Here is a 57,388-nt window from a genome sequence, read left to right as displayed (position 1 = left end):
TTCCAAAGGTGAATTGGTAAGCAGCCAGCCAAGCGAAGGGACTCGGCTCAACCGTTCATATTCGCTATAACTGATGATCACAGCCTCTCGCTTGCCGTGACGTGTAATGACGGCGGTTTCGCCGGCAACAGCATCGTCGATGACATGTGAAAACGTTGCCTTGGCATCCTTCAGCTGAATCTCTTTCATCAGGATATGCTCCAATATGACCTTAGTAGTCATATATAGAGGAAAAATGCGCCGTGACAAGGGTCCCGCAGGCCTAGGCGCCAGTTTGCTGATCCAGGTACCCAAGCAACGCGACGGCCGCCGCCGGCGCTGCCTTGCTGGCATCGTCGCGAGCGTCTTCGATGGCAGGAATCAACGAACCGAAATCGACGTAAGGGCGATCCATGCGTTTCGCCAATTGCCTGATTTGCGGCCGTCCGATGCCCGCTCCTATGACCGGCGCAGCGTGATCCAGTTTGCGTGCCACCCGGAAAGCGCCGTCATGGATCATGCGCAGCTGATGTTCGCTGAACCAGCGCGCGATATCGATCCATTCGTGCTCTTCAAGATCGCCGCTGTCGCGCCCGACCATACGCGCCATGCGTTGAATGGAACCGGCAACGGTCTTTGGCAGCCGGTCCGCCGAGGGATATTTGTCATCCGCCTCGTCCAGCGTGCCGAGAATGCGGCCGAGATCGGCAGTATTGGCGAAATATTCGTTCATCAATGGCGTCATGTGCCCACGCACCGGAACGAGTGCCGCAATGCCGATAAGCGCGGAACGGGCAAACCCCGTATAGACCAGTTCGCCGGTCAAAAGCCGCTCGGCATCGGAATATCCATCATTGACCAGCATGCCATCCCTGAACGCAAGAATGTCCGTCGTCGTCGAACCCATGTCGACAAACAGGCCTGTGCCCGTCAGCTTCGCACTCAGGCTTGCGGTGGCGTGCCAGTTGGCGGAAGCGATATCGCTGCCAAGACCGCGCGCCGTGCTGAGGTCGCAAAAGCCCGACCGGCCCGCATATATCAGCGTGTTCCCGGCTCCGAATTCCTCTTCGATGAAATCCAGAAGTGCGGCAATACCGACGTCGCGCGAGGCAAATGTATCGGACAACTCGCCGGTCATCGTGAAGACATTGATGTTGCCTTCGCTTCGCAGTGGAGCGATTTCCCGCAATGCCTCGCGCGTCTGCTCCAGCCCAAGCCACAGCGATGTCTTGAAGATTTTCGCCGAGATGATCTCGCCATCCCGGCACTGCGCCATCTTGAGATGAGCGCCGCCGATATCCCAGCCGGTAATCAGGGGCTTTCCTTCGTTGGCAAATCGGGATTTCATGGCTGCATCATTCCGTAAGGTTTACCAGTGCATATCATTCCGGTACTCGACATAAAAGATGGTCTCGTGGTGCGCGCGCGCCTGGGCGATCGCGATTCCTACCGGCCCATCGAAACACCGCTTAGCCCAACCGCCGATATACTCGATGTCGCGACTGGCTTGCGCAAAGTCTATCCCTTTTCGGCTTTCTATGTCGCTGATCTCGACAGGATTCAAAGGCGCTCTTCGGCAGGAAGCGCATTGGAACAATTGAAGCCTTTACTCACCAAATCCGACGTCTGGCTCGACGCCGGATTTGCCGATCACCACACAATTGAGCAAGCTCTGGCCACAGACGGCATACTGCCGGTGCTGGGTTCCGAATCCCAGGCCGACAATTTTTTGCTTGAGCATTTTCGCGAGGATCCACGTCTCGTTCTCTCGCTGGATTTCCGGATCGACGCGTTCCTTGGTCCCCCATCAATTCTTGAAAACGCCAGCAACTGGCCATCGCGCATCATCGTCATGACGCTTGGCCGCATCGGGGCCAATTCCGGTCCGGATTTCGAACGGCTGACAGAGATCAAGCGCCGCGCTGGCAACCGTATGGTAATAGCCGCCGGCGGGGTGCGCGATGCGCACGATCTCGAGCAGTTGCAAGCTATCGGCATCTCGGCGGCACTCGTGGCAACGGCGCTGCATAGTGGTGCGCTGGCACCCGAGACGGTCTCGTCTCTGATGCAGAATGAAAACCGGGGTTGAAGCAGTGGAAGAAGGGGTGTCCCCCTTCTTCATGTCTAGAAGCCCAGACTTTTTGCCAACCGGCGCAACAGACCCTCCGGTTCCACAGAGGGTGTGCTCTGTGCGGGGTTGTCTCGTGTCTAAGCGCTGAATGGATGCTTTACTGAATCACGCTGCGCGGTTGCTTCGGCGGCAGTCGGCTTGCCCGTCACTGCGCGCTGGAGCGCTTCCTTGGTTGCACGATAGTTGAAGTCCTGGATCTTCGCGTCGTCTTCTGCTTCCCAATGGATGAAGACGCCGACGCAGATGAACAGATCGTCCGCTTCGTCCGCTGGAATTGTGCCATCGGCAACACTGTCCTGAACCGCTTTAGCCACTGCATGCTGTGCAGGTCCGAACATCTGGACCGCCTGTTTGGCGCCCTTGATCGTAACCTTGTTGAACAATATCGTATTCGGCTTGCACGCCATATTCGGCGCAATAACCGCAAGAAGCGAGGTGAACCCGTCCTTGTTGTTCGTCAATGCATTGCAGAATGCCGTCTCGACAGCGCTGCCACGCGGTCCGATCAGCAGATCGATATGCGCGACTTCATTTCCATCGCCGATGAGCGATTCGCCAACCATAACCTTATTGATTTTTGCCACGGCCAATTTCCTCCTAAACCGTTTTCCCAATGGTTTGTCCAAAGACGCCGTACCTCGAGACACGACTCTCGATGGACAGCTATCCTTGTTCACAGCACCCTTCGAGCGGGGTCGGTTGGCCAGATAGCAGCGGACGAAATCCGCTGGGGAAATTCAAGCATTTACCTCGTCATTATGCAAGGCCAAGTTGAGATAGAACGTAAAAAGCGTCGCGACTGTCAGGTCTGCGGAGGTTCCGGGATTGATGTTGTCGGCTTTCAATTGTGCGTCGAAAGCAAGAAGCGATTTTTCGCGCTCTTTGCCATCGTCGAGGCCTTCGACCCGCGTCAGAATTTGTTGCGCTTGCTTTTGCGTTTTTCCGGCAATTGCACCGCCGTGCTTGCGGACGATATGGCTGTCGGGAAATGCCGAAAGGAAAAACAGATAGGTAAAAACCACCGGCCACATCGCGCGCTCGCCGCGATCTGAAGCGGCTCTATAAGCCGTGAGCCCGCCGTCAAAAATATCGGCAAATCCGCTGACATATTGCCGGGCAATCATGTCGCGGTCCGCAGCTTCGCCCATTGCTTCCAGCAGTGACACTTGCGGGACGGTCGATACATCATGTTTGGGCGCGGAGCCAAGGCCGCCGGGCTGTGCCAGCATGATCGCCGAAAAGACATCGCGCGCATCGTCGATGTCCAGTTTTTCAAGGATCGTGGCAAGGCCGCCTTGCAGGTCTTCCCCGCCATTTGCCGCCGCTTTGGCCAAGGGAACGCATAAAAGCAGGATACCGAGATTGGTGTTGGTTCCGACCTTGCGACGCGTCTCTCTGACCGCCGCGAGAATGCGTTGTCCGGTGGAAAGGGCAGGGTCTGTCACCGCCTGCGATGAAGCCTGCGCGCTTTCGAAAAACTGCTCGGCACTCATACGATGACCGTCGGCAAAACGATGCACATTGCCGGGCTTCAGTGCGTCGATCTCCTGATAACAGGCATCGATATAGGCGCGCCTTATCTGTTCGCGCGTCGGGGTCACGCGGCCGGTCTCTCGTCGAGTTCGTCCTCGATCCAAGCCGCCAGGGCATGGGCGATGCAATCGGCAATGCGCACAGGGACGACGGATTGCAGCCCGGTCCAGGCGGGCATGCTGTTGACCTCGAGGACAAGCAATTTGCCGTCGGCCGCCGGAATAATGTCTATACCGGCGAAATCGGTGCCGATGGCTGCGGAAGCCGCAAGCGCGAGACTTTCCAGCTTGGCGCGCAATGGCCCTTCGACAGCCTCCGCCTTTGCCCCCTTGGCAATATTGGTGATCCAGCCTTCAGCCCGGCGCGCCATCATGCCCAGCACTTCGCCATCGCAGGTGAAAACGCGATAATCGCAATAAGGGGGCCCGGGCCGCGCCACGAAACGCTGCAGATAATACACATCATCGACCTCTTCCGGTTCCGGCAGGTCCTCGATGCTGCGGATCAGGCGAATGCCTTTGCCTTGAGAGCCGAACAACGGCTTCAGTACCAGTGGACCGTGCACAAGCTCGCGGGTCGCGACCAGCCGGGCATTGGCAATGCTTTCCACCGCAAAGGTTTCCGGCGTCGGCAGTCCTGCCTGTGCCAGCAGGAATGTGGTGGTGGATTTGTCCACACAGCGCTCGATGGCCTTGGCCGAGTTCCACACCGGAACGCCAAGATGCGCGAAAGCGTGCAGGATGCCGAGACGGCGGGTGATCGCCTCGAATGTGCCCGACGAAATCGATCGCACGATCACTGCTGCGGGCAGGGCGCCGTTCATGCGCGGGATCGCAATGCCGGAGGGATAGCGGCTGTCGAAGCCGATATCCACCAACGGCAGCGCCAGGACGTTTAAGCCGAGTTTTCGCAGCGAGGCGCGCAGCTGTTTCACCTGGCGGTCGGGCCGGTCCGAAAGGATCAGTATCGTATCTGTCATGTCTATGTCTCAGGTGTTCGTCTTGAAAAAGTCGCTGCGGTGAGTCAGATGGCGTGGTTTTTGGGGTCGCCCTTGCGACGAGCGCAGCGTACATAAAGTACGTGAGCACCGGAAGCACAGAAAATCGCGTCAGATGACCACCGCCGCGACTTTAAAGACGGACACTCAGCCTAAGGACTGTTCCAGCATCGCATCGTGAATTCCGCCGTTGCGGAACGTGTCACCGGTTTCGATCGCTGTAACGATCACCTCGGCGGGGCTGAACAAGCGCGGATCGATGGCATAGAAATCCCCTTTGAACTTCTTGAAAATATCGGCAAATGGCTGGCCATGGTCGCGAGACGTATGGCTCGGCAGTTGCTCCGCCAGGTTGCGCGCCGCTTCAGCGCTGCCCTTGACGAACAGCTGGACGGTTCCGCCGTAGATGATGGCATCGTTGGTCCGGCCCATGGCTTGCAGGAAGTCCGGATGCGGCGCGGGGATCGGCGCGCGGCCCGCACCATCGACAATATCAGCCAGCGGGAATTTAAGGTCGTGCGCCTTGTGCAGCGCGACTTCGAGCACGCGCCCGACAATCTGCACTGCGCCCGTCAGGCTTTGCGTAGGAGCATAGATGAAAGTCAGCCTGTCAGGAGCAAGCCCCGTTGCCTTCGACACTTTCTCGATGATTGCAGCCGGCGGCGGTGTCGAGGTCTCAAGCACGATCACGGACGAGTCAGCCTTGGGTTCACGATAGGCGATTTCCTCGAAAAGCGGCTCCACCCGTGCCAGCGCGCGCACAGGACCGGAACCCATGGCGAAGTACTTTTCGTGCGAGAGATTCCAGCCGGCATACTGGCTGGCGAGGCAGGCGAGAACCGGTTGCGACGAGCGGACATCGACCGAATAGGGCCACTTGCCCGAGTTCAGCCCTGCCGAAACGGTTCCAAGCCCGCCGAGGCAGATTTCGACGATACGCAGCGCGGCTTCGATGCCGCCCGGACTGTCTGCGCCCGCATCGATCAAATGTTCGCCAAGGCTGCCGCGACTGTGACTGACACCCAGCCGGTCCGCATCCTCGATCATGCTGTCGGCTATGCGTTGCGCGTTTCTGTTCAGATAGGCATGACCGTCCCTCATGGAGAATCCCCCCTCCAGTTAACCGCGAGCTCCTTGACGCGGCTCTTCACGGCGCGCATCGCTGCTGCAGCGGAGGGAGCCGTGGCAAAAACCGTGCAGACAGGGTCGCCTGCTGCAAGCGTTGTTCCTGACATCTGATGATCCGCCGTCAGCGCCGGCCAATCGATTTTCGGAAAGGCGCTGATTGCTTTCGCCGTGTAGGCGATCGCCGAAGCGGTCGAACCCTTATAGGCGGGCAAGGTTATGTTGGATCCCATGACGGCGCGTAAGTGTTCGCGCAGCAGCGGGGTCTGATCGCTGTCGAAAATGTCGAGTGTTGCGCCGGGGCGCGGATTGATCTCGATCAGATTGAGGCCGGCATCGCCATCGATGAAATCGGCGCTGTTGAGCCCGGCAAGGCCGGTGCGCCTGGTCAAAGCCGTCAGCCATTCCTCGATCCGGGCCGCCTTGTTTTTGTCGTAGCGCCGCAGTCGCACCGCACCGCCATAGCGGAACGGCGTATGCTTCGAAGGCGACGACCATTGCCGGCTGAACCCCACAATATGCGCCTCCTGCCTGTTGGCGAGAAACAGCGCTGAAAGGTTCCTGCCCGGAATGAAGCGCTGGAAATAATGCTCTTGTCCGGACGCATTGCCATTGGCGGGCTTTACATGCGAACCACCGGCACCACCGGCGAGCTTGGTCAGCCAGTATTGCGGATGTTCCGGCGCATCGAAGCGAATATCGGGATGCGGTATCGAGAGCTCGGAACATAGCCGCGCCAGACCGGCCGGGTTCTTCACCAGGCGGATCGTTTGTGCAGTGTTGCCGGCGATCTGGAACTGGCGTGAAATCGCCTCGATCATCTCCGGTCTGCGCTCGAAGCCTGAGCCATAGATCAGAGCCACCGGCCGGTCGCCGCCTGCAAGTTCAGCCAGTGTCCCGGTGATCCGTTCCTCCTCGATCCCGCTCTGCAGGCTGCCCGAAAGTTTCAACGCGCGGTCCGCCAGTGCCAGCGTATCGGCATCGTTGAAAAGGTCGGCGACCAGCGGCCGGAAACCGGCACGCCGCGCCGCCGCTGCGAGAGAGCGTCCGGAAATCGCGGCGATCAGGATCGCGGGATTAGGGTCAGGACTCATTGATCTGATCCAAATGGTAGGAGGCCATTTGTTCGGATAAGAGGAGCAAAGGCGATGGCAATGTTTATCCATTGTCGAGCCTTTGCGACAAAGTAGCCGGGCAAATGGACCCTATCCTGCGGACGCCGAAACGGCCGCAAGCTGCAGTGTCGAACCACTCGGCCGGGGGAAAGACCCCGCCCTTCGCATCTCTCCTCGCATCTTCTTGCCGTTTCAGGCGCCATTTCGATCATATCAATGGGTCCTGACCCTAATTGGCAAGGTCGCGAGCAAGGGTGAATGCATCCCGAAAATCAAAGATAACCGGCTTTTTCGCCTTGATCATCTGTTCAAACAAACCGGCTTGAGTCTTGTATTTGACGTTGCCAATGGAGAGTGGACCAATGCCGACAGCCTGCGTCGCATCGAGTGGCTCGCCATTGGCATTGACTTTCAAGCCCTCGATACCCGCCGGCGGGACTGCATTCACATCAGCGGCGACGAGAAGCCCGCCCGCAGAGCCGAGCTGCGCTTGCGAAAGCACCTGAATGCCGGCCTTAGCCGCAGCCAGCACGACTTCCGTACCCTCGACGATTGCAGCCTTTTTGGCTTCCGTCGAGCCGTCGGCAGGCTCGACTGTTACGTCGAACCGCTGCTTGATCGATGCCGCAATCTCCTGCACACGCTCAATGCCATCGTGGCCTACGATCGTCACCCGGGCACCCTGTTCGGCCGCGATGACCGCCGTGCAATAGCCAACGACACCCGTGGCACCGAAGACCGCCACCGAGGTTCCGTTCAATTCGCGGTCATGGTGCTTGATCAGCGCCTTTTCGACCTTGGCGACCATCGCCGCCGCCGTGGTGAACGAGCCTGCCGGATCGGCAAACACCGAAATTTCGAAGGGTGGCACCATGGCTTTCCTCGCCGCATCGAGCATGTCGAGCGCCGTCGGCGCATCCTTGCCCGCAAGGAAAATGCCTGTCGCGACACCTGCATCCGGCGGGCGCGAAAAAATCGCGTCCTGGACGAGATTGCCGACATCGGCAAGGGTGACATCCGTATAGGGAACCACGGCGTCGTAGCCTGCATCGAGCGCCATATTGACGTCGAACGGGCTCATTTGCCGAAGTGGTGTCAGCATGTGAAGGATGGTTTTGCGGCTCACTGTTTCCGCTCCTTATGGTAATGGGCCCTGAATCTAAGCAGTTGCTAAGTTTAATGCGGTGTGCGTGATATCCGCACCCGCGTTTCGGCCGGCAACGATCTGGATGGTAGTGCCGGGCGACCGCCCGATCGCATCGACAATGCGCATCGCTTCCGACTGCGAGGCAGCAAAGGCGAAACCCGTCGGTCCCCATGAGCTCTGGCCGATGCCCACAGCACCCGCCTGTGCCAGCTGCCGTATGGCGGCTTCGACATGCTTGCTGGTGAAGACGCCGCCCTGCGCCGGCGCAAAATAGTTGCCGATCTCGGCCTGTATCGCTTCCACAGCGCGGCCGAACGATGGGAGATCCTGCTCGATCAGCGCCGGCATGATACCCATCAGCACATGGCGGCAGATTGCAGCCGAGGTTTCGACCGGGAACGGCGGTAATGTCCGGAAGGCTTCGATCTCGGCCTCGCCATGGATGCCTTGCGTCGAGGCGTCGAAGACGAGGATGATGCGCCAGGCTTCAGGAAACGGTATGCGCGAAATAACGGTGGGTGCCGCGCTGCCAGCGCCTTTGCCCGCATCGACGATCACGCCACCCTCGTCGAATGCAGCAATACCGATGCCGGAGCGGGAGCCGCGTCCGAGCAGGACAGCGTCATTGACGGCGTCGAGCGGCAGACCATGCAGTGTGCGGATGGCACCTGCGACAGCCAGGGCGATCTGCGTGCCGGAACCGAGGCCTATATGCCGCGGGATCGCTCGCTGCACATTGACCCGGTGTTGCGCCTTGATGCCGAGATGGTTGCACAGAGTCGCGACATGCTGTTCGATGCGCGCCTGTTCGCCACCATGAACCTGTGTCTCGGCCGAACGGGAAATCGTCAGGACTGTCGCGATATCCTGCACAGGCAAGCCGACGCTGCCAAAGCGGTCGGTGCCAGAACGCGGTATATCGAGAAAGCCGAGATGAAGGCGCGCCGGGACTGTAATGGTGACGGATTCCGACATTTGCTATTCTTTACACAATCTCAAAAATCGGGCCCTGCACTATGATATCGTCTTTCGACCGAGGTGCAAGAGGTCGTCAATTCATAAATCCGGTGAAAATGGTAGGAGGCCATCGGATTTATGAATTGACGACCTACATCAGTGAAGAAGTGGAGTATCGCCCATGACCGACGAGAAGAAGCCCAAGGAAAAGGTATATTCCGAAAGCGAAATCAACGAAAAGCTCAAGGCGGATTTGCCGCACTGGCGCTATGAGAACGGCTGGATTCGCCGCAAGTACAAGACCCATGGCTGGAAGTCGACCCTGATGGTGATCAACACCGTTGGCCATCTCGCCGAGGCTGCCTGGCATCATCCGGATCTGAAGGCCTCCTACGCCTGGGTCGAGGTGCTGCTGCAGAACCATGCGGCCAAGGGCATCACCGACAAGGATTTCGAGCTCGCCAAAAAGATCGAGAGCGTCGTTCACTGGCAACCGGGCAAGGAGGCGGGATCGCTGGAAGGAACGCCGCAAACCGACCAGCGCTTCGCCTACGTTAAGTACGACGATTGATCTGAAATTTTTTGCAGGCAGGTGTGTTGAGATTCGCCATCATGACGAGGCGAAAACGGTGATTTTCGAGAACCGGAGCGGAGTGTACTCAAAGTACGAGAGCACCGGATCGCAGAAAAATACCGTTTGCAGACCGTCATGGTGTGAATATCGACGCACCCTAGGGTTCACATTCGAAAAAAAGGTCGCTAAGTATAGGCTGGCACCAGAAAGTTGCGGAATATGTCGGTTGCATGGGTTGGCAGCCAGCCGGTACCTTTGACGGATGCTGTTCGGAATGCTGCAAAGCTTCTGGCGTCCAGCCGTTGTCCAGTTTTCACCCTCGATGCGGATGTGCACGGTACGCGCAGTGCCATTGCGCTCGCCGAAAGGTTAGGTGGCGCTTACGATCATGCCGCGGGCGATGTGCTTGCCAAGGAGGTCGCGCTGTTTACCGATCACGGCGGCATGTTCACGATGCCGGGAGAAGCGCGCCGCCGTTCCAGCCTGATCGTCATCGTCGGCGAAATCCCCGTCGCCCATCACGAACTTCTGCAGGCCTGGGCGGGTTCGCAGCCGGATCTTGGCGACAAGCACAAGCGCACCTGGTTCCATATCGATGGAACCGAAACGATCGAAGCTGACAAGCTCGCCCGCAAGTTGAAAGCGATACCGCTGGGCGCAGACGGGCTGTCACTTCCTGCCGTGCTTGGCGTGCTTCGCGCCGGGCTGCAGGGGCAGCGCATTGCTGCCTCCTTGACCAATATCGACCGTTTCAGGAAGGCCCTGACCACGGCGCAATTCCCGGTGTTCGTCTTCTCGGGCACGTCGGGCGAGACCGCCGGCCTCGTCATGCTGCAGGGCCTGGTCGCCGACCTCAACAAGACGGGCCGCGCCAGCAGCGTGTTTCTGCCCGCCGATGACGACGCGTGGGGCACGGCGCTCACCTCGCTATGGATGACGGGCTTTCCGCCCCGAACAGGTTTCTCAAATAGCCTCCCAAGCTATGACCCCGGGCGATGGGACATCCAGCGCATGATCCGCGACAAGGAAGCGGACCTTCATGTCTGGATGTCGACGAGGGGCGGCGAAACTCCCCCCCGTGGGGGAAAGATACCGCTGATATCGCTGAGCAAAACCAATAGTCCAACGTCGGGCGCCAAAATTACGATTTCCGTCGGCAAGGCCGGCATCGATCATGATGGCGTTTCCTACTCAAGCCGGACCGGCACATTCAGGGCGGTGCAGGCCGCCCAGCCCTCGGAGCTTCCGAGCGTCTCGAGCATCGTAGGTCAGCTCGCGCAAGCTCTTCCCGGCCGAAAGGCCTTGCCATGTTGATCCGACTTACCGGCGGAGATGTCGTCGATCCTGTCAACGCCGCAACCGCCAAGCGCGACGTCTGGATCAGGGACGGCCTGCTTGTCGATGCGCCGAAGGGCGCGACGGCGGATGAGACGCACGATGTCTCCGGCTGCATCGTCATGGCCGGAGCCATCGATATCCATTCGCATATCGGCGGCGGCAATGTGAACACGGCGCGCCTGCTTCTGCCCGAGCATCACCGCGCGCATCAGCCGCGTCCGGCCAATACACCGCTGTCCAACGCCGGCTGGTCGACCTTCCAGACCGGCACGCTCTACGCACAGATGGGTTTTACCACCGTTGTCGAGCCAGCGATGGCGCCGTATACCGCTTTGCATACGCATCTCGAACTCGCCGACATCCCGATCATCGACAAGGCGACGCTTGCGATCCTTGGCAATGATGATTTTACCCTGTCGCTCCTTCGTAATGGCAAGTCCTCGGCGATGCTCGACGATTATGTCGCCTGGGTCATCGGCTCGACCCGCGCCTTGGGCGTAAAGGTCATCAATGCCGGTGCAGCGGCAGCCTTCAAGGAGAATGTCCGCTCGTTCTCGCTCGATGACACCGTGCCGGAATATGGCGTCAGCTCGCGCAAGATCGTCAAGTCGCTGCAGGCATCTGTGACGCGGCTTGGCGTGCCGCATCCCTTGCATGTACACGCCAATAATCTCGGCATTGCCGGCAGCGCCGATACGGCCGCCGCGACAATCGCCGCGACGGAAGGGGTGCCGCTGCATCTCGCCCATCTCCAGTTCTATGGCTATGGCACCGAGGGCAAGCGCAAATTCTCGTCGGAGGCGGCGCGGCTGGCGGAAGCCGTCAACGCCAACCCTGATGTGACCATAGATATCGGCCAGGTGATGTTCGGCCAGACGGTGACCATCTCGTCGGATGTGATGCGGCAGTATTTGGCGATCGGCAATGCCAGCCCGAAAAAGACCGTGATTCTCGATGGCGACGGCAATGGCGGCGGCGGCATCGTGCCCTACCGCTACAAGCAGGACTACTACGGCTCGCTGCAATGGGCGGTAGGCCTCGAGCTTTTCCTGCTCATCACCGATCCATGGCGCGTATATTTCACCACCGATCACCCGAACGGCGCGCCTTTCACCGCTTATCCGGAACTCTTCGAACTTTTGATGAGCAGCAATGCCCGCGATGCGAAGTCCACGGAGCTCAATGCAACGGCGCTCGGGCTGACGACGCTCGCCTCGGTGCGCCGCGAATACACGCTGGAAGAGATCGCCATCATGACTCGTGCAGCTCCCGCCAAGCTCCTCGGCCTCAAGGATCGCGGCCATCTCGGGGCAGGCGCCATCGCTGATGTCGCGGTCTATCGCAAGGGCAGGGATATCGCAAAAATGTTCCGCGAGGCGGCGCTGGTTTTCAAGAATGGCGATCTCGTCGTCAAGAACGGCAAGGTAACCCATTATCGCTGGGGCAAGACGTTGCGTCTCAACCCGCCACCGGACAAGGCGATGGTCAAGCGCATGCAAGCCTACCACGAAGAGCGCTACGGACTCTCGCTCGATTGGTTCACCTTCCCGGATTCCGCAATCCAGCGTCCGGACCCGTTTGCGGAGGTGATTTCATGAACCAGATGCATCAGTTGAACCGCAATGGCGTCGTTATCGACGATACTTTTGCCGAAGCCTTCGGGATGCGCGCCACTGCGATCATCATTACGGCGCCGACGTTGAAATGGGCGCGGCAGGCCGCCATCACCATGACTGGTTATGCGACCTCGGTTATCGGCTGCGGTTGCGAGGCGGCCATCGACAGGGATTTGCCCGCGTCGAAAACCCCTGATGGCCGGCCGGGTTGCCGTGTCATGATTTTCGCGATGGGCACGGACGAATTGCAGAAGCAGTTGAAGAACCGCCTCGGCCAATGCGTGCTGACATCGCCCGGCAGCGCCTGCTTTGCCGATCTTGAGGGAACGGCGCCGCTCGATCTCGGCAATGCGCTGCGTTACTTCGGCGACGGCTGGCAGATATCGAAGAAGTTTGGCGGCAAGCACTATTGGCGCGTGCCGGTGATGGATGGCGAGTTCCTTTGCGAGGCGACCACGGGGCTGACCAAGCTTGCCGTCGGCGGCGGCAATCTGCTGTTTCTTGCTGCCGATAACGCCAAGGCCATGCGCGCGGCGGAACGCGCCGTAGCCGCCATCGAAAAGGTCCCCGGCGCGATCATGCCGTTCCCGGGAGGCGTCGTCCGGTCGGGCTCGAAAGTCGGCGGCAAATATAAGGGCATGATGGCCTCGACCAATGACGCCTTCGCGCCGACGCTGCGCGGCGTCGTCAACTCCGCGCTGACGCCGGAGGTCAATGCGGTACTGGAGATCGTCATCGACGGCGAAAACAACGACGCTGTGGCGGCTGCCATGCGCGCGGGGTTGAAGGCGGTCATCGAGCTTGGTCCCAAGCGAGGTGCGGTTCGGATCAGCGCCGGCAATTATGGCGGCAAGCTCGGCAAGTTCCACTATCACCTGAAGGATCTGCTGCCATGAAAGCGCTGACCTTCACGCTGCTTGCCGAACCGGAAGAACGTCTCGACCTGTCGGCTCTGACACCTGCCGGGCTGGCCGGTTTGGCAGATGTGCAGATAGAAAAGCTGCGCGTTGGAACCACCCGCAATCCCGCCTTGGTGGGCGATGTCTTCAAGGTCACCGGCAAAGATCCGCAAAGTATCATTTTCGAGGGCGGCAGCGCGCGGTTCGACAAAATCGGTACCGGGTTGAGCGGTGGCGCCATTCGCGTCACCGGCGATGTCGGTCTCGAGGCGGGCAGGAAAATGTCCGGCGGTGCTCTGCTCATTGACGGCAGCGCCGGCGATCACGCGGGTTCGTGCATGGTCGATGGCCGGCTTGAGATCAAGGGCAATGCTGGAGACTATCTCGGCGGGCCGCTCGCTGGTGAAATCACCGGCATGGAAGGCGGCCTACTGATTGTCCGCGGCAAGGCCGGAAATTATGCAGGCGAAAGATTGCGTCGCGGCATCATTGCCATTGTCAAAGGCTGCGGTGACTATGCCGGCTACCGCATGATCGCCGGGTCGATTGTCGTCGCCGGCCGCGTTGGTGCGATGCCAGGTTACCTGATGAAACGCGGCTCCCTGTTCCTTGACCGCCGCCCGGAAAATCTTGCCCCGACCTTTGTCGACTGCGGCGAAACTGACATCGCTTTTTCCGGCGTGTTCGACCAGTTTCTCATCCGGGAAAAAATCATGGACAAGCCGCTGCTCGGCGCAAGACCGGGCAAATTTGGCGGTGACATTGCCGTATCCGGCAAGGGCGAGATTCTGTTCCGGCGAGGCAGGTGAGTTTCCGCGCCGCAATCTCGATTGGCAACACTGCCATGTGCGTGGTTCGACAAGCTCACCATGAGGAGGTGGGTTGATTGCAATGATAATCGCCAACGTTCAGGTATCGACAGGTGTGAGGTATCGACACGTTTGAGGCGTCGCCAAGTTTGCGGCATCGCCAAGTTCGAGGCATCGTTAAGTTTGCGGCATCGCCAACCTTTCAGGATACTTGCAATCAACCCACCTCCCTCATGGTGAGCTTGTCGAACCACGCACATGGCGGTGTTGCCAAGTCTATCTGCCACGTAAAAATTGGCCCGCACACCCCAACTAAAAATTAAAGAAACGCTCGTTCAATTAATTTGACGCCGAATTGCCGAAATCTGCCATTCTCGAGGCTTTGAAAGCTGTTTCCGGTGCAGATATCGCGCGTCTTCTTTCGATTCTCACACATGAATGCCGGAATCTCATGCAAGAAAGCTCGAATCTGCTGCAAGAATCTCAACTGGCGCGTTCAATCTAATTGTATGAAGTTGTGAGAAACCCGCAATTTGGCAGGTGGGGGGAATTCGACGACTGGCAATCGGTGCAGTCTCGCTTATAACGGGATAGTAACGCTCATGTCTTCCAAAGAAGAAAGTTGACGAGGTGACAGACCGGGCATCGCCACTCGCGCCATTCAGACACGACATTTTCAGAACCGTGTGGCTCGCGAGTCTTTCCTCCAATTTCGGTTCCCTGATCCAGTCAGTCGGCGCGGCCTGGATGATGACAACCATCTCCGATTCTGTCGACATGGTAGCCCTGGTGCAGGCCTCGACAGCACTGCCTATCATGTTGTTTTCGTTGGTATCCGGTGCTCTTGCCGACAATTTCAACCGCCGCCGGGTCATGATTGTCGCGCAGTGTTTCATGCTGGGCGTATCGGTCTTGCTGACCCTGTTTTCTCATTTCAACCTGATCACGCCATGGCTGTTGCTCTGCTTCACATTCTTGATCGGTTGCGGAACGGCGCTGAACAACCCTTCATGGCAGGCTTCGGTGGGGGATATGGTACCGCGCGATGATTTGCCGAATGCGGTCGCATTGAACAGCATGGGCTTCAATATTACCCGCAGCGTTGGCCCGGCCATCGGCGGTGTGATTGTCGCTATAGCTGGTGCCGCAGCTGCGTTCGCAGTCAATACTGTAAGTTATTTGCCATTGATATATGCATTGTTCCGCTGGCAGCCGAAATACGACGCCAATCCTTTGCCGCGCGAGACTTTGGGGCGGGCGATTTCGGCCGGTTTGCGCTACGTCGCGATGTCCCCGAACATCGGAAAAGTCATTTTTCGCAGCTTCATTTTCGGCCTTTCGGCCAGTGCCGTTCTCGCTCTTTTACCATTGGTGGCGCGCGATCTCGTTCATGGCGGCCCGCTGGTCTACGGCGTCATGCTCGGCTCCTTCGGCATCGGCGCGATCGCCGGTGCATTGATCAGCGCGCGTCTGCGGGAATATTTGTCGAGCGAAGCCATTGTTCGCATTGCGTTTATTGGCTTCGCAGTGAGTGCCGGTCTCACCGCAGTCAGCGGCAATGTCTGGCCGACCAATGTCGCATTGCTTCTTTCCGGCGCATGCTGGGTGCTTGCGCTTTCGCTGTTCAACGTGACAGTGCAGCTCTCGACGCCGCGCTGGGTCGTGGGTCGCGCCCTGTCACTTTATCAGACGACGACGTTCGGCGGCATAGCTGCCGGCAGCTGGTTATGGGGTGTCGCCGCGGGCGAGTATGGTGCAGACAGGGCACTGCTTGCTTCAAGTATAGTCATGTTGTTCGGCGCGGTTGTTGGCCTGCGCTACGCTTTGCCAGAGTTTAAAACGCTCAATCTCGATCCGCTCAATCGCTTCAGCGAGCCGCTGCTGAAACTCGACCTGAAACCGCGCAGCGGCCCCATCGTCATCATGATCGATTATGTGATTGCCGAGGACGATGTCCCTGATTTCCTTGCAGTTATGGCTGCCCGGCGGCGCGTCCGCATTCGCGATGGGGCAGGGCATTGGGCGCTGATGCGCGATCTGGAGAACCCTGAGTTATGGACCGAAAGCTACCACACCCCGACCTGGGTCGAGTATGTGCGCCACAATCAGCGCCGAACCCAGGCTGACGCCGCCATCGGCGACCGGATACGCGCATTGCATCGCGGACTGACGGAACCGCGCGTGCACCGCATGATCGAGCGCCAAACCACCCTTCCGCACGATATCGCCGCGCACAAGACACCGATCGATCTGTCCTGATAAAGCCGAATTGTTCAATACATTCATATTGTTGTCGCATGCGGGGCTTAGAAAGCCGCCAAACGATTCATGCAACAATGAGAGATGTCAACAATGAGCGAAAAGATGCTGGGGATTGCCCCGACAGTCGACCCTACGGCCACCGTGCGGGATAGCACATTGGGGCAATATACCGAGGTTGGCGCGCGCACGGCCATCGCCGAAACGGAGTTCGGTGACTACAGCTATATCGTACATGATGGCTCGATTATTTACGCAAAGATCGGCAAGTTTTGTTCGATCGCGGCGTTTACCCGAATCAACCCGGGAAATCATGCAATGTGGCGCGCCAGCCAGCATCATTACAGTTATCGCTCACGCCAGTTCGGTTTTGATCTTGGCGACGATGACGAATTCTTCCAATGGCGTCGCGATCACAAGGTGAATATTGGCAATGACGTATGGCTCGGTCATGGCGCCGTTATCATGCCGGGTATTACTATCGGGGACGGCGCTGTCGTTGGCTCTTCTGCGGTCGTGACCAAGGATGTCGAGCCATATACGATCGTTGCGGGCGTGCCGGCAAAATTCATCAAGCGCCGCCATTCGGAAATACTTGCGGAGAAGTTGATCTCTCTCGCTTGGTGGGACTGGAGTCACGAAAAGCTTGGAGAAACGCTTCCCGATATGCGCGCCTTGAGCGCAGAAGCATTTGTCGAGAAGTATAATACTTGATAATACTGGCGCGTCAGGAGACGCGCCTTCCTTCCCGCCATACGCTTAGTATGACCGGAACACCATCTATCAGCCGGACTCTGCTGAAATCGGCCCGTTTGCCTATCTCAATAACGCCACGGTCATCCAGACCCACCATGCGAGCCGGATTGGCTGATACGAACGATACCGCCTTCGCAAGATCAATTCCCACGCTCTGATTGAGCAAAAACACCGATTGCATCAAGCTTGAAGGCACATAGTCGGAAGAAAGCCCGTCAAGAATATCCTGCTGCACCAGATCGATCGCTGAGACGTTGCCTGAATGCGACCCACCACGAACCACATTCGGTGCACCCATGACGACTTTCATACCGCGCCGGTGGGCATGGGCTGCAGCATCTATACTTGTCGGAAACTCCGAAATGGAGATGCCGTCGTTCATGGCTTGGTCTACGTGCTCCGGCGTTGTGTCATCGTGGCTGGCCAGCACGGTGCCGTGCTCGCGAGCAAGGTCGATCACGGCGGTTCGATAGCGGTTAACATATTGGGATTGCGCCGCGATTCGATCTGCGACCATCTGGTCGAATTCGAGATCGGTCCACTTCTTGTCGCGATTGAATTGCCGCCATTTGGCTAGATCTGCCCATTGCCGCTGACCGGGTGTATGATCCATCAATGAGACGAGCTTGACGTAAGGGTTGTCCGCAATCAGCTCATAAATATCGAGCACAGCCGGATCGGCCAACTCACAGCGCAAATGCAGCAGATGCTCGCTGCGAAGTACTTCTCGCACACGCGGATTGGCAACAGTTTCCACTGTAGTTGTGATCATCTGGCGGCGGGCGCTTGCGGAAGAATATTCACCGACTGCGACAGCATCGAATACTGTGGTAATTCCAGCGCCGGCAACCTGCACATCGTGCGCAACCACCGATGCGGCACTTGAGGGCCACATGACTCCGGGGCGCGGCTGCAGATGCTTTTCGAGGTTGTCCGTGTGGAGCTCGACAAAGCCGGGAATGAGAAAATCGCCTTCAAAATCAACGGCATCGGCAATGGAGCTCGGTCCTTCTCCGATATCCTGGATCAGGCCGTGTTGAACGCTCACGGCCCCATCGAGGATGCGATCCGCCAGAACCAGACGGGCGTTGGTGACGAGCATTTCGGTCATGAGTTTTCCATTTTAGTTGACGAGCCGTCCTTGCCGCCACACGGAGCGGATGACGGGGATATTGTCCGCCAGATGTACCCGAATAAGGTCTGCACGCAAGCCCGGAAGGATTTCACCGCGGTCGTCAAGACCGCAGACTCGTGCAGGAACGCTGGTCATCATGCGGATCGCAGAAGGTAGGTCAGTGTCGAATTCCGGCCGGTTTGCTAACAAAAACGCGCAATCCAGCATCGAACGCGGCACATAATCCGAAGTCAGGATGTCTACCAGTCCCTCGGCAAGCAGTTCTGTTACGGCCACATTGCCCGACTGTGACCCGCCACGCAGCACATTCGGTGCACCAGCCACAATCAACATGGATTGCGCCCGCGCCTCACGCGCAGCCTCGATGCTGACCGGAAACTCCGCCACACGCACGCCTTCGGCATGCGCCATGCGGATAGCTCGACAGTCAGATCGTCATGACTGAACATGGGCAAGCCACGCGTCCTGGCAAATTCGACGAAAATGTGCCGCACTTCACTTGAACTTGCTTCGAGGCTTTCCAGTAATTCCCGCGTTTCTTCTTCGACAGCTGCCAGATCCTTGCCTGTTTCCTTCATTCGCCGGTCAAGATAGTTCGACACATCATGGCTTTGGCGCTTACCCGGAATGTGTTCCATGATCGAGACCACGACGCGGGCGCCCGTAAGAATCGATTCGTCCATGGTGTGCTTCCTTCGAAATGCCGTAGCCAGGAATGGCGGCGATGACGCCGCGCGCGCCAGTCAAAATTGGCGACCTAGTTGCCTTGTGACAATGCGTCTTTGGGGGAATCCGAAATGGTTCTTATCCCGCTTTTCATGACAGGGACGTGACAAAGTCACGGAACTACCGACGAAGTATTGCTTAAGCACAAGCGAGCATGCGCGATACAGAAATGGACGTCCTGTATCGCGCGAACTCCGGCGTAAGACGGGCGGGGTTATGGCTTCAGATCGATAGCGGCCTTGAAGCTGCCATCCATGTAGAAAGGCACGGAGGCGTGTTCATGCGCGATTTTCCATGTGCCATTCTGCTTGATCAAACCGATCGTCTGGCGAAACCAGAGGTCAGGCATCTCGCCGTCAGTTTTCTGTCCCGTCATGCGGACGAGACTTGTTGCGAAAGCGACGTCACTGCCGGCCGAAATCGCCGTGTCGCGTGATTCAATGCCGATTGATCCGTCCCATGTATCGAACCAGCCTTGCAGGTCCTCCTCGTCTTGCCGCAGCGGGGGAGCGAGCGTGAACTGTACAACATCGTCTGCAAGATAAGACAAGACTTGCGCGGCGTTCTTGTTGCTGATTGCTTTGGACCAGTTCTCTATTACAGTTGCGACTGCGGTTTTCTCGTCGTGCGTGGTCATTTTGTTCTCCTTCGTTACATCTAAACCAAGGACGAATGAACAACCGCCGATCCGACATGGCCGCGAAAATCATCTGTGGTGCTGGAATCAGTCTTGCGCAAGCTTATCAAGATGCATGCGGATATGGGCGGCTTCTGCAGCAGTATTAGCGAGAGAGATTGCGCGATTGAATGCCTCCCGAGCTTCGCTGGTACGACCTATCTTCATCAGCAGGCCACCTTTGACACCGAAGAAATGAAAATACCCCGAGAGCCTGTCCTCCAGAGGCTCGATCAGCGCCAGCGCTTCGGCGGGACCTCGTACCTTTGCGACGGCAACGGCACGATTGAGTGTGATTACGGGTGAGGGTGTCAGCCTCTCGAGTGCTACGTAAAGCAGATCGATCTCGGCCCAATCCGTGTCCTCGGCGCGCTTGGCCCGAGCATGCAACGCAGCGATTGCCGCTTGAACCTGATAGGGACCGGGCGCTCTATGGCGCATTGCCTTGTCGATAAGCGCCAAACCTTCATTGATCATACTTCGGTTCCAGAGGTCGCGATCCTGGTTTTCCAGCAGTATCACACCGCCGTCCGTATCAAAGCGGGCGTCAGAACGGGCACTTTGCAGCAGCAGAAGTGCGGTCAGTCCCATAATCTCCGGCTCAGTCGGGAAGATTCGCAAGAGCAGCCGCGAAAGGCGGATGGCTTCGTCACATAGCGGTGATCGTGCCTTAGCTTCAGTGCCGCCAGTCGAGTAACCTTCGTTGAAGATCAGGTAAACCATGGCTGCGACTGCTGCGAGTCGTTCGGCCCGTTCGACCGGACCAGGCGTTTCGAATGGTATTTCGCCAGCTCCAATACGACCCTTTGCGCGTGTTATCCGCTGCTCCATTGCACTTTCGCCGACGAGAAAGGCGCGGGCGATCTGCCGGACAGACAGGCCTGACACGATTCGGAGCGCCAAGGGAATTTGCTGCGTGGTGGGAAGATCGGGATGACAGCAAATGAACAGCAGGCGCAAGATATCGTCGCGGTAGTCGGAACCGTCTATCTTTTCGACGATAGCGGTTTCCGCGTCTTCCAGGTCGGACAGAAGCTCCTCGGGCGGTAGAGGCTGTTGTTTCACCTGCCGCCGGACGACGTCGATCGCACTATTGCGTCCGACAAAGATCAGCCAAGCGGTGGGATCTCGGGGCGGACCGTTCTTTCCCCAGCTTTTCAGCGCGCGAAGGCAGGCCTCTTGAAATGCTTCCTCTGCCGTATCGAGGTTGCGGAAGTAGCGAAGCAATGCGCCGACTGCCTGTGGGCGCGCGGCAACCAGAGCTGCGTCTATCCAGTTCGTGTCATTCATGGAAAACTCGATCCTGGCCTGAAGATGCCCACCGGCCTTATCTCGTAGGAGCCGGTGCCCGGGTTTGCGCGAGCAAGGTCTCGCGTCGTTTCCAGCGCCTCATCCAGCGACTTACAATCGACAATGTAGAACCCGAGAAGCTGCTCTTTTGTTTCGGCAAACGGCCCGTCTATGACAATTGGGTCCTCACGACCTTTACGCAGGGTGGTCGCAGCCGTAGTCGGTAGAAGCCTTGCGACAGGGCCAAGACGTCCTTGCTTGGTAAGCTCGTCCTGGACGACAGCAAGGCGCGCCATAACGGCGTCATCCTCCTCCTTGGTCCAGGAACTGACAACATCTTCGGGATTATAGCAAAGTATGGCGTAAAGCATGGATCTTTCCTTCTCGTATGAAGACGATCCACTATGGCCAATCCCGACATCCGGTCTAGAAAATTATGCATTCTCTCAAGATTGCAGTGCGACGTGGCACCAACTCGGCTGACACCCCAGAACGTTGATAAGTGTCCCTTCCGGCAGAGTTCCGACACGAGCATAGTTGGCTCCCGGCCCAGTGCGCAAATTGACATTTCCGGTTGTATAGCCGGCGTCCGCAAAAGCCGATGCTGGCCAAGCAAACAATCCGATACTAATCAAAACGGCTGATAACAGATTATTGGACATTGGGTCACCTCCCGCTGAGCGTTATTCAAATTCTACCAATATTAGCGGCAGAAAATGTGATTCCATAAGTGTTGTAGAGAGGGATTCGCAGATAATGCTAAAGGTTAGTGTGCGCCAAAAATAAACTATACGACAATTTCTCGCCGTACCCAAATGTAAGAAGCGCAATGAATCGTAGCCAGCTATCTATTATGTAATGATTTCTGATTGCACAGGCGTATCGGTGTAAAACTTGTTGGTCGAATTCGAAAAAGCGGTAAATAATCCGCCGAGTTGCTCCCGAGAGTAATTCACGAAATCGTCATTAACATTAACACGCTAAATAAACAATTGGGATTACGTGAGATGGAAGAATGAGTTACTCTCACATCGAAAGTTTCGTTGAATTCTGAGGTATTGCGGTCTGGCAACTCCGCCAAGCATTCGTTTTTTCTGTCATCTAGCGCGATTGAGCTTTCTTCAGGTTGGTGCGTCTCGGAGGGCTGCAAATGGCAACGCGGCTGTTTCCTTTCTTTCAACTTTTAGTTGTGATCGGGTTGATGTCGGCGCTTGTTCCGACATCCCTCAAAACCGCCCACGCCGCCCCTGCGGCATGCGCAACCTTGCAGCGGCAATTGGTGGCCGCCTCAAGCGGCAGAAGTGTTTCACAGAAGAACAGCCCTCTAGTGCAGCGACAAGCGCTGCAGCTCCAACAGGTGCGGGCGAAGGCAAGCAACGCAGGCTGTGGAGGCTTCCTGTTTTCTCGCGGGGATCCTGCACTGTGCAAGCGTTATGCTCAAACCATTGACGCGATGTCCGCCAAACTCGCAAAGCTGCAAAATGCAAGTGACAGAACTGGTTCATCGCGGCCTTCACGCCAGCAGATTCTAGCCTCAATGGAAGCCAGAGGCTGTAATGACAGGGTAGCTTCTACTGGCAGAAACAATGATTCATCCAATGTCCAGCGCAAATCCCTGCTGGAAGTCCTGTTTGGCACGCGAGCTGACGAGGAAAAGCCAGCCTCCAGAATGATGGTCAAACGGCAACTGGATGAACGCGAAGCACATCGCAGGGTGTCTGCGGCGCCGGAGACGCTTGCCGCGACCTATGAGGGGACGGAGCCGAGCGTGAACGGCGTCGTCAAAAAGGGTTTTCGAACCATCTGTGTACGTACATGCGATGGATACTATTTCCCGATCTCGTTCTCAACCAAGCCCAAATATTTTGCGCGTGATCAAAATGCCTGCAGTGCGATGTGTCCGGTTGGGAACGCGAAATTGTACTATCACGCGGTGCCCGAACAGGAATCGGATGCAATGATATCCGTCGCCGACAAGCAGCCCTATAGTGAGCTTCCCAATGCATTCAACTACCGCACGGCGGGGGTTAAAGCCGTGCCGGGTTGCACGTGCCATGCTCAAACCGACATGATGGCGGCCGCACCGGGGACGCCCGTTTCCCAATCAAAGCCTACCATATCAGCGGTGAAAGATACTGGAAAACCAGATGTTGACGCCCTGTCGGAAGAACCTGCTCAGGGAGACAGTCATGAAGACGAGGCACCCCATCAACATGTGAGGACTGTCGGTCCTGCGTTTTTCCCGGATGAAGCCAATCCCACAGACTTTACTGCCCAACCTCCCGAAAACGAGATCCAGGAAAGCAGGGCCAGCATCCTCACGCCTGAGAATATCGTGAAGACGATAGCGTCGGACATTATGCGGCGAATTCAATAGAAAGTGTGATTGAACGGTGCATTCTTTTCGCGCCGTTGGTGTGATAGCCATGCTAAGCCTTGGCGAGGGACAGGGAGCATGAGTCGCATATGAGAAAAACGGATTGGTCGCCGGGCCAGTATCTCAAATTCGAGGATGAACGAACCCGCCCGGCAAATGACCTGCTTTCTGCCGTTCCAAATCATGATGTGAAATTTGCGGTGGACCTCGGCTGTGGCCCGGGCAATTCCACCGAACTGCTTGTAAAGCGGTATCCGCATGCTGAAATCGTTGGGATCGATTCCTCTGCGGATATGACCGCCAAGGCAAAGGAGCGGCTTCCGGCTTGCGAATTCGCGGTCGCCGACATTGATATGTGGCAGCCGCAAAAGACTTTCGATCTTCTCTATGCCAATGCCGTCATGCAGTGGCTTCCTGACCATGGCCGGCTATTCTCGCGGCTGATGGGTTTCCTCAATACAGGAGGTTCTCTGGCGATACAGATGCCAGATAATCTGCAGGAGGCGACACATGTGGCCATGCGGGAAGTGGCAGCTGACCAGCGCTGGGCTGCAAGGATGACGCAAGCCGATGCCACCCGTAGCGAAATAGGCACCGCGTCATTCTATTATCAATTGCTACGGCCCCATTACCAGCATGTCGACATCTGGCTCACGATCTACCATCATCCGCTGCAAGGGCTTGATGGCATCATTGAATGGTTCAACGGTTCAGCGTTGCGCCCGTACCTTTCTCCGCTCAATAGCGATGAACGCGCAGATTTTCTTGACAAGTACAGGCAACGTTTGGCTCAATCCTACGAGCCGATGGATGATGGGGTAGTGCTGTTGCCATTTCCTCGCATATTCATCGTTGCGACGCGGTAAATCCATCATAAAGCTCAAGAAAATATTGAAGGTGTTTCGCAAATGAATGCGGAATAGGTGCCTAGCATCGCCGCGACGAAAATCGCACAATCCCGTTTGCAGTGGCGACACTGAGGAGCGGCGGTATGCGGAGGAGTGTATGCCTGCCATCTCCTGATAGGAGAATTATCGAAAACTCAAAAGAGGCAGCCTGCATTGACGCGTAGCGCGCCTGCCAGGCAACCGGAGACTTAGGCTTTTGCCGAGGGGAGGAACTATGCTCGAAAAGCTTTTCAAGCTTAACGACCACGACACATCGATACGCACGGAAGTGTTGGCGGGACTGACGACGTTCCTGACAATGTCGTATATCATATTCGTCAATCCCGAGATCTTGTCCTCGACGGGGATGGATCGCAATGCTGTGTTTGTCGCGACCTGTATCGCCGCCGCACTTGGTTCCGGCGTGATGGCGCTGGTTGCCAATTGGCCGATCGGCATGGCGCCTGGCATGGGCCTCAATGCCTTCTTCGCCTTTACGGTCGTAGCAGCGATGGGGTTCAGCTGGCAACAGGCGCTCGGAGCTGTTTTCATCTCGGGCTGCATCTTTCTGCTACTTACCGTAACCGGAATACGTCGCTGGCTCGTTGCAGGCATTCCCAGGTCGTTGCGGAGTGCGATTGCGGCAGGTATCGGCCTCTTCCTCGCATTCATAGCCTTGAAAAATTCCGGCATTGTTGTCGCAAATCCCGCGACATTCGTTGGTTTGGGTCACCTTGGAAGTACAGGGGCCTTGCTTGCCATCCTGGGCTTCTTTGTCATCGCTGCACTTGATGCGCTCAAGGTCCGCGGGGCAATTCTGATCGGAATTCTTGTAGTGACGATCCTGTCGATGATCCTTGGGGTCAGCGAGTTCAAGGGCGTGTTTTCAGCGCCGCCAAGTCTGGCACCAACCTTCCTCCAGCTTGATATCATGGGTGCGCTGCATACTGGGCTTCTTCAGGTCATCCTCGTATTCGTGCTTGTCGAAGTATTTGATGCGACTGGAACCTTGATCGGCGTCAGCAAGCGTGCCGGGTTGATCGAAGAAGGAAAGCCGAACAATCTTGGCCGCGCATTGTTTGCCGACAGCACGGCAATCGTGGCCGGCTCATTGCTCGGGACCAGCAGCACAACCGCCTATGTTGAAAGTGCCTCGGGCGTTCAAGCTGGCGGTCGCACAGGCTTGACCGCGTTGACCATTGCTGTGCTGTTCGTGGCAGCGCTGTTCATCTCGCCGCTCGCGGCTTCGGTACCGGGCTATGCGACTGCTCCGGCGTTGCTCTATGTGGCGGGTCTCATGATGCATGAACTCGTCGATATCGAGTGGCACGATGTTACGGAATCGACACCAGCCGCCATAACCGCCTTGATGATCCCATTCACATATTCGATAGCGAACGGCCTGGCTTTCGGCTTCATCAGCTATGTGGTGCTGAAGACATTCACGGGTAAGGCCGGTGTCGTACACCCCGCTACGTGGCTCGTGGCTGCGCTCTTTGTCATAAAGTTCGCGCTGTTTCCGGGCTGACCTTTTGACACGGCGCGGATGCGGCGATTGCGTCGTATCCGCGCCATTGCTATTTTCCAACATTGAACAGTCTCTGATCAGGAAGTCACCGATGGAACAGCAGACCACGAGCAACCTGATTGAGGTTCTGCTTGATACGATCGAGCGCCGGATTATTCCAAAGACTGAGGGTGGTGTAGCCGCGGGGAACAAGATTTTCGGCGCGGCGCTGCTGCGCAAATCGGATCTGTCGCTCGTCTTGGCGGAGACCAACAACGAGACGGAAAACCCACTATGGCATGGTGAGATTCATGCGTTGAAGCGATTCTTTGAGATGGCGAAGGATACCCGTCCAGATCCCCGCGAGCTGATTTTCCTGTCGACCCACGAACCTTGCTCCATGTGCCTTTCGGCTATCACCTGGGCAGGTTTTGACAATTTCTACTACTTCTTCAGTCACGAAGATTCGCGCGATGCATTTGCAATCCCGCACGATCTCAAGATCTTGAAGGAAGTTTTCACGCTGGAACCGGGCGGCTACAATGAAGAGAATACCTTCTGGAAGAGCTATGCCATTCAGAAGATGATTGCCGATCTTCCTGAACCGGATCGCGATAGGCTGCACAAACGCGCTGCGGCAATCAGTGCAAAATATGCGGAACTCTCGGAGCAGTATCAGTCCAGCAAGGACGAGAACTCAATTCCGCTGAACTGATTGTTTTATCGCACAAAAAGGGCCGCCTTCCTGAGGAGGGCGGCCCTTTTAGTGTGTGTTGTTCGGCGTTAGCGAATGAGAAACGCTTCGGGATAGAAATGTTCCTGCAGATTGACGCCGTCGCCGCCCCTGTCGATCACAACAAAGTCTGACTGGCCCTTTAGCGGCGTCAAAATGCCGTGCCACACGTCGCGATGAATATTCACACCCTGGGCCGGTTGCGCCAGAAAGGCGACAGGGTCACCTGGGCCATCCGGGTAGTCATGCGCTGCGACGACAAGAAACGGATTGTTTGACAGAGGCACGAAGGCCTGGCTCCCGAAAGGATGCCGCTCGACCATTTCCAGCTTGAGGGGCAGTTCGTAAGGCTTGCCGTGCAGCAGGCTTATCAAGGTCCGGGCATTGTCTCCGGTCGTCTCGACCTTGGCCAGATCATGGTAACGCACGCACATGCCATGATTGATGGGAAAGCTGCTTGCGCCTTCGATCTCAATGACATCTCCGAAAGGCGCAAACGCCTCCCGGGTCAACTGTTGAATGAGGATTTCGCGCATATGATTATCCGCGGGCGATTTTGCCGAGCAGCCGCAACCGGCTGACGCCGCCATCCGGATAGATGTTGAAGCGAGCATGCGTTACTGCACCATTTTGCTTAATCTGGTTGCCGCCATATTCATGAATGTTGTCCGCAGACAACTTCTGGACAGGCAGAATCTCTTCCCAGAACATGGACGAAGCGACAACTAATTCGTCGAGGCTCTCGCCGGCATCGCCGAGATCGGCGACCTGAATCGAGCAGGCATCCGGATAGTTCCCCTTGAAGTGGGCCGTATCCACAATTGCGCTTTCAATGGTTCCGCGCGCGGCAAGCTTGACGATGATCCAATCATTGCCGGGTTCACGGCGCCGGCGGGTTTCCCAACCGTCGCCCATATTGATGCCGCGACCCGGTGCGAGCAGGCGCTGATAGCCATAATGCGCATTCGACATGGCAACGACCCGGCCGCCAAGAAGCGAGGATGCGAGATCGACTGCCTCACCATTGACGCTATCAATGTCCAGCGATGGCTGACCGTAAACACGCAAGCGCGCAACGCCGCCGTCCGGGTGTATGTGCAGGCGAACATGGGTCCACACATGCTTCGAGCTGCAAGGAAAATAGTGGTGCGAGCTGGCGCCGAGCTGGCTCAATCCGAGCACCTCCGTCCACACGGTGCTTTCATCAGGTTCACCCGCTATATAGCAAGCTTCGATACGGCAGGCGGGAGGGTAGTTCCCGGTGAAATGCGCCGTATCGACGTCCAAGCCGTAAATCGTTCCAGCCGCCGCCAACCGTATAATGGCGTAGTCGTGTCCGCTGCTACGGCGCCGGCGCGTTTCCCAACCATCCATCCACTTGCCGTTGTCGTCGAATTTTTCAGGATAAAAAATTGCAGGCTCGTCGCTCAGCATGCGTTCCAGCGGTGCAAAGAACTCATCGGTCGCGAAGATCGGCTTTGCCCCGAGGCCAGCCGATGCAAGATTGATCGAGTTACGGGCGAATGCGGGGATATCTTCATTTGTGTTTGACATTTTCATTTCTCAATTTGCTAGCATGTCTTGGAGGCGCAGAAGAGCAATCGTCTCCACTTCCCGGCACGCTGCGTTGAATTCCGTCTGGCGATTGTTGGCGATCCTGGACTTGAAGCTGGAAAGGATCTCGTCTTTGCTTCGGCCTTTCACGGCGATGATGAACGGGAATCCGAAGGTTTCGACATAGCGCGCGTTGAGAGCGGTGAATTTTTCACGCTCGTTGTCGGTCAACTCATCCAGACCTGCGGATGCCTGTTCCAGTGCAGAGCTTTCTGTGAGGCGCTTGGCTTGCGCCAGTTTGCCGGCAAGGTCGGGGTGGGCATTCAAGACGTTGAGACGTTCATTGTCCGACGCGTTGCGAAATACTGTGCAAAGCGCTGCGTGCAGGCCAGCGACGTTGTCGTGGGATGGTCCGAGCTCGGCCGTGTATGCCCGTTTTGCAATCCAGTCTGAGTGTTCGAACACCCCGCCAAAGCAATAGACGAATGCGTCCTCGGACATTGTCGATGGCTGTACTCGCTGCGGTTTATAGCGGTGGTTCGTGGCCCAGTGCTGCGCGATGTCAATGCGACGAGCGAGCCAGACCTTCTCGTGGCTTTGAACGTAGTCGATGAAACGGGCAAGGGCTGCAATGCGTCCCGGCCTGCCGACGAGACGACAATGGAGACCAATGCTCATCATCTTGGGCGAACCGGCTTCACCTTCCGCGTATAAAGTATCGAAACTGTCCTTCAGATAGGAAAAGAACTGGTCGCCGGCATTGAACCCTTGCGGGGTGGCAAAACGCATGTCATTGACATCGAGCGTATAGGGAACGATGAGCTGCTGCCTGCCGCCGAATTCGTGCCAATACGGCAGGTCGTCAGCATAGGAATCGGAGACGTAGTCGAATCCTCCTTCTTCTGTGACGAGATCGACGGTGTTCACCGAGCAGCGGCCGGTGTACCAGCCGCGGGGACGTTCACCGGTAACGGCAGTGTGGATACGGATCGCTTCGAGCATGTGTTCACGCTCGGCGTCAGGGCTGTAATCCTTGTAGTCGATCCATTTCAGGCCGTGCGATGCGATCTCCCAGTTTGCATCAAGCATGGCTTGAACTTGCGAAGGCGACCGCTGCAGAGCCGTCGCCACACCGTAGACCGTGACGGGCACGTTCTTCGATGTCAGCAGGCGGTGGAGGCGCCAAAACCCGGCGCGCGCTCCATACTCGTAGATCGATTCCATGTTCCAGTGGCGCTGGTCAGGCCACGCCTGCGCCCCGACAATCTCTGACAGAAAAGCTTCCGAGCCGGCGTCGCCATGCAAGACGCAATTTTCACCACCTTCCTCATAGTTGACGACAAACTGGACGGCGATGCGCGCATTATCTGGCCAGTTGGCCGACGGTGGATTTGCACCGTAGCCATGCATGTCGCGCGGATATCTCGCCAAGGTGGGTCCTCCTCAAATCGCTATTCCACCCTCAATACCCAATTAATGGATGAGGCATTCCCCCAGAAAATTTTGAAAGTCTTGCAATCAGGCGTTGCCTACCCGGGACTGATGCCAAGGGGCACATTGAGCAACGGAAACTGAAGTACTCCGCGGGAGGAGGATACACATGAGCCTTCACGATGAAGTTGCCGGCCGCCTGACGACCCACGTGCTCGATACGGCCAGCGGAAAGCCCGCCGCCAGCTTACGGATCGATCTCTTTCGCGTCGATGGCGACTGCCTTCAGCCTTTGCACAGCACACGCACCAACGAAGATGGACGTTGCAACAAACCGTTATTGACCGGCGCTGATATGCGCTCGGGTGCTTACGAGCTTCGGTTCCATGTAGGCGAATACTTCGGCGGCCAGCCTGCGAATGGCCAGACGCCGTTTCTCGATGTGGTCCCGATCCGCTTCGGCATCGATGACGAGAACGTTCACTATCATGTGCCGCTGCTCGTCGCGCCCTTCGGCTATTCAACCTATCGCGGGAGTTGACCTCAAATGGAAGTCCAGATCCGCAACTGCGTTCGCTTTCTGCTCAACGACAAGGTTGTCGAGCGCACCGATGTTTCTCCGACCGAAACTCTCCTCGATTTTCTCCGACTTGACCGCAAACTGCGTGGCACCAAGGAGGGATGTGCGGAGGGCGATTGCGGCGCTTGCACAGTCATCGTGGGACGCCGGTTCAACGGTCAGCTCAAATATGAATCGGTCAACGCCTGCATTCGTTTCGTTGGCTCGCTGGATGGTTGTCATGTCGTGACGGTCGAGGCACTCGCTGGATTGGATGGAACGTTGCATCCGGTGCAGCAGGCGATGGTTGATACTCATGCCTCGCAGTGCGGTTTCTGCACGCCGGGCTTCGTCATGTCGCTCTACGGTCTTTGGATGCAAAATCCGAAGCCGAATATCCAGGAGATCGAAAAGGCTCTGCAGGGCAATCTCTGCCGCTGCACTGGCTATGCCGCGATCATCCGGGCCGCAGAAAGCGTTACCGCGATTGGCGATCTGAACAGGGATCCGCTCGTCTCCGAACGAGCACGCGTTACGGAAAAACTGCTCAGCTTGAAAGATGGCAAGCGTGTTGTCGTCGGTGAGGGGAAGCAACAGCTTGTACTTCCCGCCAATGTCGATGATTTCGCAGACGTGCTCGAGCACGATCCAGGCGCGACGATTGTCGCGGGCTCGACCGATGTCGGGCTCTGGGTGACGAAGTTCATGCGCGAGATCGGACCGGTCGTTTTCCTGTCGCATCTCGATGAGCTGCGGTTGATCACCGAAGGCGATGACGGCCTGACGCTAGGTGCAGGTGTCAGCTACACGGAGGCCTATCCGGTCATCATTCGTCATTTCCCGCAGTTGACCGAGCTCTGGAACCGCATTGGCGGTGAGCAAGTCCGCAATATGGGTACGGTTGGCGGCAATGTGGCCAATGGCTCGCCGATTGGCGACACACCACCAGCCTTGATAGGTCTTGGTGCGACAGTTCAATTGCGCAAGGGTAGGAATCGCCGCTCCGTTCCAATTGAGAAATACTTTATCGAATATGGCAAACAGGATCGTGCACCCGGCGAGTTCGTGGAAGCGATCCATATCCCCTATCTCGGTGCCGGGGACCTTTACGGTGTCTACAAGATTTCCAAACGGCTGGACGAAGACATTTCGTCCGTCTGTGGCGCATTCCGGATTTCTCTCGATGAACGAGGCCGGGTGGAAAACGCAATCGCCGCATTCGGCGGTATGGCTGGAACACCAAAGCGTGCAAGTGCGGTCGAGGCATCGTTGATCGGTGCCGTCTGGGATGAGGGTGCCATTGAAAAGGCAGCAGCAGTTTTCGCCGATGATTTCACGCCGCTGACGGATTGGCGCGCGTCTGCCGATTATCGCCTGATGGTCGCGAAGAACCTGTTGCGCCGTTTCTACCTTGAGACAGGCGGCGAGCATGTCCGGTTGAACCGCTACGAAGTGGCATTTGGGTGAGGAGCGCGCAATGAATTCAATTCAGCCGATTACCCGCATACGTGGTGGCGTCCATGAAAAGCAGCCGCACGAGTCGGGCCATAAACATGTTTCCGGCACGGCCGAGTATATCGATGACATGCCGGAGCCGTCCGATACGCTGCATGCATATCTCGGTCTGTCGCAGCGTGCGCACGCGGAAATCCTGTCCGTCGGTTTTGAGGCAGTGAAGTCGTGCGCCGGTGTAATAGGCGTCCTGACTGTCGATGATATTCCGGGTCACAACGACGTTAGCCCCGCGGGCAAACATGACGATCCCGTCTTCGCTATCGGCAAGGTCGAATTCCACGGCCAGCCCATCTTCGCGGTGATTGCAGAAACGCGTCAGATCGCGCGTCAGGCGGCATCGAAGGTTAAAATCGAGTACCGTGACCTCGATCACGTCACCGACGTGCTGGAAGCCGAAAGGGCCAATTATCCGCTGGTAATCGATCCGCTGAAGCTTGAGCGCGGTGATATTGCCGCTGGCCTCGCCGGGGCGAAGAACCGCCTGAAAGGCGAGATGCGCATTGGCGGACAGGATCATTTCTATTTGGAGGGTCACATTGCCTTCGCCATTCCCGGTGAAGACGACGAGGTGACGCTCTTCTCATCCACCCAGCATCCAAGCGAAACCCAGCATATGGTGGGTCATGTTCTCGGAATTCCTTCAAACGCAGTGACCGTCAACGTGCGGCGCATGGGTGGTGGCTTCGGTGGCAAGGAAACGCAGGCCAATCTTTTTGCAGCCGTTGCGGCGATTGCAGCCAAGAAATACCGGCGGGCGGTGAAGATCAGGCCGGATCGCGACGATGACATGATTGCAACGGGCAAGCGTCACGACTTCCACGTCGCCTATGAACTGGGCTTCGATGACGAGGGACGCATTGAAGCTGTCGATGCGACATTCTCCGCCCGCTGTGGTTTTTCTGCTGATCTTTCGGGGCCCGTAACCGACCGTGCATTGTTTCACGCTGACAATTGCTACTTCTATCCCAATGTCCGGCTACGATCGCGGCCGCTGAAAACCAACACCGTTTCAAATACCGCCTTTCGTGGTTTCGGTGGCCCGCAAGGCATGGTTGGCAGCGAGCGGATGATCGAGGAGATCGCCTATGCACTTGGCAAGAATCCGCTCGAAATTCGCAAGGCCAATTTCTATGGCGGTGAAGGCCGCAACCTTACGCCATACCATCAGACAGTCGAAGATAACATCATCCCGCAGATCATCGCGGAGCTTGAAGAGTCGTCTGAATACGCGGCGCGGCGCGAGGCGATTATCAACTTCAATCGCCACAGCCGGATCATCAAGAGGGGTATAGCGCTGACGCCGGTCAAGTTCGGTATCTCCTTCACCAAGACCGAATACAATCAGGCTGGCGCGCTGGTTCACGTCTACACCGATGGTTCGATCCACCTCAATCATGGTGGTACCGAGATGGGACAGGGGCTGAACACCAAGGTGGCGCAGATTGTGGCCGACGAATTCCAGGTCGATCTCGACCGCATCAGGATAACGGCTACAACGACCGCAAAGGTCCCGAATACCTCTGCTACCGCTGCTTCTTCCGGTTCTGACCTCAATGGCATGGCCGCAGCCAATGCAGCTCAGCAGATCAAGGCGCGCCTCGTTCAGTTTGCCGTCGAGCAATATGGTGTCGCAAAAGAACAGGTCTTCTTCGAGCCCAATACGGTGCGGGTAGGCGACCGGCTCATTCCATTCCCGGAATTCATCAAATCCGCCTACGGCGCTCGCGTACAGCTTTCGGCAGCAGGCTTTTACAAGACCCCAAATATCCACTGGAGCCGGGCGGAGGGCAGGGGCCGTCCCTTCTACTATTTCGCCTATGGCGCTTCAGTGTCCGAGGTGAGCATCGACACGTTGACCGGCGAATATCAGGTCGATCGGACGGACATTCTCCATGATGTTGGCAAGTCGTTGAACCCGGCGCTCGATCTAGGCCAGGTGGAGGGCGCCTTCGTGCAGGGTATGGGCTGGCTGACGACAGAAGAATTGTGGTGGGATGCCAAGGGCCGGCTGCGTACGCACGCGCCATCGACTTACAAGATCCCGCTGGCATCGGATCGGCCCCGAACGTTCAATGTCAATCTCGCGAGCTGGTCGGTCAACCGCGAGGAAACGATCCGCCGCTCCAAGGCCGTCGGCGAGCCGCCATTCATGCTGGCAATCTCTGTGCTGGAGGCAATCTCGATGGCAGTTGCCAGTGTAGCGGACTATCGAATTTCACCGCGTCTGGATGCCCCGGCCACACCAGAGCGTGTATTGATGGCGGTAGAACGTTTGCGGTCGGCGGGCAAGGAGCTGTGAAATCCCATGCCGACGAATCGCGACGATATCCGGGACTTTCTGAATCGACGCAAGCATGCCGTTCTCGCTGAGGTGAGAGCCGCAGACGGCTCCACTCCGCGCGAAGCCGGAGCCTGGATGCTGGTGGCAGCGGATTGCATTTTTGGCACCATAGGCGGTGGGCAGCTCGAATTCATGGCAATTGATCACGCACGCAGGGCGCTCGAAAGCGGCGCCCAAATGAATGAAATAACGATCCCGCTCGGTCCGGAGATCGGCCAATGCTGCGGTGGCCGCGTCTCATTGGGCTTCAAGCGTGTTGATCGAACTGTGGCCAAGACTTTGATCGAGAAGGTTGACCTTGAGATGGCCCAGCGGCCGCATGTTTATGTATTTGGTGCCGGTCATGTCGGCGATGCACTGGCCATGGCGCTTTCACTGGTCCCGCTGCGAACAATATTGGTCGACACACGCGAAGAGGAACTTTCCGCCACGCAGGTCCCCGGCATCGAAACCTGCCTGACAGCCATGCCTGAAGCGGTTGTCCGTGATGCGCCAGCGGGAAGTGCATTCGTTATCCTCACCCACGATCATGCACTGGATTTCTTGATTACGGCTGAAGCCCTGGGCAGGAATGATGCGTCCTACGTTGGCATGATTGGGTCGAAGACGAAACGCGCAACGTTTCGCAGCTGGTTGACACGTGAGTTGGGTCGTCCGGAGTTTTTCGACAGGCTGGTTTGTCCTGTCGGCAGGACCGCGGTGAAGGACAAACGTCCGACTGTCATTGCGGCGCTGGCGGCCGCTGAAATCATGGTTTCGGCGTTGAATTATCGCCCTTCGCCAGCTGCTGCACCTAAAGAACGCAGGCGAGTCAACGCCTGAACCGTTCATTCCAACATTGTACTGACCAGGCGCTGACAGCGCTCGGTCATGAAATCGATCATCAGGCGGACCTTCGGATCCTGGAAACGCTTGTGTGGGTAGATTGCTGCGAGCTGGATACTAGCTGGCGGCGTGTCTTCGAGGATCGCTTTCAGCGTTCCGTCATTCAAATGGCCTTTCACTTCAAACAGCGGCTTGTTGATAATACCGCGACCCTCAAGCGCCCATTGTGTCAGGACATCGCCATCGTCGGAATCATAAGGACCGCTGACTTCCAGCTTGCGCGTACCTTCCGGCATCTGCAGCGTCCAGAAATATTCCTTGGAACCCGGATAGCGTAGCAGCAGGCAATCATGATGTCCGGCTATCAGATCGTCGGGCGTTAAGGGTGTACCGCGCCTTTCCAGGTAATCGGGCGACGCGCAGATTACCCTTTCGCAATTCATGATGCCGCGCATGCGCAAATTGGAGTCCTCGAGTATGCCGAGCTTGAAGGCAACATCGACACCCTCGCTCATGATATCGACGTTGTGATCTGACAATCGCAGCCGCACCTCGATATCCGGGTACTTGTCGTGGAACTCCGGAATGCCGGATGCGATCAGGCGCCGGCCAATGCCAAGCGGTGCGGTGATGCGAATTGCACCTTTGGGCTTTTTCGACAGATCGGCAATGGCTGCTTCGGCCTCATTGATGGCCTCGATGATCTTGACCGCGCCTTCGTAGAATACGCGGCCGTGCTCGGTCGGCGTCAGTTTGCGCGTTGTACGATTGAAGAGACGCACACCAAGATGCCGCTCGAGTTCCTTGATCCGATTGCTGGCAACAGCCGGAGAAGCGCGTTGGTCGCGTCCGGCGGCAGAGAGGTTTCCAAGTTCGACGACACGAACGAAAACACGAAGGTTATCAAGGTACGACATTGTTTCACTCGAAGCCTTACACTGTCTGATGATCTAGCATTTTAAAGATTTTTTTGAAAGAGATGGGTCGATTACGGTGTTTCACATGAGCATAGGCTTTGGCACATACTCCCTGCGATATAAGGGAGAGCCGGATGTACGAATACGCTATTGCCTGGGACTGGATGAACTTCGCCGTTCGCTGGTTACATGTGATCACCGGCATTGCCTGGATCGGCTCGTCCTTTTATTTCGTGGCGCTTGACCTCGGCTTGCGTCAGCGTCCAGACCTTCCGGCCGGGGCCCACGGCGAGGAGTGGCAGGTCCACGGCGGCGGTTTTTATCACATCCAGAAATATCTGGTGGCGCCTGAGCAGATGCCCGAACATTTGACATGGTTCAAATGGGAATCCTATGCGACGTGGCTTTCGGGCTTCGCCATGCTTTGCATCGTCTACTATGCAGGCGCTGATCTGTACTTGATCGATCCGCATGTACTCGACGTGTCACGGCCAGTGGCTATCGCGATTTCGCTCGCTTCGATTTTTGGCGGCTGGATCGTCTACGACGCGATCTGCAAATCACCGCTCGGCAGAAACGACACGCAGTTGATGGTGCTGCTCTATTTCGTGCTGGTGGGAATGGCATGGGGCTATACGCAGCTTTTTACCGGGCGTGCGGCGTTTCTGCATCTTGGCGCGTTTACAGCCACGATCATGTCCGCCAACGTGTTTATGATCATCATCCCGAACCAGAAGAAGGTCGTTGCCGACCTGATCGCGGGCAAGGTCCCGGATCCTGCGCTGGGCAAGCAGGCCAAGCAACGCTCGACCCACAACAATTATCTGACCCTGCCAGTGCTGTTCCTGATGTTGTCGAACCACTATCCCCTGGCATTCGGGACGAAGTACAACTGGATCATTGCCTCGCTGGTGTTCTTGATGGGCGTCACCATCCGCCATTGGTTCAACACCCGCCACGCGCGCAAGGGTGAACCGACGTGGACGTGGCTGGTTACCGCGATCCTCTTCGTCATCATCATGTGGCTGTCGACTGTACCGAGAATCCTTTCCGGCGAAGGCGCACAGGAGAAGGTCTCCGCCATCCAGCAGCCATTCATTTCCGCTGCAGCCTTTCCCAAAGTGAAGGACGCTATCCTCGGACGCTGCTCGATGTGCCACGCCAAGGAACCCGGCTGGGAGGGTATCATCGTGCCGCCCAAGGGTGTCGTGCTTGAAACCGACAGCGAGATCGCGGCGCATGCCCGCGAGATTTATCTGCAGGCCGGGCGCTCACATGCGATGCCGCCGGCGAATGTCAGCGGCATTACCGACGAGGAGCGCCGGCTGCTCGCCAGCTGGTATGAGACCACAGTTCAGGGAGGAACAGTCCAATGAGCAAATTGCTTCTGCGCGGCCGCGTGCTGACTTTTGTCGACGAGCCGAAGAGTATCGATGATCAGTCGGCCTACAGCTATTTCGAGGATGGCGCGGTGCTGGTCGAGAACGGCAAGGTTGTTGAAGCTGGCGAATACGCGGCTCTGGCGTTGGTTGCGGGTCCGCAGGCGCAGATCGTCGATCACCGGCCCCATTTGATCCTGCCTGGCTTCATTGACACCCATTTGCATTTCCCGCAGACGCAGGCGATCGCCTCCTATGGCGCGCAGCTGCTGGAGTGGTTGAATACCTATATCTTCGTCGAAGAGCAGAAATTCTCGTCCACAGCGCATGCTGATTTCATCGCAAGCCGCTTCATGGACGAACTGTTGCGCAACGGCACGACAACAGCCGCTGCCTATTGTTCGGTTCACCGGACAAGCGTCGATGCCTATTTTGCTGCCGCTGAGAAGCGTAATATGCTGATGATCGGCGGCAAGGTGATGATGGATCGCAACGCGCCCGAGGCGCTGCGCGATACACCGCAGACAGGCTACGATGATACCAAAGCGTTGATAGCCAAGTGGCATGGCCGCGGCCGCGCACATTACGCGATCAGCCCGCGCTTCGCCATCACCTCAACGCCGGAGCAGATGGACATGAGCCGTGCTTTGGTGCGCGAGCATCCCGAATGTTACGTGCAGACGCATCTATCTGAAAACAAAGACGAAATTGCCTATGCAACTTCGCTCTATCCTTCGGCGAAGGACTATACCGACATCTATGCGAACTATGATCTGCTCGGATCCAAGACGCTGCTTGGCCACTGCATCTTCCTTTCGGACCGGGAAATTTCGGCTCTGGCCGAGGCGAGATCGGTCGCGGTTTTCTGCCCGACCTCCAATCTGTTCCTCGGCAGCGGCTTGTTTGACCAGGGTCGGTTCAAAGAGCTTGGTGCACGCACTTCGGTCGCGACCGATGTCGGTGGCGGGACCAGCTTCTCCATGCTGGAGACGATGAGCGAGGCCTACAAGGTCTTGCATGTACAGGGACAGCGCCTCTCGCAATTCGCTTCCTACTACATGATGACGCTTGGCAATGCCCGCGCACTAGATCTTGAGGATCGCATCGGTTCGCTGCGGGCGGGGGCAGATGCCGATATCACCATTCTCGACAGCCGTGCCAAGCCGGCGATGGAACTGCGGATGCGGACTGCAACGACCTTGGCGGAGGAGCTGTTCATCCTCCAGACCATGGGCGATGATCGTTGTGTTTCAGAGGTTTACGTCGCCGGCAAGCCGATGAAGAGCGGACTTGATAAAGCTGCCGCGTCGCATGGTGCTCGATACTTGCCTGAATTGCAGCCTGCTGGATTGGTCACATGTAGCGACGCGATTTCGCGTCACTACACCAAAATTTAAACCTGCGATTGCAAAAACCATATGGGTTTCGGCATTTCTTGCATCAGAATCGGCAAGTCTTGCGCAGGAATCACACCATCCTGCGCAAAAACTGTCCAGCTTCTAAAAATTACCCGTCCTTTCAATTGTGAGGACGATCTTGCCGATATTGGTATTGGCCTCCATCAATGTGTGGGCCTGGCTTGCTTCGGTAAATGGAAAACACGCGTGGATAAGCGGCCGGCATTTACCCTCGGCAAGGAGCGGCCAGACATTGGCTTCAAGCTCGGCGGCGATGCGCGCCTTTGCCTCGAGAGACTGCGCGCGTAGCGTTGACCCGGTGTGCGTCAGGCGCTTCATCATCAAACGCATAAAATCGACATCGGCGCGTGAGCCTTGCAGGAATGCGATATTGACGATCCGTCCACCGATCGCGGCCGCCTGGTAGTTTTTCTCGATATAGGGACCGCCGACCATGTCGAGGATGACGTCGGCACCTTGTCGCCCGGTCACGTCCCTGACCTCTGCCAACCAATCCGCCGTGCGGTAATTGATTGCCGTATCCGCGCCGAGCTCGCGGCAGGCGGCGCATTTTTCGTCCGTCCCTGCGGTTACGATCACTGTCGCACCGAATGCCTTGGCAAGCATGATCGAAGTCGTTCCAATGCCCGATGCGCCGCCATGGATCAGCAGGGTCTCGCCCCGCTTCAGGGCGCCAAGCTCGAAGACGTTATGCCAAACGGTAAAGAATGTTTCCGGTATGGCGGCGGCCTCAACGAACGAAAGCCCGTCGGGGATGGGTAGCGCACTCAAGCTGTCGACAGCTACGTATTCGGCGTAACCGCCACCCGGTGTCAAAGCGCAGACCTTGTCTCCCACCTTCCATCGCGACACACCCGTTCCCACGACCGCCACTTCGCCCGCCACTTCGAGGCCGGGCAGGTCGGAGGAGCCTTTCGGCGGCGGGTAGCTACCCGCACGCTGAAACACGTCGGGTCGATTGACACCCGCGGCAGCAACACGAATGACGATTTCGTTTTCCGCAGGGGCAGGAACGGGGCGTCGTTCCGCTTTGAGAACCTCGGGACCGCCAGGTTCGCTGATGGCGATTACAGTCATGCTTTCGGGAAGGCCGATCATTGCCATATCTCCGGATGTGGGATGGATAAGAGCCCGTTCGTAAACTCTACTGCGGCGGTCATCTGACGCGATTTTCTGCGCTTCCGGTGCTCACGTACTTAATGTACGCTGCGCTCCGGTGCTCGAAAACCACGCCATATGCCTCACCGCAGCGACTTTCGAAGCGGGCTCTAGAAGTGAAAAGTCCAAGTCGCTCGCTTCCCCATGTTCTGTTGCATCCAGACGGACTCTCAATCAAAAATACCTTCGCTGTGCTTCTCCACGTAGGCGGCGAGGCCGAGCGTATGATCGCGGCAAAGCTTTTCGGCCGTCTCGGTATCGCGCTTTTCCAAGGCCGCAATGATTGCCAGATGATCCTTGATCGACTGGGATGCGCGGTCGTCGCGGCCGATGGTGATCTTCCGGATCCCACGAACGTGAAGGAGAATGTTCTCGGTCGTTTCCCGGAGAATTTTCGAATCCGTCATCTGGATCAGGGTCTGGTGAAACTGCAAATTGGCTTCGGAATACTCACCCAGATAATCGGCCGGCTTGTGGCCATCATGGAATTTTTCGAAGAGCGTCCGCAGGCGCGCGATATCCTTGCCGCTGGCATTGAGTGAGACGAGGCGGGCGGCCATGGCTTCCAAGGCAGCCCAGACCTGGATCATTTCGATCACTTCGCGCTTGGTCTTGCGCAACACCATGATGCCGCGGCGAGGGATGGATTTCACAAACCCCTGTTGCTCCAGCATCGCGATCGCTTCGCGGATGGGCGTACGGCTAACACCAAGCCGATCGGCCAATTGCCGTTCGTCGAGCCAGGTGTCTTCGGATGTAGCATAGATGTCCATATTGGCGATGGCCTGTTTCAACGTCGCATAGATTCGCGTTTTGAAGTTCGGCTCGGCCGCAAAAGGCTCGAGGACGAGGTCCGGGGTGACGTCATCGGCCAGCGGCCAACGCATGTGGGTTCTCGGGCTCACGTCAGATCATCTCCATTTATATTTGGAATGTATAATACCATGCTTAGCGTAGGAGGCTTTTCGTTCGGATACAAGGAGCAAAGGCGATGAATGGGTCTCAACGTCTGCGATGATGTCGCCTCAAAACAGTGCATGTGCCACGGACTGAAGACTGCGTGCGCGGGGCCAAGCCATCCGTGGCTCGTCCCGCTCATCACGCTTCTCCGCGCATCTTCTTGCCGTCTCAGGCAGATATACGGGGTTTCGGACCCAATACCGCTGACGAATTGTCACAAACACGCGGCCGTTCTGGCATCGTTCTTGAGTGACTTACTCCACCACCTGCACTTTCGCCGCAACCCTTGCTCTGGCGGCGGGCAAGGGCGAGCGGCCATCGAAGAAAGTCTGCACGTCATCGAAACTGGCATAACCATCATGATTGCTGTCGATCTGTACAAAATGATCGGCGACGAAGCCCAAGCCGGCGTCGCTAGCGGCCTGAGCCGTCAGAAGGTGATTGGACTTCGCCGCCGCGTCGAATTTGGCCCGCAGTTCCTGGTCAAGCAACTTCTGGATCGAAGCCGCATCCTGCTTTTGCGGTTTGGCTCCAGGTACCGGGTCCCAAATACGATCGCCAGCATGAACTGACCCGGCCGTTGCGGTCAAGAGAAGCGCGATGATGATGGTACGTGAAATGGTCATGGATCGCTCTCCTAATGCAGGGCTACGGCTGGGACAGGTGCACGCTGCACCGGCGCGGCAGCGACGAGATCGCGGGCTTTGACAATTGTCGGCCCCGTGCCATAGGGCGGCGCATCGTAGAATTCGTCGAGCGTCCTCTTCAGCGGCTTGCGCGATTCCTGCGCGTAATAGATCATGTGGCCGCCAACGAAGTTCTTGACCGGAACCCGGTCAAGCAAGGTGCGATTTGTTGCCGCGTCAATGATCACACCCTTGAGATCGAGTTCGGAGCGGCGGAACGGCGTTACCGTGTCGTGATACCCATGCACGGTCAAAAGCTTGAGCGAGGGATCCATGCCAATGGCGGCTACAATGTTTCGTAAGCCGCTTGCACCATCGCGGCCTTTCCATAGCTCGAATGCCACCTCTGGTCCCTTGTCTTGAACCGGATCCGTCGTTTGCCAGGACACATTGATGTAGTGCGACTTTGACTTGTAGTTCATGTATTCTGGAAGGTGGGTGGTGATCCGGTTGTAAAGAGCGTCTTCTTCGAAGAAATTGAAATCATACGACAATGGCTTGGGTCTGTTCAAAAACATTTGGGGGGATACGTCCGCCAATCGTTGCGGGGGTATGTCGAAAGATACTGTTTCTAGTTTGACGTGCATTCTCCCATCATACGCATTGAAACTATAGCTGGGCATCAACTGCTCCATATACCCCTTGAAAAACAGTCCCCAGTAATCCTCAGGTATGCGATCCGGAAGACCGGTATAGGACGATGCGGTAAACTCGGCTTCTGCGGAATATTGTGTGGCGATGCCCCGCAGCGTTTCGGCGTAGTCCACATCCGATGTTTGCTTGGCCCGCGCGGTTGATTTACCCAGCGCGTCAGCGACCATGGCGAAGGTGGGAAAGGCCCCTACGACCTGACCCATGCTGCTGTAGTCGAAGGCTGGCGAATGGAACACCGCCCCGGTGAGCACCTTGAATCTGGATTTGTCGACTGCCGCGACTGTCTCGTAGCCAGTGGTCCCGGCATCTACCAAAGCTTGAGTAAGCTTGGGCACGCGGATGCCGCCACCATAGGATTCGCCATAGAGATATTTGGGCGATTCCTGCCGACGATTGAAATTGATATAGCGGGTGATGAACTGCCGGGAAAGATCGACATCTTTGCTGGTATCCCAGAACTTCTGGTTGGTATGCGGGGCAATGGCTTGCGAAAATCCGGTGCCTGGGACGATATCTACAAAGACGAGATCGGTCTTGTCTATCAGGGATTCCTGGCTCTCGATGAAGTCGAATGCCTGCGGACGGCCGTTGGCCCATGCGTCCGGTACGTTGAGGGCATCGATGACGACATGTTTCGGCGCCCACGAAGCGAGATGCAGATAGACCGATGAGGCGCCCGGCCCGCCGTTGAAGAAGAAGGTGACCGGACGATCCGCCTTCGGCAGATCGTCGCGCGTATAGGCGGTGTAGAAGATCGAGGCTTGCGCGCTCCGCTTTTCGGGATTCTTGGCAAAAGCGGTAAGGTGCCCGGCCGACGCCGTAAACCAGACCGTCTTGCCGTTCAGCGTCATCTTTTGGCGTTTGACCGAAGGCTTCTCATCGACGGCAGCGGTGAGCTTGGCGCCCGCAGAGCCGCTATAGTGCGTGTTGTCCACAAGCACATAATCCGGCGGCGCGTAGAGCTTGTAGGCCTCCTCGTCCATGCCGGCGCGGGTGTAGAGCGCCGCCACGGATTTGCGCGGCGCGAGCTTCGTCAATTCGCCCGCTGCCTCGATGATCTTGCCATCCTTGACGAAAGCCTCGACGACACGAAGCGATGCGCCGTCCGTTGTCAGGCCCGCGGCCTCGAGGACTTTCGCCGCCTCGGCAAACCGTCCCGTCTCGATCAAACTGTCGCTGCGGATATGCGCGGCGTCGAGTTTTGCTGCCTTGGTATCATCGAGTGCGGCGTCCTTCAGCTTGTCGAGGCGTGCAAGTTCTGCCTCGGCCTTCTCGATCAGCCCGTCCTTGCCCTTATATGTGGCCAATTCGGCCATCGCCAGCTTGATCGTGCCGGGTTTTGTCGGATCTTTCGGATTCCCCGTCAGGGCAATGAGTTCGTCTGTGCGGGCCGACAGCTCCTTTTCGGCCAGTTTGATCGTGCCCAGCTTTTTCTCGTCATTCGCGCCGTCCGGATCGCCCTTCAGCTCAAGCAGCCGCTTTTGCAGATCGTCACGTTCAATTTTCAGTGTGGCAATCTCGCCCGAAACGCCGTCCTTGACGCCGGCAAGCCCATCGCGCGTCTCCTCGAGGCCGGCGATTTGCCGGTTCAGTGTCTCGATCCTGCCGTCCGGCCCCTCGAGGCCTGCAAGTTCGTCCCGCCGGTCTTTGAGCGTCGCGCCTGCCGTTTCGACATCCTTTGTCTTGGCGGCCGCCTCGACCAGCAGCCCGGCCAGTTTTTCTTCGGCGTCGCGGGTTTTGGCGCCGAGCGCCGCATCTGCCTGTTCGGTTTCGGTGAGTTTGGTTCCGGCGGCGGTCAAAACCGCAATCTTTTGACCGATCTCCGCGTTGAGCCCGTCGAGCTTCGCCTGTGCCACAGCCGTCTCGGCATCGAACGTGCTCGTAGCTTTTGTCGAGGAATCGGAAGAACCGGAGCCACTGCAGGCGCTGAGGCCGAGCGCTGCCAAAAGCAGCAAAAAGCGAAAATTCATCGGGTGCAAAATCCTGATTACAATTGCACACAACCCTTTCAGCTTCTGCGGCATTCGACAATTCGCCTAAAGTTTAATCATGGGCAGGAAATGCATATTTCTGCGGCGTTCGGCTCCAATAAGCCGCCGCCACAGAGTTTTTCAAGCGACATGGCGGTTCGATCCGGCGCTCGATCCATCAACCGGTTGCCGACAGGCGTGGAGACACCGAGCGCTCATTCAGAAGCTCGACCAGCGTGGTGCCAAGACGCGCCGGTGTAGAGGCGATCCGGATGCCAGCCGCTTCCATGGCGCTGATTTTATCTTCTGCGCCACCTTTGCCGCCGGAGATGATGGCGCCGGCATGGCCCATGCGCCGTCCCGGAGGTGCCGTGCGACCCGCAATGAACCCGACCGTTGGCTTCGAGCGTCCGCGTCTTGCCTCATCGGCGAGGAATTGCGCGGCTTCTTCTTCTGCCGAGCCGCCGATTTCTCCGATCATCACGATTGATTCCGTCGTGGGATCGGCGAGGAACATCTCCAGCACATCGATGAACTCGGTGCCCTTGATGGGATCGCCACCGATGCCGACTGCGGTGGTCTGGCCAAGACCCTGTTGCGAGGTCTGGAATACTGCCTCATAGGTCAGCGTACCCGAGCGCGACACGATGCCGACAGACCCTTTGCGGAAGATGGAGCCGGGCATGATCCCGATCTTGCATTCATCGACAGTCATGATGCCCGGGCAGTTGGGGCCAATCAGTCGCGATTTCGAACCGCTCAATGCTCGTTTGACACGCTGCATGTCGAGAACCGGAATACCTTCGGTAATACAGACGATCAGCGGAATTTCCGCCTGGATCGCCTCACAGATAGCGTCGGCCGCGCCGAAAGGCGGCACGTAAATAACCGAGGCGTCAGCTCCGGTCGCTTCACGTGCTTCCGCTACCGTGTCGAAGACGGGCAGACCGAGATGTGAGGTTCCGCCTTTGCCGGGGGAGGTGCCGCCGACCATGTGGGTCCCATATTTGATCGCCTGTTCGCTGTGGAAGGTGCCGGTCTTGCCGGTAAAGCCCTGACAGAGGAGACGGGTGTTCTTGTTGATCAGTATCGACATCAGTTCAAGCCTCCGACTGCATTGACGATCTTCTGGGCGGCATCGTCGAGATCGTCAGCCGGGATGACGTTCAACCCCGATGCTGCGATGATCTTCTTGCCCTCATTCACATTGGTGCCTTCAAGGCGAACAACGAGCGGTACCGTCAGCCCCACTTCCTTGACGGCCGTGATCACGCCTTCCGCGATCACGTCGCAGCGCATGATGCCGCCGAAGATGTTGATGAGAATGCCTTTTACATTCGGATCGGCAGTGATGATCTTGAATGCCGCGGCAACCTTCTCCGCGGTGGCGCCACCGCCGACATCAAGAAAGTTGGCCGGTTCTGCGCCGTAGAACTTGATGATGTCCATTGTCGCCATGGCAAGGCCGGCGCCGTTGACCATGCAGCCGATGCTGCCGTCGAGCGTGATATAGGAGAGGTCGTATTTCGACGCTTCTATCTCCTTGGCGTCCTCTTCGCTCTCATCACGCATTTCGAAAATGTCGAGATGACGGGCGAGGGCGTTGGAGTCGAAGCTGACCTTGGCGTCGAGGCATTTCAGCTGGCCGTCCTTCGAGACGATCAGCGGATTGATCTCGAGCATCTCCATGTCTTTGGCAGTGAACGCGGTATAGAGTTTTGCAACGAGTGTATGCGCCTGTTTGGCGAGATCGCCGTCAAGTTCCAGCGCCTTGGCAACGGCGCGGCCATGATGGGGCAAGATACCCGTTGCGGGATCGACCGAGAACGTCAGGATTTTTTCCGGCGTGTCGTGCGCGATGGTTTCGATGTCCATGCCGCCTTCGGTGGAGACAACGAACGAAACGCGGCTGGTTGCGCGGTCGACAAGAAGCGAGAGGTAGAATTCCTTCTCGATCTGCGATCCGTCCTCGACATAGAGACGGTTGACCTGTTTGCCTGAAGGGCCGGTCTGGATCGTCACCAATGTATTGCCGAGCATCTCAGCGGCATGTTCGCGAACTTCCGCAATCGAACGGGCAAGGCGGACACCGCCCTTTGCACCTTCGCCCAGTTCCTTGAACGAACCCTTGCCGCGACCGCCGGCATGAATTTGCGATTTGACGACAAAGACCGGACCAGGAAGCCTTGCAGCCATTTCGCCGGCCCCTTCGATGTCCACAGCCAGATAGCCTTCCGGGACAGGCACACCAAAGGACTTCAGTACACCCTTGGCCTGATACTCATGAATATGCATTGGAGAAGCGTCCTCCTTGAGAGTGATAAATTTTATGAGGGCACCAGACCCTGGCTTGCGCCAGGGCCCCGGCGGGGAGGTATTTGTTTTTACGCAATTCCGGACGGAAAACCGGTTCCCACTTTTCCTGGAATTGCTCTAGAGCAGACCTGCACCTCTAGCCCACTTGTACTTCGCTCCCAGCACCTCGACTGGTAGCTCGGTCGAATAGGCATAGGCGGGGATGCCATGCTGATAGAGATATTCGGCAGCCTCTTCGACTTCGACATCGCCGGCAAGCGACGCAACCATCGGCTTCTCGATGCCCCTGGCTGCCATCTCTTCCTTCACCTCGACCATGAGCTTGGCAAAGACCATCGGCGGGGTCACGATCGTGTGCCAGTAACCGAGGATCAGCGCGTGGATGCGATCGTCCTCGAGGCCGAGTTTGACCGTATTCTTGTAGGTGAGGGGCGGTTCGCCGCCGGTGATGTCGACGGGATTGCCCGCGGCACCGAAGGGCGGAATGAACTTGCGGAAGGCCGCATCCAGATCGTCCGGCATTGCCATGAGACTGAGGCCATTGTCGACGCAGGCATCGGAGAGAAGCACGCCCGAGCCTCCCGCGCCGGTGATGATGACGACATTTTCTCCCTTCGGCGTTGGCATGACCGGGATGCCGCGGGCGAATTCGAGGAGCTGCCGCAGCGAGCGGGCGCGGATGACGCCGACCTGCTTGAACACGTCCTCGTAGATCTTGTCGTTACCGGCAAGCGCGCCCGTATGGGACGAGGCCGCTTTGGCACCGGCGGAGGTGCGCCCCGCTTTGAGGACGACGATAGGCTTCTTCTGGGAGACGCGTTTTGCCGCTTCGGCAAAGGCACGGCCGTCTTTCAGATCCTCGAGATGCTGGGCGATGATGCGCGTATTGTCATCCTGCTCGAAGAAGGTGAGCAGGTCGTCCTCGTCGATATCCGACTTGTTGCCGAGACCGACAATCGCCGACACGCCCATCTTGGCCGAGCGGGAGAAGCCGATGATCGCCATACCGATGCCGCCGGACTGTGACGACAATGCCGCCGAGCCCTTGACGTCGTAGGCCGTGCAGAATGTCGCGCAGAGATTTTCCGGCGTGTAGTAGAAGCCGTAGATGTTCGGGCCCATCAGGCGGATATTGTATTTGCGGCCGATCTTGACGATTTCGTCCTGCAGTTCCGGTTCTCCGGCTTCAGCGAAGCCCGAGGGGATGAGGACTGCGCCGGGAATTTTCTTCTCGCCGCATTCGGCAAGAGCGCCGGCAACCAGTTTGGCGGGAATGGCAAAGACAGCCGTATCGATATCGCCCGGCACATCCTTGACGCTCTTGTAGGTCTTGTAGCCGAGGATCTCTTCGGCCTTCGGATGGATCGGATAGATCTGCCCCTTGTAGCCGCCGTTGATGAGGTTCTTCATCACCGAATTGCCGATCTTGCCATCCTCTGCCGAAGCGCCGATCACGGCTACCGCCTTCGGGCGCATGATGCGGTTCATGGATTTGAGGATTTCGTCCTGGCTCGGACGGTGACGGGGCTTGGCCTGATCGTAATCGATGACGATGCGCACGTCGGCGGCGATCGCGCCTTCCCTGGTGGCGAAAACCGGGTTGAGATCGAGTTCGGAGATTTCCGGATAGTCGTCGACAAGCTTGGAGACCTGCACAATCATATCGGCAAGCGCGATACGATTGACCGGCTCACCGCCGCGCACGCCCTTCAACATTTCCGCTGCCTGGATACTGTCGAGCATCGACAGGGCTTCGTCGTGCGTCACCGGTGCAAGACGGAAGGTGATGTCCTTCAGGACTTCGACGAGAACGCCGCCAAGGCCAAAGGCAACGAGCTTGCCGAAGCTGTCGTCGGTTACCGCTCCGATAATGACTTCGAGGCCGCCGGTCAGCATTTGCTGGACCTGCACGCCGACGATTTCCGCATCGGCCTTATAGGCTTGCGCATTGGCGATGATCTTGTCGAAACTGGCCCTGGCTTCCTCGGCAGATTTGACGCCGACGATAACGCCGCCTGCTTCGGTCTTGTGCAGGATATCCGGAGAGACGATCTTCATGACCACCGGAAAGCCCATGGACGATGCAAGCGAGGCGGCTTCCCCGGCGCTTATGGCAACGCCCTCCTGCGGAACTGCTATGCCATAGGCATCGCAAATAAGCTTGCCTTCGGGTGCGGTGAGTGCCTGGCGGCCTTCGGCCCGCGCCGCTTCCAGTACGTTACGGACAACGGTTTTATCGAGCATGATTTCCTCCGTGATGGCCGCGTGCACTCCCGGTGACAGCGGCATTGATGTGGCCTGGTTTGCCAGCGGGGCGTACTGGTAGAGTTGTCTTTGCCGCCCACGTTGGCATATTGTATACCAGAAAAAGTACTGTCAAGTCCTGATCTCTGGTTGGTAGCTGTTTGCTTCGATGCTGATTGAGTGTCTGAAGCTGAATGCCTGGGCTGGATCATCCAGCCCAGGCGAATGCTGTCGGGATATTACTGGGCAGGCTGCAGAACGTTTTCTTCCGTCCTGCGAATAATGCCCGCACGCCATGGCTTGAGTACGAACAGAGCCAGAAGGGCTGCAGCGCCATTCAGGACGACGCCGATGATAAACACCGAGTTCCAGTTGCCATCTGCCGCCATCGCGGTGCCAAATGGGACGAGAAGCGCTGCTGTACCTTTGGCGGTGTAGAGCAGTCCCGCATTGGTGGCTGCAAATTTGGAGCCGAATGTATCGGTGCAGGTTGACGGGAACAGAGAATAGATTTCGCCCCAGGCAAAGAACACCAAACCGCTGAGGATGACGAACATCACCGGATTGCCCGCGTAGAGATAGAGCATGTAGATACCGATCGCCTCAATACCGAAGGCGATGAACATGGTGTTCTCGCGCCCTATCTTGTCCGACACCCAGCCGCAGAAGGGTCGCGTCAGGCCATTGAGAAGACGGTCGAGGGTAGCAGCCAGTGTAAGAGCCGGTATGCCCAGCCACATCGGAATATCCGCAACACCGAAATCCTTGGCCATCGGTGCAAGATTGGCCGTTACAACGAGGCCACCGGCACCCACCGCAACGAACATGGCATACATGAGCCAGAAAATAGGGTGCTTGACCACTTCAGACGGCAAGTACTGCCGGCGACTCTGGATGATCGGGCCCTTGTTTGTCGGTTCCGGCACCTGACCTGGCTTCGGGGCCAGCAGGAAGAACGCAAGGATAACGATAACAACGCCTTGGCCGATGCCGAAGGTCAGGAAAGCACTCTGGAAGCCATAGTTCGCGATCGTGGCCTGGATGGGCCAGACCGTCAGTGCGGATCCCGCGCCAAATCCGGCTGCCGTGATGCCCGCTGCAAGGCCGCGCCGATCGGGGAACCATTTCAATGCATTGCCCACGCAGGTACCGTAGACCGCGCCCGCGCCGATACCGGCAACAATCTGGCCGATGTAGAATGCAAACAGGGTTTCGGCTTGTGAATTGATCACCCACCCGATGGCGCAGAGCACCCCGCCGAAAATGATGACGATCTTCGGGCCGTATTTATCGACGAACCAGCCCTCGATGGGAACCAGCCATGTTTCGAACAGGACGAAGAGCGTGAAAGCCCATTGAATTTCCGCACGCCCCCAACCGAATTGTTTGGTAATTTCCGGAACAAAGAACGTCCAGCCATATTGCAGGTTGGCGATCATGACCATACAGATCACGCCAATTGCCAACTGTATCCATCTGAATCCGTCGCTGACCTGCCGCGAGCGGAACTCCTCTTTTACCGCTTGAGTCATGTTCATCCCTTTCTACGCCTTTTATGTAGCTATAATGCCATGCGCTGATCGAGACATACTGGTATCTGTTATACCAAAAGACAAGAGCCAAGCTTGTATTGCTCTACAACTTTTGTAAAAACTGAATGTATTCAAAATGTTAAACGGCCGCTGGAGGTGATCCGGCAGCCGTTTAAGGGGAGGAAAAGTAACTTTTCAGCGATTAAAGGCCGAACGGTTCGTTATTTTTGTTGCGTGCATTTGTGCGTGCAACGCTGTCGAGGAAGGCAAGAATCGTCTCGATGATACCGCGGCGGGCGGTACGATCGGCTGAATTGGCTATTTCTGCACGTGCCGGCATGATTTGACACTCCTGTTTACCGTTTAAGATGGCTCTTATCTGGCATACCATATCCCAGTTCGCAACGGCGCCAGATGCATATCAGCATCCCATTTTTGCATAGGTTGTGCACTGCACACCCTTATAACGCCTCGGGCAGCCCTTTTGTTTCTATGTTTTTTACGGCCCTCAACCGGTTTTTCCCGCTCGGCGATTATCTTTAAGAAGGGTGTTTGACTTATGGTATTTATTATGCCAGAAATTCTGCAAGAGGACTTTAACTGACCCGACACACGGGTAGGGAAGCGGTGCGGACTTTGTAAATCCGGCTCTTCTCTTTCGACTGTCTCCGCTGGTTGCGTCTTGAGGCGGCAATCCGGGGGCAGGGGGAAGACAGGGCCCATCGATCTCAACGAGCGTTAAGGCGGACGGCCAAGCGCCAACGATAAGAGACGACAAAAATTCAATAGGAGGAAAGACGTTCATGACAATCGTCACAAAGGTTGAGAAGGCCACATCAACGGCTGAAGACACATTGAAGCGGAAGGTACGCGACGGGAGCGTGGTGTCCGGCGGCCATCTGGTGGCGCGGGCGCTGAAGAATGAAGGCGTCGACACTATCTTCACGCTTTGCGGCGGCCACATCATCGACATCTACGACGGATGCATCGATGAAGGCATCCGAATTATCGATGTGCGCCATGAGCAGGTCGCCGCTCATGCGGCCGATGGTTATGCCCGCCAGACAGGCAAGATGGGCTGCGTTGTCACGACGGCGGGTCCAGGCTGCACCAATGCGGTGACTGGTATCGCCACGGCGTTCCGCTCGGAAAGCCCGGTGCTTCATATTGGCGGGCAGGGCGCCTTGACCCAGCACAAGATGGGCTCACTGCAGGATCTGCCGCATGTCGATATGATGACGCCGATCACGAAGTTTGCTGCCTGTGTTTCATCGACCGAACGTATTGCCGATATGATTTCGATGGCGGCGCGAGAGTGTTTCTCCGGTGCGTCCGGACCTTCCTATCTGGAAATTCCGCGTGATGTTCTGGACCGCGAAATCCCTATTGAAAAGGCCGTCATACCGCAGCCGGGCAAATACAGGGCTTCGACATATTCAATCGGCGATCCCGCGGATATCGAAAAACTGGCTGATGTTCTGGTCAACGCCGAACGCCCGGCAGTTCTATTCGGTCAGCAGGTCTTCACGTCGGGCAGCACGCAGGCTGCGGTCGAGCTGCTACGCGGGCTGGATATTCCCGGCTACTTCAACGGCGCAAGCCGCGGCACACTGCCGATTGGTGACCCTCATCACTTCGACCGCACACGCGGCTTTGCATTCAACAATGCCGATGTGATCGTGGTAATCGGCACGCCGTTCGATTTCCGCATGGGCTACGGCAAGCGGATTTCCAAGGACCTTACCCTGGTGCAGATCGATCAGGATTATCGCACCGTCGGCAAGAACCGCGATATCGATCTGGGTCTGGTTGGCCATCCGGGCGCCATACTTTCGGCGGTCCTGCAGGCCGCATCCGCCCGGATCGACAAGGGCAAGCGCCAGGCACGCCGCGAGTGGATGAAGACGCTCGAGCAGCAGGAAGTCATCGCCTATGAGAAGGTGCTGCCGCTTCTCAAGTCGGACCAAAGCCCGATCCATCCTTACCGTGTTGCATACGAGCTCAACGAGTTCCTCGGCGAGGATACGATCTACATCGGCGATGGCGGCGACGTGGTGACCATCTCGGCTCAGGCAGTGCGCCCGCGCAATCCAGGCCAGTGGATGGATCCCGGTGCGCTTGGTTCGCTGGGCGTCGGGACAGGTTTCGCGCTTGGAGCCAAGCTGGCTCATCCGCAAAAGGAAGTGCTTTGCTATTATGGTGACGGCGCGTTCTCGATGACGGCCTTCGACATGGAAACCTGTGACCGGTTCAACGCGCCTTATCTTGCGGTTATCGGCAACAACTCCTCGATGAACCAGATCCGTTATGGCCAGGTTGCAAAATATGGCGAGGAACGCGGCAATGTCGGGAACAAGCTTGGCGACGTCGAGTTCTCCAAATTCGCGCACATGCTCGGCAATCATGGCGAGGAGGTTCGCGAAGCGTCCGAAATTCAGCCGGCGCTGCTGCGCGCCCGCGAGGCCATAGCCAAGACGGGCCGGTCGGCGGTCGTCAATATCTGGGTCGATCCGAATGAGTATGCGCCCGGGACCAAAAACCAGACGATGTACAAATAACGACAAAAGCCCGGCGGTCATAAGGGCCGCCGGCTCCAATCGACAGAGAGCAGAACGAAGGAACAAGTTCCGCGCCAGAAAAAGGGAAGAAAAGAATGACGAAAGCTTTGGAGGGTGTTCGCATCCTGGATTTCACCCATGTTCAGTCTGGGCCGACATGCACACAGCTTCTTGCCTGGTTTGGTGCCGATGTCATCAAGGTCGAGCGCCCGGGAGTTGGTGATATTACGCGCGGCCAGCTGCGCGACGTCCCCGAGGTGGATAGCCTCTATTTCACCATGCTCAATCACAACAAACGTTCGATCACGCTCGATACCAAGAACCAGAGCGGGAAGGCCGTTTTGGAAGAACTGATCAAAAATTGCGATGTGCTGGTGGAGAATTTCGCTCCGGGTGCGCTCGATCGCATGGGGTTCACGTGGGAGCGTGTCCAGGAACTCAATCCGGCAATGATCGTTGCGTCGATCAAGGGATTCGGCCCCGGTCCCTATCAGGACTGCAAGGTTTACGAAAACGTCGCGCAATGCACCGGCGGTGCGGCCTCGACGACAGGCTTCCGCGATGGTTTGCCGCTGGTTACCGGAGCACAGATCGGCGATTCCGGCACAGGTCTGCATCTTTGCCTCGGCATTGTCACGGCGCTTTTCCAACGCACCAAGACAGGGCGCGGCCAGAAAGTCTCGGCAGCAATGCAGGATGGCGTTCTCAATCTGTGCCGCGTCAAGCTGCGGGACCAGCAACGGCTGGCACATGGTCCGTTGAACGAATACAGCCAATATGGCGAGGGTATCGAGTTCGGCGAGAGCGTGCCCCGCGCCGGCAATGACTCGGGCGGCGGCCAGCCCGGGCGCATCCTGAAGTGCAAGGGCTGGGAGACAGACCCCAACGCCTATATCTACTTCATTACCCAGGCGCCGGTGTGGGAGGCGATTTGCGACGTGATCGGCGAGCCGGAATGGAAGACCCATCCCGATTATGCAAAACCTGTGGCCCGTCTGCCGCGCCTCAACGCGATTTTTGCCCGCATCGAGGAATGGACGATGACCAAGGACAAGTTCGAGGCGATGGCAATCCTCAACGACAGGGACATCCCGTGCGGTCCTATCCTGTCGATGAAAGAGATCGCCGAAGACCAATCGCTGAGAGCTACGGGCACGATCGTCGAGGTGGAGCATCCGGAGCGCGGCAACTATCTTTCGGTTGGTAACCCCATCAAGCTTTCCGACAGTCCGACAGACGTTACGCGTTCCCCGCTCTTGGGAGAGCACACGGACGAAATCCTGCGCGACGTTCTTAGGTTCGATGAGCGGACGATCGACGAACTGCAGAAAAGCGGTGCACTCGGAACTCCGCAGCAACTCGCTGCCGAGTAGGGTCTGTCGATATTCACGCCATGGCGGCCTGCAAACGGCGTTTTTCTGCGCTCCGGTGCTCACGTACCAAATGTACGCTGCGCTCCGGGGCTCGAAAACCACCGTTTTCGACTCGCCTGACATGGATATCAACAGACCTCCATTGCTTTTCAAACAACGTGCGTGATGTTGTTTGTGCAGCAATCTTAATCCGGCTACGGATTGACAGCATGTGTTTTTACTGGCATTATGTATTCCAGTCGCTTGACGACAAGTGCGGCTCACGGCGCAAGCCCCGCCGCACATCAGCCTAATCGCTTCAGGGAGGAGGCGGCTATGAAGCTTCATGAGTTTCAGTCGAAAGCACTCTTATCCATCAGAGGCATCAATGTCCCCGAAGGCCGGGTGGCGCTGACCCCCGGAGAGGCCCGCGAAGCAGCAGAGGCTTTGGGCGTGGACAGGATCGCCGTGAAATCGCAGGTTCTGGCGGGAGGCCGTGGCCTTGCAGGCGGCGTTCGTCTGGTCTCATCTGCAGGCGAGGTCGAAGCCGCTGCGGCCGCGATGCTGGGGCGCACTCTCATAACCGAACAGACGGGACCCGCGGGTTGCCGCGTCAACAGGGTGTTGATCGAAACGGCGGTTCGTCCTGTCCGCAGCCTCTATTTATCGTTGCTCGTTGATGCCGCAAGGGCCGAAATTGCCATCCTTGCCGGTGCTGAAGGAAGCGAGGATATCGAGCAGCGGCTCCAATCGGGCGAAACCCGTCTGGAGAGGCTTTCTCTCGGTACCGGAGATGCACTGGAGAAAGCGGCCGTGACTGGCCTGGCCCAGCGTCTTGGCCTTGGTTCCGGCCTTCACTCCACCTTTGCTTCGCTTGTCGATCAGTTGCGCCTCGCCTTCGTCGAACTCGATGCAACGCTCATCGAGCTCAACCCGTTGGTGGTGACAGACGAGGGCAAGTTCGTTGCGATCGACGTCAAGATGATTATCGACGACAACGCGCTGTTCCGGCATCCCGAGCTGGTGGCCCTGCGCGAAGAGCATGACGGCGATGAAATCGAGCTTGTCGCGCAGAATCGCCGGCTCAACTACCTGCGGATGGACGGCAATATCGGTCTGGCGGTTAATGGGGCAGGGCTTGGCCTCGCAACGCTCGACATGGTGCGTGCAGCCAATGGCAGCGCTGCAAACTTCATGGATATCCGCACGACGGCCACCAGCCTCGATGTCGCGCATGGTTTCACGCTGCTCCTCAACAATCCGGCCGTGCGCTCGATTCTCGTCAATGTGCATGGGGGCGGTATGCAGCCCTGCGATACCATAGCCGACGGTCTTGGCATCGCGATGCGGCGCACGGGCCGCTCGTGTCCCGTCGTCGTTCGTCTGGCGGGCAACAATGCCGAATATGCCCGGTTCCGCTTCGCCAATTTCGGTTGCAAGGTGATCGACTGTCCCGACATGTGGACGGCAGTCAACCGCGCCGTTTCCGCTGCGCATGGAGAAAGATCATGACCATTCTCGTTGATCAGAACACCCGTGTGATCTGCCAGGGCATGACCGGTTGGGCGGGAACGCATTATTCGGCCGCCATGATGGAATATGGAACCCGGATCGTGGGTGGCGTCACGCCCGGCAAGGGCGGAACCTACCATCTGAACCTCCCGGTCTTTGACGAGGTTGCAGAAGCGATGAAGGAGACTGGCGCCAATGCCAGCATGATTTTCGTGCCGCCGGAAAACGCTGCCGCAGCAATGATCGAGGCCATCGAGGCAGGTATGCCGCTTGTCGTGGCTCTGACGGAGCGGGTGCCTGTACAGGACATGTTGCGCGTGCGCGCGGCGCTGAAGCAGAGCTCGACGGTTCTCGTCGGTCCAAACTCGCAGGGCATCCTTTCGCCGGGCGTCTGCAAGATCGGCGTGATGGCAACGGGCAGCGAGCGAAAGGGCCACGTCGGCATCCTGTCGCGATCGGCATCGCTGACCAGCGAGGTTATCGCCCAGGTAAGTGCGGCGGGACTGGGCCAGTCGACAACAGTCGGCATTGGCGGTGACGCCATTCACGGCTTGAGTATGCGCGACTGCATGGAGCTTTTCCTTGCTGACCAGGATACGCGCGGTGTGATCGCGATCGGCGAGATCGGTGGATCGGAAGAGCAGGAGCTGGCGGAGTTTCTTGCCGGGATAAAACCGGAGATACCGGTCGTCGGGCTCGTAGTCGGCCGTTATGCGCCGACGGAACGCCGCATGGGCCATGCCGGTGCCTTTGCACAAAGTGCTGCCAGCGATGCCGGGAACAAGATCAGTGCGCTGAAGGATGCCGGCGTGATTATCGCCAAGAGCCCGCATCTCGTCGGCGAAACCATCCGCGAGGCGATGGCCGCAGCGGCCTGAAAGAATATGACGTGTCTGGCCGGAGTTGGATAGAGCGCTGAAACATCCAATGCCGGTTTGATAGAAGAATACCCGGAACCTTGGCTTCCGGGTATTCTCTCATTTTAGGCCTACTGAACGAATGTGGTCGACAAGGTGCCGATACCCTCGATGGTGACGCGGACAGTGTTGGTCGGATCCTTTATCGAGCCGACGCCGAGCGACGTGCCGCAGCAGATCAGATCGCCGGGCTCAAGCGTCATGTCCTTGGACAGGGCGCTGACAAGAATTGCCGGGGGAAAGATCATATCGCTCAAGGGATAATCCTGGCGCAGGGCGCCGTTGAGCTCGGTTTTGACACTGCATTCGGTCGGATCGATATCGGTGGCGATGACCGGACCGAACGGACAGAAACCGTCGAAGCTCTTGGCGCGGGCCCATTGTGCAAAGGTCTTGTCGCGGGCGATGATGTCACTCGCCGTCAGGTCGTTGACACAGGTGTAACCGAAAATAGCGGCTGCGGCTTCCTTTTCCGAGGCATTGCTGCAGCGCTTGCCAATCACGATGCCAAGTTCGCCTTCATAGCCGACGCGTTCGGTGTAGGAAGGCGGGCGGCGGACGACAGCCTCCGGAGACGCGACACTCGACAGGGCCTTCAAAAGATAGAGTGGCTCGTCGGGTTTCGCGACATCGAGTTTGGCGGCGAGCTGATGGAAATTGTTCCACAGCGCGATGATCTTGGAAGGCTCGCAAGGCGCCAGCAAGCGAACCGAGGCAAGCGGCAGCCGCATGTCGGTGGCGATGGGTTGCTCGAACATGCTGCCTTGATAAACGACGATATCCTTACCTTGCAGAAGGCCGAAGCCCTCCATGCCCTCATCGTCAAATCGTACCCATTGAGCCATTTTGTCTATCCTCCATTTTGCAAAGTGCGGATCTTTTCTTCTGCCGCCGCCGGTTGTCAGTGATCGAGTGCCTTGACGATATTCTCGACCATTTTCTTGGCGTCGGCGAAGAGCATCATGGTGTTGTCGCGGAAGAACAGTTCGTTCTCGACGCCGGCATAACCGGAACCCATGCCGCG

General features: G+C 57.5%; 53 protein-coding genes (1 of these 53 cut by a window edge). 22 read left to right on the top strand and 31 right to left on the bottom strand.

Annotated features, from left to right (window positions below; translation table 11 throughout):
- A protein-coding gene (locus tag C7476_RS21820) for a type II toxin-antitoxin system Phd/YefM family antitoxin (protein ID WP_181872554.1) crosses the window boundary here: on the bottom strand, nt 1-189 show its 5' portion. It extends 57 nt beyond the left edge of the window; the window shows 189 of its 246 coding nt (coding positions 1-189); it begins with the start codon at nt 187-189; its stop codon lies off the left edge, out of view.
- 73 nt (nt 190-262) lie between these two features.
- Nucleotides 263-1,327, bottom strand: a complete 1,065-nt coding sequence (locus C7476_RS21815) for a hydantoinase/oxoprolinase family protein (RefSeq protein ID WP_114431962.1) — start codon at nt 1,325-1,327, stop codon at nt 263-265.
- 27 nt (nt 1,328-1,354) lie between these two features.
- Between C7476_RS21815 and C7476_RS21810 the strand changes: the two genes are divergently transcribed.
- Nucleotides 1,355-2,068: a HisA/HisF-related TIM barrel protein gene (locus C7476_RS21810; RefSeq protein ID WP_114431961.1), complete on the top strand. Its 714-nt coding sequence runs from the start codon at nt 1,355-1,357 to the stop codon at nt 2,066-2,068.
- Nucleotides 2,069-2,187: 119 nt separating this feature from the next.
- Here C7476_RS21810 and fae read toward each other — a convergent pair whose 3' ends face one another.
- The 7 genes from fae to C7476_RS21775 all read right to left on the bottom strand — a co-directional run bounded on the left by fae (nt 2,188) and on the right by C7476_RS21775 (nt 9,002).
- Nucleotides 2,188-2,694 carry a formaldehyde-activating enzyme gene (gene fae / locus C7476_RS21805; protein ID WP_112529174.1) on the bottom strand — a complete coding sequence of 169 codons (507 nt, stop codon included), beginning with the start codon at nt 2,692-2,694 and terminating at the stop codon, nt 2,188-2,190.
- A gap of 153 nt (nt 2,695-2,847) precedes the next feature.
- Nucleotides 2,848-3,711 carry a triphosphoribosyl-dephospho-CoA synthase gene (locus tag C7476_RS21800; protein ID WP_114431960.1) on the bottom strand — a complete coding sequence of 288 codons (864 nt, stop codon included), beginning with the start codon at nt 3,709-3,711 and terminating at the stop codon, nt 2,848-2,850.
- Nucleotides 3,708-4,622, bottom strand: a complete 915-nt coding sequence (locus tag C7476_RS21795) for an ATP-grasp domain-containing protein (RefSeq protein ID WP_114431959.1) — start codon at nt 4,620-4,622, stop codon at nt 3,708-3,710. The genes C7476_RS21800 and C7476_RS21795 overlap by 4 nt, the downstream gene beginning before the upstream one ends.
- Nucleotides 4,623-4,787: 165 nt before the next feature.
- On the bottom strand, nt 4,788-5,741 hold the full coding sequence (gene mch / locus C7476_RS21790) for a methenyltetrahydromethanopterin cyclohydrolase (RefSeq protein ID WP_114431958.1): 954 nt from the start codon (nt 5,739-5,741) through the stop codon (nt 4,788-4,790).
- On the bottom strand, nt 5,738-6,859 hold the full coding sequence (locus C7476_RS21785; RefSeq protein WP_181872553.1) for an ATP-grasp domain-containing protein: 1,122 nt from the start codon (nt 6,857-6,859) through the stop codon (nt 5,738-5,740). The genes mch and C7476_RS21785 overlap by 4 nt, the downstream gene beginning before the upstream one ends.
- 250 nt (nt 6,860-7,109) lie before the next feature.
- The gene (locus C7476_RS21780; RefSeq protein WP_114431957.1) at nt 7,110-8,006 is read right to left on the bottom strand and encodes an NAD(P)-dependent methylenetetrahydromethanopterin dehydrogenase; all 897 of its coding nucleotides are present in this window, start codon (nt 8,004-8,006) and stop codon (nt 7,110-7,112) included.
- A 33-nt stretch (nt 8,007-8,039) separates the two neighbouring features.
- Nucleotides 8,040-9,002, bottom strand: a complete 963-nt coding sequence (locus tag C7476_RS21775; protein WP_114431956.1) for a beta-ribofuranosylaminobenzene 5'-phosphate synthase family protein — start codon at nt 9,000-9,002, stop codon at nt 8,040-8,042.
- A 163-nt stretch (nt 9,003-9,165) separates the two neighbouring features.
- Between C7476_RS21775 and C7476_RS21770 the strand changes: the two genes are divergently transcribed.
- From C7476_RS21770 to C7476_RS21740, 7 genes are all read left to right on the top strand, one after another.
- The gene (locus C7476_RS21770) at nt 9,166-9,555 is read left to right on the top strand and encodes a 4a-hydroxytetrahydrobiopterin dehydratase (RefSeq protein WP_114431955.1); all 390 of its coding nucleotides are present in this window, start codon (nt 9,166-9,168) and stop codon (nt 9,553-9,555) included.
- Between the two features lie 222 nt (nt 9,556-9,777).
- Nucleotides 9,778-10,872 carry a molybdopterin-binding domain-containing protein gene (locus C7476_RS21765; RefSeq protein ID WP_114431954.1) on the top strand — a complete coding sequence of 365 codons (1,095 nt, stop codon included), beginning with the start codon at nt 9,778-9,780 and terminating at the stop codon, nt 10,870-10,872.
- A complete protein-coding gene (locus tag C7476_RS21760) occupies nt 10,866-12,494 on the top strand; it encodes a formylmethanofuran dehydrogenase subunit A (RefSeq protein WP_114431953.1) in 1,629 nt (542 codons plus the stop codon). The genes C7476_RS21765 and C7476_RS21760 overlap by 7 nt, the downstream gene beginning before the upstream one ends.
- A gap of 5 nt (nt 12,495-12,499) precedes the next feature.
- On the top strand, nt 12,500-13,408 hold the full coding sequence (gene fhcD, locus C7476_RS21755; RefSeq protein ID WP_114432018.1) for a formylmethanofuran--tetrahydromethanopterin N-formyltransferase: 909 nt from the start codon (nt 12,500-12,502) through the stop codon (nt 13,406-13,408).
- The gene (locus tag C7476_RS21750) at nt 13,405-14,220 is read left to right on the top strand and encodes a formylmethanofuran dehydrogenase subunit C (RefSeq protein ID WP_114431952.1); all 816 of its coding nucleotides are present in this window, start codon (nt 13,405-13,407) and stop codon (nt 14,218-14,220) included. The genes fhcD and C7476_RS21750 overlap by 4 nt, the downstream gene beginning before the upstream one ends.
- 630 nt (nt 14,221-14,850) lie before the next feature.
- Nucleotides 14,851-16,479 carry an MFS transporter gene (locus C7476_RS21745; protein WP_114431951.1) on the top strand — a complete coding sequence of 543 codons (1,629 nt, stop codon included), beginning with the start codon at nt 14,851-14,853 and terminating at the stop codon, nt 16,477-16,479.
- A 93-nt stretch (nt 16,480-16,572) separates the two neighbouring features.
- Complete coding sequence (locus C7476_RS21740) at nt 16,573-17,193, top strand: DapH/DapD/GlmU-related protein (RefSeq protein WP_114431950.1); 621 nt, start codon at nt 16,573-16,575, stop codon at nt 17,191-17,193.
- A 13-nt stretch (nt 17,194-17,206) separates the two neighbouring features.
- Here C7476_RS21740 and C7476_RS21735 read toward each other — a convergent pair whose 3' ends face one another.
- From C7476_RS21735 to C7476_RS21710, 7 genes are all read right to left on the bottom strand, one after another.
- Entirely contained in the window at nt 17,207-18,346 is a 1,140-nt protein-coding gene (locus C7476_RS21735) for an alpha-D-ribose 1-methylphosphonate 5-triphosphate diphosphatase (RefSeq protein WP_114431949.1), read from the bottom strand.
- 12 nt (nt 18,347-18,358) lie between these two features.
- Complete coding sequence (locus C7476_RS21730) at nt 18,359-18,781, bottom strand: amidohydrolase family protein (protein WP_114431948.1); 423 nt, start codon at nt 18,779-18,781, stop codon at nt 18,359-18,361.
- Nucleotides 18,697-19,053 carry an amidohydrolase family protein gene (locus tag C7476_RS27905; RefSeq protein WP_147274706.1) on the bottom strand — a complete coding sequence of 119 codons (357 nt, stop codon included), beginning with the start codon at nt 19,051-19,053 and terminating at the stop codon, nt 18,697-18,699. Before C7476_RS27905 ends, C7476_RS21730 begins: the two co-directional genes overlap by 85 nt.
- A 257-nt stretch (nt 19,054-19,310) precedes the next feature.
- On the bottom strand, nt 19,311-19,733 hold the full coding sequence (locus tag C7476_RS21725) for a YybH family protein (RefSeq protein WP_114431947.1): 423 nt from the start codon (nt 19,731-19,733) through the stop codon (nt 19,311-19,313).
- Nucleotides 19,734-19,820: 87 nt separating this feature from the next.
- Complete coding sequence (locus C7476_RS21720) at nt 19,821-21,062, bottom strand: RNA polymerase sigma factor (RefSeq protein ID WP_114431946.1); 1,242 nt, start codon at nt 21,060-21,062, stop codon at nt 19,821-19,823.
- Entirely contained in the window at nt 21,059-21,433 is a 375-nt protein-coding gene (locus C7476_RS21715) for a YciI family protein (RefSeq protein ID WP_114431945.1), read from the bottom strand. The genes C7476_RS21720 and C7476_RS21715 overlap by 4 nt, the downstream gene beginning before the upstream one ends.
- Nucleotides 21,434-21,508: 75 nt before the next feature.
- Nucleotides 21,509-21,724 (bottom strand): SH3 domain-containing protein, encoded by a 216-nt coding sequence (locus tag C7476_RS21710; RefSeq protein ID WP_114431944.1) that lies wholly within the window; start codon nt 21,722-21,724, stop codon nt 21,509-21,511.
- Nucleotides 21,725-22,212: 488 nt separating this feature from the next.
- Between C7476_RS21710 and C7476_RS21705 the strand changes: the two genes are divergently transcribed.
- From C7476_RS21705 to C7476_RS21690, 4 genes are all read left to right on the top strand, one after another.
- Nucleotides 22,213-23,439, top strand: coding sequence for a DUF2865 domain-containing protein (locus tag C7476_RS21705; RefSeq protein ID WP_114431943.1), 1,227 nt, complete (start codon nt 22,213-22,215; stop codon nt 23,437-23,439).
- A gap of 89 nt (nt 23,440-23,528) precedes the next feature.
- A complete protein-coding gene (tam, locus tag C7476_RS21700) occupies nt 23,529-24,305 on the top strand; it encodes a trans-aconitate 2-methyltransferase (protein ID WP_114431942.1) in 777 nt (258 codons plus the stop codon).
- Between the two features lie 256 nt (nt 24,306-24,561).
- Nucleotides 24,562-25,854, top strand: a complete 1,293-nt coding sequence (locus C7476_RS21695) for an NCS2 family permease (RefSeq protein WP_114431941.1) — start codon at nt 24,562-24,564, stop codon at nt 25,852-25,854.
- 91 nt (nt 25,855-25,945) lie between these two features.
- A complete protein-coding gene (locus C7476_RS21690) occupies nt 25,946-26,548 on the top strand; it encodes a deaminase (RefSeq protein WP_114431940.1) in 603 nt (200 codons plus the stop codon).
- Between the two features lie 68 nt (nt 26,549-26,616).
- On the opposite strand, the gene C7476_RS21685 is transcribed toward C7476_RS21690, so the two are convergent.
- The 3 genes from C7476_RS21685 to puuE are packed head-to-tail and all read right to left on the bottom strand — an operon-like array spanning nt 26,617 to nt 29,530.
- Nucleotides 26,617-27,102, bottom strand: coding sequence for an ureidoglycolate lyase (locus tag C7476_RS21685; protein ID WP_114431939.1), 486 nt, complete (start codon nt 27,100-27,102; stop codon nt 26,617-26,619).
- 4 nt (nt 27,103-27,106) lie between these two features.
- Entirely contained in the window at nt 27,107-28,120 is a 1,014-nt protein-coding gene (gene alc / locus C7476_RS21680) for an allantoicase (RefSeq protein ID WP_114431938.1), read from the bottom strand.
- Between the two features lie 9 nt (nt 28,121-28,129).
- Nucleotides 28,130-29,530 carry an allantoinase PuuE gene (gene puuE, locus C7476_RS21675; RefSeq protein WP_114431937.1) on the bottom strand — a complete coding sequence of 467 codons (1,401 nt, stop codon included), beginning with the start codon at nt 29,528-29,530 and terminating at the stop codon, nt 28,130-28,132.
- Between the two features lie 190 nt (nt 29,531-29,720).
- On the opposite strand from puuE, the gene uraH reads away from it, so the two are divergent.
- The 4 genes from uraH to xdhC are packed head-to-tail and all read left to right on the top strand — an operon-like array spanning nt 29,721 to nt 34,788.
- Nucleotides 29,721-30,092: a hydroxyisourate hydrolase gene (gene uraH / locus C7476_RS21670; RefSeq protein ID WP_114431936.1), complete on the top strand. Its 372-nt coding sequence runs from the start codon at nt 29,721-29,723 to the stop codon at nt 30,090-30,092.
- Nucleotides 30,093-30,098: 6 nt separating this feature from the next.
- Nucleotides 30,099-31,577: a xanthine dehydrogenase small subunit gene (gene xdhA, locus C7476_RS21665; RefSeq protein WP_114431935.1), complete on the top strand. Its 1,479-nt coding sequence runs from the start codon at nt 30,099-30,101 to the stop codon at nt 31,575-31,577.
- A 10-nt stretch (nt 31,578-31,587) separates the two neighbouring features.
- Nucleotides 31,588-33,924: a xanthine dehydrogenase molybdopterin binding subunit gene (gene xdhB, locus C7476_RS21660; RefSeq protein ID WP_114431934.1), complete on the top strand. Its 2,337-nt coding sequence runs from the start codon at nt 31,588-31,590 to the stop codon at nt 33,922-33,924.
- Nucleotides 33,925-33,930: 6 nt separating this feature from the next.
- Nucleotides 33,931-34,788 carry a xanthine dehydrogenase accessory protein XdhC gene (gene xdhC / locus C7476_RS21655; protein ID WP_114431933.1) on the top strand — a complete coding sequence of 286 codons (858 nt, stop codon included), beginning with the start codon at nt 33,931-33,933 and terminating at the stop codon, nt 34,786-34,788.
- A 5-nt stretch (nt 34,789-34,793) separates the two neighbouring features.
- On the opposite strand, the gene C7476_RS21650 is transcribed toward xdhC, so the two are convergent.
- A complete protein-coding gene (locus C7476_RS21650; RefSeq protein ID WP_114431932.1) occupies nt 34,794-35,708 on the bottom strand; it encodes a LysR family transcriptional regulator in 915 nt (304 codons plus the stop codon).
- Between the two features lie 134 nt (nt 35,709-35,842).
- On the opposite strand from C7476_RS21650, the gene C7476_RS21645 reads away from it, so the two are divergent.
- Entirely contained in the window at nt 35,843-37,084 is a 1,242-nt protein-coding gene (locus C7476_RS21645; RefSeq protein WP_114431931.1) for a urate hydroxylase PuuD, read from the top strand.
- Nucleotides 37,081-38,484, top strand: coding sequence for a guanine deaminase (gene guaD, locus C7476_RS21640; RefSeq protein ID WP_114431930.1), 1,404 nt, complete (start codon nt 37,081-37,083; stop codon nt 38,482-38,484). Before C7476_RS21645 ends, guaD begins: the two co-directional genes overlap by 4 nt.
- Before the next feature lie 102 nt (nt 38,485-38,586).
- On the opposite strand, the gene C7476_RS21635 is transcribed toward guaD, so the two are convergent.
- The 9 genes from C7476_RS21635 to C7476_RS28310 form a co-directional block, all read right to left on the bottom strand.
- On the bottom strand, nt 38,587-39,603 hold the full coding sequence (locus C7476_RS21635) for an NAD(P)H-quinone oxidoreductase (RefSeq protein ID WP_245426475.1): 1,017 nt from the start codon (nt 39,601-39,603) through the stop codon (nt 38,587-38,589).
- A gap of 230 nt (nt 39,604-39,833) precedes the next feature.
- Nucleotides 39,834-40,550: a GntR family transcriptional regulator gene (locus C7476_RS21630; RefSeq protein ID WP_114431929.1), complete on the bottom strand. Its 717-nt coding sequence runs from the start codon at nt 40,548-40,550 to the stop codon at nt 39,834-39,836.
- A 327-nt stretch (nt 40,551-40,877) separates the two neighbouring features.
- Nucleotides 40,878-41,249 carry a hypothetical protein gene (locus tag C7476_RS21625; protein WP_114431928.1) on the bottom strand — a complete coding sequence of 124 codons (372 nt, stop codon included), beginning with the start codon at nt 41,247-41,249 and terminating at the stop codon, nt 40,878-40,880.
- Between the two features lie 11 nt (nt 41,250-41,260).
- Nucleotides 41,261-43,933: a S10 family serine carboxypeptidase-like protein gene (locus C7476_RS21620; protein WP_181872552.1), complete on the bottom strand. Its 2,673-nt coding sequence runs from the start codon at nt 43,931-43,933 to the stop codon at nt 41,261-41,263.
- 178 nt (nt 43,934-44,111) lie between these two features.
- The gene (gene sucD, locus C7476_RS21615; RefSeq protein WP_114431926.1) at nt 44,112-45,029 is read right to left on the bottom strand and encodes a succinate--CoA ligase subunit alpha; all 918 of its coding nucleotides are present in this window, start codon (nt 45,027-45,029) and stop codon (nt 44,112-44,114) included.
- Complete coding sequence (gene sucC / locus C7476_RS21610; RefSeq protein WP_114431925.1) at nt 45,029-46,228, bottom strand: ADP-forming succinate--CoA ligase subunit beta; 1,200 nt, start codon at nt 46,226-46,228, stop codon at nt 45,029-45,031. The genes sucD (C7476_RS21615) and sucC (C7476_RS21610) overlap by 1 nt, the downstream gene beginning before the upstream one ends.
- Before the next feature lie 138 nt (nt 46,229-46,366).
- Nucleotides 46,367-48,493 (bottom strand): acetate--CoA ligase family protein, encoded by a 2,127-nt coding sequence (locus C7476_RS21605; RefSeq protein WP_114432016.1) that lies wholly within the window; start codon nt 48,491-48,493, stop codon nt 46,367-46,369.
- Between the two features lie 239 nt (nt 48,494-48,732).
- Complete coding sequence (oxlT, locus tag C7476_RS21600) at nt 48,733-50,025, bottom strand: oxalate/formate MFS antiporter (protein WP_114432015.1); 1,293 nt, start codon at nt 50,023-50,025, stop codon at nt 48,733-48,735.
- A gap of 202 nt (nt 50,026-50,227) precedes the next feature.
- Nucleotides 50,228-50,365 (bottom strand): hypothetical protein, encoded by a 138-nt coding sequence (locus tag C7476_RS28310; protein WP_162702127.1) that lies wholly within the window; start codon nt 50,363-50,365, stop codon nt 50,228-50,230.
- A gap of 463 nt (nt 50,366-50,828) precedes the next feature.
- Here C7476_RS28310 and C7476_RS21595 point away from each other — a divergent pair, with 463 nt between their 5' ends.
- From C7476_RS21595 to sucD (C7476_RS21575), 4 genes are all read left to right on the top strand, one after another.
- Nucleotides 50,829-52,583, top strand: a complete 1,755-nt coding sequence (locus C7476_RS21595) for a thiamine pyrophosphate-binding protein (protein WP_114431924.1) — start codon at nt 50,829-50,831, stop codon at nt 52,581-52,583.
- 95 nt (nt 52,584-52,678) lie between these two features.
- Nucleotides 52,679-53,956 (top strand): formyl-CoA transferase, encoded by a 1,278-nt coding sequence (gene frc, locus C7476_RS21590; protein ID WP_114431923.1) that lies wholly within the window; start codon nt 52,679-52,681, stop codon nt 53,954-53,956.
- Between the two features lie 315 nt (nt 53,957-54,271).
- Entirely contained in the window at nt 54,272-55,447 is a 1,176-nt protein-coding gene (sucC, locus tag C7476_RS21580; protein ID WP_114431921.1) for an ADP-forming succinate--CoA ligase subunit beta, read from the top strand.
- Nucleotides 55,444-56,325 (top strand): succinate--CoA ligase subunit alpha, encoded by an 882-nt coding sequence (sucD, locus tag C7476_RS21575; RefSeq protein ID WP_114431920.1) that lies wholly within the window; start codon nt 55,444-55,446, stop codon nt 56,323-56,325. The genes sucC (C7476_RS21580) and sucD (C7476_RS21575) overlap by 4 nt, the downstream gene beginning before the upstream one ends.
- Nucleotides 56,326-56,435: 110 nt before the next feature.
- On the opposite strand, the gene C7476_RS21570 is transcribed toward sucD (C7476_RS21575), so the two are convergent.
- Nucleotides 56,436-57,209 (bottom strand): fumarylacetoacetate hydrolase family protein, encoded by a 774-nt coding sequence (locus C7476_RS21570; RefSeq protein ID WP_114431919.1) that lies wholly within the window; start codon nt 57,207-57,209, stop codon nt 56,436-56,438.
- A 56-nt stretch (nt 57,210-57,265) separates the two neighbouring features.
- Nucleotides 57,266-57,388: NAD(P)(+) transhydrogenase (Re/Si-specific) subunit beta (locus tag C7476_RS21565; protein WP_147274705.1), on the bottom strand; the 123-nt coding region annotated here is incomplete at its 5' end.

Origin of the sequence: Phyllobacterium bourgognense (assembly GCF_003337575.1) — a bacterium.
In the GTDB taxonomy this organism is placed as follows: domain Bacteria; phylum Pseudomonadota; class Alphaproteobacteria; order Rhizobiales; family Rhizobiaceae; genus Phyllobacterium; species Phyllobacterium bourgognense.
This window is presented reverse-complemented; position numbering and strand designations above follow the sequence as displayed.

Bases quoted from the DNA above. Each gene is read 5' to 3' on its own strand.
- C7476_RS21725 (WP_114431947.1), bottom strand. From the start codon at position 19,733: ATGACCACGCACGACGAGAAAACCGCAGTCGCAACTGTAATAGAGAAC.
- C7476_RS27905 (WP_147274706.1), bottom strand. From the start codon at position 19,053: ATGGACGAATCGATTCTTACGGGCGCCCGCGTCGTGGTCTCGATCATG.
- frc (WP_114431923.1), top strand. From the start codon at position 52,679: ATGACGAAAGCTTTGGAGGGTGTTCGCATCCTGGATTTCACCCATGTT.
- C7476_RS21690 (WP_114431940.1), top strand. From the start codon at position 25,946: ATGGAACAGCAGACCACGAGCAACCTGATTGAGGTTCTGCTTGATACG.
- C7476_RS21570 (WP_114431919.1), bottom strand. From the start codon at position 57,209: ATGGCTCAATGGGTACGATTTGACGATGAGGGCATGGAGGGCTTCGGC.
- C7476_RS21595 (WP_114431924.1), top strand. From the start codon at position 50,829: ATGACAATCGTCACAAAGGTTGAGAAGGCCACATCAACGGCTGAAGAC.
- C7476_RS21720 (WP_114431946.1), bottom strand. From the start codon at position 21,062: ATGAATGACACGAACTGGATAGACGCAGCTCTGGTTGCCGCGCGCCCA.
- C7476_RS21750 (WP_114431952.1), top strand. From the start codon at position 13,405: ATGAAAGCGCTGACCTTCACGCTGCTTGCCGAACCGGAAGAACGTCTC.
- C7476_RS28310 (WP_162702127.1), bottom strand. From the start codon at position 50,365: ATGCCGGCACGTGCAGAAATAGCCAATTCAGCCGATCGTACCGCCCGC.
- C7476_RS21630 (WP_114431929.1), bottom strand. From the start codon at position 40,550: ATGCGTTGGCCGCTGGCCGATGACGTCACCCCGGACCTCGTCCTCGAG.
- xdhB (WP_114431934.1), top strand. From the start codon at position 31,588: ATGAATTCAATTCAGCCGATTACCCGCATACGTGGTGGCGTCCATGAA.
- tam (WP_114431942.1), top strand. From the start codon at position 23,529: ATGAGAAAAACGGATTGGTCGCCGGGCCAGTATCTCAAATTCGAGGAT.
- sucD (WP_114431926.1), bottom strand. From the start codon at position 45,029: ATGTCGATACTGATCAACAAGAACACCCGTCTCCTCTGTCAGGGCTTT.
- C7476_RS21710 (WP_114431944.1), bottom strand. From the start codon at position 21,724: ATGTCCAATAATCTGTTATCAGCCGTTTTGATTAGTATCGGATTGTTT.
- C7476_RS21795 (WP_114431959.1), bottom strand. From the start codon at position 4,622: ATGACAGATACGATACTGATCCTTTCGGACCGGCCCGACCGCCAGGTG.
- C7476_RS21685 (WP_114431939.1), bottom strand. From the start codon at position 27,102: ATGCGCGAAATCCTCATTCAACAGTTGACCCGGGAGGCGTTTGCGCCT.
- C7476_RS21815 (WP_114431962.1), bottom strand. From the start codon at position 1,327: ATGAAATCCCGATTTGCCAACGAAGGAAAGCCCCTGATTACCGGCTGG.
- xdhC (WP_114431933.1), top strand. From the start codon at position 33,931: ATGCCGACGAATCGCGACGATATCCGGGACTTTCTGAATCGACGCAAG.
- C7476_RS21775 (WP_114431956.1), bottom strand. From the start codon at position 9,002: ATGTCGGAATCCGTCACCATTACAGTCCCGGCGCGCCTTCATCTCGGC.
- sucD (WP_114431920.1), top strand. From the start codon at position 55,444: ATGACCATTCTCGTTGATCAGAACACCCGTGTGATCTGCCAGGGCATG.
- alc (WP_114431938.1), bottom strand. From the start codon at position 28,120: ATGTCAAACACAAATGAAGATATCCCCGCATTCGCCCGTAACTCGATC.
- C7476_RS21705 (WP_114431943.1), top strand. From the start codon at position 22,213: ATGGCAACGCGGCTGTTTCCTTTCTTTCAACTTTTAGTTGTGATCGGG.
- C7476_RS21740 (WP_114431950.1), top strand. From the start codon at position 16,573: ATGAGCGAAAAGATGCTGGGGATTGCCCCGACAGTCGACCCTACGGCC.
- xdhA (WP_114431935.1), top strand. From the start codon at position 30,099: ATGGAAGTCCAGATCCGCAACTGCGTTCGCTTTCTGCTCAACGACAAG.
- C7476_RS21620 (WP_181872552.1), bottom strand. From the start codon at position 43,933: ATGAATTTTCGCTTTTTGCTGCTTTTGGCAGCGCTCGGCCTCAGCGCC.
- guaD (WP_114431930.1), top strand. From the start codon at position 37,081: ATGAGCAAATTGCTTCTGCGCGGCCGCGTGCTGACTTTTGTCGACGAG.
- C7476_RS21770 (WP_114431955.1), top strand. From the start codon at position 9,166: ATGACCGACGAGAAGAAGCCCAAGGAAAAGGTATATTCCGAAAGCGAA.
- C7476_RS21650 (WP_114431932.1), bottom strand. From the start codon at position 35,708: ATGTCGTACCTTGATAACCTTCGTGTTTTCGTTCGTGTCGTCGAACTT.
- C7476_RS21735 (WP_114431949.1), bottom strand. From the start codon at position 18,346: ATGACCGAAATGCTCGTCACCAACGCCCGTCTGGTTCTGGCGGATCGC.
- C7476_RS21760 (WP_114431953.1), top strand. From the start codon at position 10,866: ATGTTGATCCGACTTACCGGCGGAGATGTCGTCGATCCTGTCAACGCC.
- C7476_RS21695 (WP_114431941.1), top strand. From the start codon at position 24,562: ATGCTCGAAAAGCTTTTCAAGCTTAACGACCACGACACATCGATACGC.
- C7476_RS21635 (WP_245426475.1), bottom strand. From the start codon at position 39,603: ATGATCGGCCTTCCCGAAAGCATGACTGTAATCGCCATCAGCGAACCT.
- C7476_RS21715 (WP_114431945.1), bottom strand. From the start codon at position 21,433: ATGCTTTACGCCATACTTTGCTATAATCCCGAAGATGTTGTCAGTTCC.
- puuE (WP_114431937.1), bottom strand. From the start codon at position 29,530: ATGCATGGCTACGGTGCAAATCCACCGTCGGCCAACTGGCCAGATAAT.
- mch (WP_114431958.1), bottom strand. From the start codon at position 5,741: ATGAGGGACGGTCATGCCTATCTGAACAGAAACGCGCAACGCATAGCC.
- C7476_RS21765 (WP_114431954.1), top strand. From the start codon at position 9,778: ATGTCGGTTGCATGGGTTGGCAGCCAGCCGGTACCTTTGACGGATGCT.
- C7476_RS21645 (WP_114431931.1), top strand. From the start codon at position 35,843: ATGTACGAATACGCTATTGCCTGGGACTGGATGAACTTCGCCGTTCGC.
- C7476_RS21730 (WP_114431948.1), bottom strand. From the start codon at position 18,781: ATGGCGCATGCCGAAGGCGTGCGTGTGGCGGAGTTTCCGGTCAGCATC.
- uraH (WP_114431936.1), top strand. From the start codon at position 29,721: ATGAGCCTTCACGATGAAGTTGCCGGCCGCCTGACGACCCACGTGCTC.
- oxlT (WP_114432015.1), bottom strand. From the start codon at position 50,025: ATGACTCAAGCGGTAAAAGAGGAGTTCCGCTCGCGGCAGGTCAGCGAC.
- C7476_RS21605 (WP_114432016.1), bottom strand. From the start codon at position 48,493: ATGCTCGATAAAACCGTTGTCCGTAACGTACTGGAAGCGGCGCGGGCC.
- C7476_RS21785 (WP_181872553.1), bottom strand. From the start codon at position 6,859: ATGAGTCCTGACCCTAATCCCGCGATCCTGATCGCCGCGATTTCCGGA.
- C7476_RS21625 (WP_114431928.1), bottom strand. From the start codon at position 41,249: ATGACCATTTCACGTACCATCATCATCGCGCTTCTCTTGACCGCAACG.
- fhcD (WP_114432018.1), top strand. From the start codon at position 12,500: ATGCATCAGTTGAACCGCAATGGCGTCGTTATCGACGATACTTTTGCC.
- sucC (WP_114431925.1), bottom strand. From the start codon at position 46,228: ATGCATATTCATGAGTATCAGGCCAAGGGTGTACTGAAGTCCTTTGGT.
- sucC (WP_114431921.1), top strand. From the start codon at position 54,272: ATGAAGCTTCATGAGTTTCAGTCGAAAGCACTCTTATCCATCAGAGGC.